Below are 57,060 nucleotides of genomic sequence, written 5' to 3'. Positions count from 1 at the left end.
GCGCGGACATCCTGCTGGACTTCCCGAGCGTCGGCGCCACCGAGAACCTGGTGATGGCGGCGGTGCTGGCCCGGGGCACCACGACGATCGACAACGCGGCGCGGGAGCCGGAGATCGTCGACATCTGCACCATGTTGAACCGGATGGGCGCCCGGATCGAGGGGGCCGGCACCTCGACCCTGCACATCGTCGGGGTGCCCGAGCTGCGCCCGGTGCGGCACGCCACGGTGGGGGATCGGATCGTCGCCGGAACGTGGGCGTTCGCGGCCGCGATGACCCGCGGCGACGTGACCGTGACCGGCGTCGACCCGACCTACCTGGAGGTCGCGCTGGACAAGCTGGTCTCGGCCGGCGGTCTGGTGGAGACCCGCGGCGGCGCCTTCCGGGTACGCATGGACGACCGGCCGAAGGCCGTCGACGTGGTCACCCTGCCCTTTCCGGGTTTCGCCACCGACCTGCTCCCGATGGCGATCGGGCTGGCCGCGGTCAGCGACGGGGGCTCGCTGATCACCGAGAACATCTTCGACGGCCGGTTCATGTTCGCCAACGAGATGATGCGGCTCGGCGCGGACATCAAGACCGACGGCCACCACGCCCTGGTGTGCGGCCACGAGCGCCTCTCCGGCGCCCCGGTACGCGCCACCGACATCCGGGCCGGCGCCGGCCTGATCATCGCCGGGCTCTGCGCCGAGGGCGTCACCGAGGTCTCGCACGTGCACCACGTCGATCGTGGCTACCCGGACTTCGTGGCCGACCTGCGGGCCCTCGGCGTCGAGGTGGAGCGCGGCACCGCCCCCGAGGAGCCCGACCTCGCCATCTGAGGGACCGCCCTTAGCAGTCGTTCAGCCTCGCGGATTAGGGTGCTGGCAGACACTCATTCGCAGCGAGGGAGAAGCAGATGGCGGGTCGACTCGCGGTCGTCGGTGCCGGGTTGATGGGCGCGGGCATCGCCCAGGTGGCGGCGCAGGCGGGCTGGCAGGTGACGCTGCGCGACCTGGACGACGCGGCCACCAAGCGGGGCGTCGACGGCATCCGGAAGTCGCTGGAGAAGTTCGCCGAGAAGGGGAAGATCGAGGCGTCCGAGGTCGAGGCGACCCTGGCCCGGATCACCCCGACGACCGAGCTGGAGGCGGCGGCCGACGCGGACATCGTCGTCGAGGCGGTCTTCGAGAAGGTCGAGATCAAGCACGAGGTGTTCCGCGCGCTGGACAAGATCTGCAAGTCCGACGCCGTGCTGGCCACCAACACCTCGGCCATCCCGGTCACCCAGATCGCCACCGCCACCGAGCGCCCGGAGTCGGTCGTCGGCACCCACTTCTTCTCGCCGGTGCCCATGATGAAGCTCTGCGAGCTGGTCCGCGGCTACAAGACCAGCGACGCGACCCTGGCCACCGCCAAGGCGTTCGCCGAGGAGATCGGCAAGACGGTCGTGGTCGTCAACCGGGACATCGCCGGCTTCGTCACCACCCGGCTGATCTGCGCCCTCGCCATGGAGGCGGTCAAGCTGGTCGAGTCCGGCGTGATCTCCGCCGAGGACCTGGACACGGCCTGCAAGCTGGGCTTCGGCCACGCCATGGGCCCGCTGGCCACGGTCGACCTGACCGGCGTGGACGTGCTGCTCAACGCCAGCAAGAACATCTACACCGACACCGCCGACGAGAAGTTCTTCCCGCCGGAGCTGCTCCAGCGCATGGCCACCGCCGGCGACCTGGGCCGCAAGACCGGCCAGGGCTTCTACAGCTACTGAGCCGTGCGCCTGACGCCCCCGGCCGCCCCGGTCGGGGGCGTCACGCTTTCCGGTTCGGGGTCAGGGCCGCGCCGAGCAGGGCGAACGCGCCCGGGATGACCGTGCCCCAGTAGGCGAAGTTGTGCCGGCCGTCGGCCCAGGCGGCGCGTACCGGGGGTTCGGGCAGCGCCCGGGCCAGTGCACGGACGTCCTTGAGGAAGGCGTCCTGCCGGCCGCACCAGAGGCCGACCGGGGTGCCGCGCAGCCGGTCCACACCGGTGAAGACCGCGTCGCCCGGGCGGACCGCGGGGGAGAAGGCAGCCACCGCCCGCAGCCATTCCGGGTACGCCTCGGCGAGCAGCAACGCCCCGAACCCGCCCATCGACCAGCCCCAGACGGCGAGCCGGCTGCTGTCGAAGCCGCGCCGGGCGCACCAGGTGGGCAGCTCCTCGCGGACCATCCGCTGCGGGTCGTCGTCGCCGGAGCGGCGCCAGGAGAGGCGGCCGCCGGTGGCCCCGGCCAGCGCGAAGGGCGGTGCGCCGCGGCGTACCGCCTCGGTGAGGAACCGGGCCAGCCCGAACCGGCCGTAGTCCCGGGGTGTGGCCGAGGCGCCGTGCAGCACCAGACAGACGGGGAGGCCGCGGCCGTCGCCGTACCCCTCGGGCACGGCCGTCCAGAAGTCCACCTCGCGGCCGCGGGCCCCGGAGGCGATCCGGATCAACCGCTCCTCCCCGGCCGGCACGTCCGGCACGGCGGGCGCCGGCCCGGGCCGGGGCTCGGCGAGCTGCCGGGCGGCGAGCCCGCCGACCAGCCCGACGCCGGCCACCCCGGCGGCGGCGCCCAGCAGGGTGCGCCGGGTCAGGATGTGAGCCATGCCGGCGAGTGTGCCACCCGCGGAGTGAGGAAGGGCCCCCTGTTATACGTCAGGCGATAACAGGGGCCCCTTCCTTGCCTCGTCAGCCGTCGCGCTTGGTGGTCCAGCGGAAGGTGGTCAGGCAGAGCACCAGGCCGATCACGCACCAGAGCCCGAGGACCAGGGCGACCCGGCCCAGCTCGAACGAGCCGCCCGGTTCCTGCGCCCCGAAGCTGTCCGGCAGGAAGACCGACCGCAGTCCCTGGCACATCCACTTGAGCGGGAAGAGCGCGGCGACCTGCTGCATCCAGCTCGGCAGGCTGGTGAAGACGAAGAACACGCCGGAGATGAACTGGAGGACCAGGGCGACCGGGGTGACCACGGCCGAGCCGCTGCGGGCGGTGCGGGCCAGCGAGGAGATGGCGATGCCGCACAGGGTGCAGGCGGTGACGCCGAGGACGGCGACCCAGCCGAAGGTGGCCCAGCGGGCGGCGGTGTCCGGCAGCGTCAGGTCGAACAGCGCGACCGACACGGCGAGCAGCAGCGCGGTCTCCGCGATGCCGATGGCCACCACCATGAGCACCTTGCCGGCGAACCAGACCCACTTCGGCATCGGGGTGCCCCGGTAGCGCTTCAGCACGCCCCGGTCCCGCTCGATCGGGATCCAGATGCCGAGGTTCTGGAAGCTCACCGTCATCAGGCCGGTCGCGATCATTCCGGTGATGAAGTACTGCGTGTAGCTGACGCCCGGCGCGATCTCGTCGTTGAAGATCGCCGCGAAGATCAGGATCATGATGACCGGGAAGCCCATCGTGAAGACGACGGACTCCCGGGAGCGCAGGAACTGGGTGATCTCCAGCCGGCCCTGCCGGAGGGCCAGCGCGCCCCCGCCCGGCCGGCGGCCTCCGGCGGCGGCGACCGGGGCGGCCGGCTTCGTCGTGGTGGTCATCAGTGTCCGATCATCCGCAGGTAGACGTCTTCGAGGGTCGCCCGGGTCACGGTGAGGCCGGGGACCTCGCCGCCGAAGCGCGCGGCCAGCTCCGCCACCAGCGCCGTCGGCGTCGCGGTCTCCGCCGTCTCCGGCGTCCCGTCCGGGGTACGCCAGGAGACCGTCGCCAGCGCCTCCTGGCGGTTGCCCAGCCGGTTCGGCGGGGCCACCTCGACCACCCGGCCGGCGGCAATCACACCGACCCGGTCGGCGAGGGCCTCGGCCTCGTCCAGGTAGTGGGTGGTGAGCACGATGGTGGTGCCGGCGGCGGCGAGGTCGCGGATCAGCTCCCAGAACTCGCGCCGGGCCTCCGGGTCGAAGCCGGTGGTGGGCTCGTCGAGGAAGAGCAGTTCGGGGCGGCCGACGATGCCCAGCGCCACGTCGAGCCGGCGCTTCTGCCCGCCGGAGAGGGTGTGCGTGCGCGCCCTGGCCTTGGCGCCCAGCCCGACCCGCTCGATCACCTTCTCCGGGTCGTCGGCGTCGGGGTAGAAGCCGGCGAAGTGCCGGACCACCTCGGCGACGGTCAGCTCGTCGAACTCGCCGGTGCCCTGGAGCACGATGCCGACGCGGGAGCGCCAGCCCGCGTCCGGGTGGGCCGGGTCGGCGCCGAGCACGCGCACCTCGCCGGCGTCGCGCCGCCGGTAGCCCTCCAGGATCTCCACCGTGGTGGTCTTGCCCGCGCCGTTCGGGCCGAGCAGGGCGAACACCTCGCCGCGGTGGACGTCGAGGTCCACCCCCGCCACCGCGACGTTGTCGCCGTACGCCTTGCGCAGCCCCCGTACGGAGATCGCGAGCTCGTCATCCATGACGTCCAGTGTGCGACTCCGGCGGGCCGGCCGTCGTCCCGGGGTGTGGTGGTGTCGGCCATGTCGCGCCGCTCGTGCCCGTCGGTCCGCTCCATGGACCTGTGTGGTTTTCCACAGCCCGTTTTACTGAACGGTAACTTAAACTCCGGCCATGGACGAGAAGGCTCCTTCGGGGCGGCTGCCGGAGCGCGACCGGCCCTGGGTGATGCGCACCTACGCCGGGCACTCCTCCGCCACGGCCACCAACGCGCTCTTCCGCCGCAACCTGGCGAAGGGGCAGACCGGGCTGTCGGTCGCCTTCGACCTGCCCACCCAGACGGGCTACGACCCGGACCACGAGCTGGCCGCCGGCGAGGTGGGCCGCGTGGGTGTGCCGGTGGCGCACCTCGGCGACATGCGGGCCCTCTTCGAGGGCATCCCGCTCGCCGAGATGAACACCTCGATGACCATCAACGCGCCGGCCATGTGGCTGCTCGGCCTCTACGGCACGATCGCCGCCGAGCAGGGCGCCGAGCTGGCCCGCTGCGCCGGCACCACGCAGAACGACATCATCAAGGAGTACCTGTCGCGGGGGACGCACATCTTCCCGCCGGCGGCGTCGCTGCGGCTCACCGCCGACGTCATCGCGTACACGCTGCGCGAGATGCCGAAGTGGAACCCGGTGAACATCTGCTCGTACCACCTCCAGGAGGCCGGCGCGACGCCGGTGCAGGAGGTCGGCTTCGCCCTGGCCACCGCGGTCGCCGTGCTCGACGCGGTGCGCGACTCCGGCCAGGTGCCCGCCGAGCGGATGGGCGACGTCGTCCAACGGATCTCCTTCTTCGTCAACGCCGGCGTGCGCTTCGTCGAGGAGATCGCCAAGATGCGCGCGTTCGGCGCGCTCTGGGACGAGATCACCCGCGACCGGTACGGCGTCGAGAACCCGAAGCAGCGCCGCTTCCGGTACGGCGTCCAGGTCAACTCGCTGGGCCTCACCGAGGCGCAGCCGGAGAACAACATCCAGCGCATCGTGCTGGAGATGCTCGGCGTCACCCTGTCCCGCGACGCCCGCGCCCGCGCCGTGCAACTGCCGGCCTGGAACGAGGCGCTCGGCCTGCCCCGGCCCTGGGACCAGCAGTGGTCGCTGCGCATGCAGCAGGTGCTGGCGTACGAGTCGGACCTACTGGAATATCCGGACCTGTTCGAGGGCTCGCACGTGATGACCGCGCTGGTCGACGACATCGTCGCCGGGGCCCGGGTCGAGCTGGAGAAGGTGCTGGAGATGGGCGGCGTGGTGGCCGCCGTGGAGACCGGCTACCTGAAGAGCGCCCTGGTCGCCTCGCTGGCCGACCGGCGCCGGCGGATGGAGGTGGGCACCGACGTGGTGGTCGGCGTCAACCGGTTCACCGAGACTGAGCCGTCGCCGCTCACCGCGGCCGGCGCCGAGGCCATCGAACAGGTCGACCCCGCCGTCGAGGCGGCCGCCACCACCGCCGTACGCGAGTGGCGGGCCGGCCGGGACACGGCGGCCGTGGACGCGGCACTCGCCCGGCTGCGCGCGGACGCCGCGACCACCACGAACCTGATGCCGGCGACGCTGGAGTGTGTGCGGGCCGGCGTGACCACCGGCGAGTGGGCCGGCGCTCTGCGCCAGGTCTTCGGCGAGTACCGGGCGCCCACCGGCCTGTCCGGCGCCGCCGTCTCCGGCGGCGACCCCGGCCTGGGCGCGGTCCGCGAGCGGGTCGCCGCCACCGCCCGCGAACTGGGCAGCGGCCGGCTGCGGCTGCTCGTCGGCAAGCCCGGCCTGGACGGGCACTCCAACGGCGCCGAGCAGATCGCGGTACGCGCCCGCGACGCCGGCTTCGAGGTGGTCTACCAGGGCATCCGGCTGACCGCCGGGCAGATCGTGGCGGCCGCCGTGGAGGAGGACGTCGACCTGGTCGGCCTCTCGGTGCTCTCCGGGTCGCACCTGGCCGCCGTGCCGGCCGTGCTGGACGGGCTGCGCGCCGCCGGACGGGCCGACCTGCCGGTGGTGGTCGGCGGCATCATCCCGGCGGTCGACGCGGACGCGCTCCGGGCCGCCGGGGTGGCCCGCGTCTTCACCCCGAAGGACTTCGCGCTGACCGGCATCATCGACGACCTGGTCACCGTGATCCGCGAATCCAACGGCCTGTCCTGAGCCCGGTCGGGTTCGTGAAGGCAGGTCTGGCCTGCCGTTCCTGGGCCGGTCATGGTCCGCCGTTCTGGCTCGGTCAGCCCACTGCCGGCCGGCCCGGCCCGGTCAGCGGCTCGCGTAGGTCTGGCAGTCGGCCATGTCCATCTCGGGGCCGACGGTGATCGCCGGGGCGTGACATTCCAGGTCGGAGTTGTGCCGGCAGTCCGCGCGCTGGCAGGCACCGACCTGGGCGATCATCTGCTCGACGCCGCCGCGCACCGGCAACTCGATGAACGTGTGGCAGTGCGCGTGGTCGGGGCTGCCGATCGTGATGGCGAACGCGTGGCAGTCGTTGGTGTGGTTGTAGGCGCAGGACCTGACGGCGCACTCCTGGACCCGGGGCATCTCCAATGACGCGGTCATCTCTCCGGCCCTCCTCTGGACGTCTGCCCCGAACGTAGGCGTTCGTCCGGGTTCCCACCCCTTGATCCGGCTGCGGGTCATGCGGTCGAGTGCCCAGGATGTCCGACTTCAGCTCGGCCGAGGTGGCAGCCTCGCCAGATACCGGCAGCCCGGCGAGCGGCGCATCGTTCACCCAGCGCCCAGCCGGACGACCTGCACTGGATCAAGCCTCGTCCCAAGCTGGCCGGGGCCGACCGGCTCCGGTCCCGGGCAGGCGACCAGCCCCAGAAGGCGGCTCAGGGGGGCCGGAGGCATATGTCCGGTTCGCGCCCGGCCTCGGCCGCTGAGCGGAACGGCATGTGTGTCTCCCGGGCCGGGATACCTCCATGGCGTTCCACCGACCGTCCGGACTTGGGCGGGGTGTCCGGTTCGTGGGGTGACCGGCGGCATCCCGGCGGCGGAATGGCCGGCGGGTGGGGGTCGTTGTATACGGGTGAACGACCGAGGACCGCTCCCGCCCCCGCGGGGTGTCCCGCTACCTGGGGCCGCCCGCCGAGGTGGGTGCCCAGCCCCCGGAATGTTGGTGGGCCGGCGGTCGTTACACATGGTCCCGGCGCCGCGAAGTGGCTTCGCCCCGCGCGCTGGATGATCCCCCCAAGACTTTCCCCTTGTGAGCGCCTGACGGTGCTTGCGCACACCACCTTGAGTCGACCCCCGTCGGCGTGTGTGCGCCAACCCCCGAATGGAGCTACCCCCGTGAACACGATGCTGCGTAAGAGCGTGCTGGGTATTGCTGGTCTGGCCTTCACCGGTGGCGTCTTCGCCGGTCCGGTCGCCGCCCACGCTGAGCCGGTGAACAGCACCAAGCCGGTCGCCGTGAGTGTGCAGGGCGCCCAGTCCAAGATTGACCTGAACGACGAGCAGACCGCGAACGCCAAGGCGATCATCGCGGCGACGAAGAAGGCCGGCCTGCCCGAGCGGGCCGCGGTCATCTCGATCGCCACGAGCCTGCAGGAGTCGAAGCTGGAGAACCTGGGTCACCTCGGTGACGCCAACGATCACGATTCGCTGGGCTTGTTCCAGCAGCGCCCGACCTCGGGTTGGGGCACGCCGGAGCAGATCACCAACCCCGAGTACTCCACCCTGGCGTTCCTGAAGGGTCTCAAGCAGGTCGACGGTTGGCAGGACATGCCGCTGACCGAGGCCGCGCAGACCGTGCAGGTCTCGGCCTACCCGGACGCCTACGCCCAGTGGGAGCAGCAGGCCACCGACATCGCCCACCAGCACTGGAACAGCTGACCCGAACAACAACCGCTGGCCGGCACCCCAACAACGGGGTGCCGGCCAGCGGCGTATCCGGACGGCAACGGACGGCGAGGGACCACGACGGGCTGGGGGCGAGGGTGACCGGCGCAGGGATCAAGCCTGACCGCCCGGAGCCGGTCACCCTCGCCCCCAGCCCCAAGCGCAACCAGCGTCAGACCCGGAACCCCGCAGCCCGAGCGGCCTGACGTTCGCGACGCCGTGAACGACGGCGACGCAGGAACCAGAAGAGGAACGCCACGAACCCGAGCAGGAACACCAGCACCAGCACCGGCAGCAGGATCGCGACCACCGACATGACGGCGCTGGTCGCGTCCTCGGCGGTGCTGGCCACCGGCGCGCCGAAGCCCGCGGTGGTCGCGTTGATGACCGGGCGGGCCGCCGACTTGAGCAGGTGCACGCCGAGCGCGAGGAGCACGCCGACGATGACCGGCACCCACTGGTGCGAGGAGAAGAAGGTGTCCGGGTCGCTGACCGTGACCGTCTCCGAGCTGGAGCCGGCGCCGAAGGCCAGGCCGCCGGCGGTCGGCCGGACCACCGTCTGGACCACGTCGTTGACGTGGTCGACCACCGGCACCTTGTCGGCCACCATTTCGACGGCGAGCAGCACGGCGAGGATCAGCAGGACCCACCCGTTGCCCAGCCACTGCCAGCCGCTCGGCAGCTCCATGAGGTCGGTGTAGCGCGCGAGCACGCCCATCAGCAGAAGGGGGATGTAGGCGTTCAGGCCCGCCGAGGCGGCGAGCCCGGAACCGGTGAGGACTTCGAGCACGATCTCAATATCGCACCGGTACGCCAGTGGCGCTCGTCGGCGACTGCCGGGTGCTCCGCTACCCTCGTCGGGTGCGGTTGGTGATTGCGAAGTGCTCGGTGGACTACGTCGGACGGCTCTCGGCACATCTGCCGCCGGCCACCCGGTTGCTCATGGTGAAGGCGGACGGCTCGGTGTCGATCCACGCCGACGACCGGGCGTACAAGCCGTTGAACTGGATGAGTCCGCCGTGCCGGCTGGAGGAGGCCCCCGGCGTGTGGCGGGTGGTCAACAAGGCCGGCGAGGAGTTGCGCATCACCCTGGAGGAGATCTTCCAGGACACCTCGTACGAGCTGGGCGTCGACCCGGGCCTGCGCAAGGACGGTGTCGAGGCGCACCTGCAGGAGTTGCTCGCCGCCAATCCGGAGACCCTCGGTGCGGGCTTCACGCTGGTGCGGCGGGAGTACATGACCGCGATCGGCCCGGTCGATCTGCTCTGCCGGGACGCGAACCAGCGCGCGGTCGCGGTCGAGGTGAAGCGTCGCGGCGAGATCGACGGCGTGGAGCAGCTCACCCGCTACCTCGAACTGATGAACCGTGACCCGCTGCTCGCCCCGGTCGCCGGGGTGTTCGCCGCGCAGGAGATCAAGCCGCAGGCGCGGGTGCTCGCCACCGACCGGGGCATCCGGTGCGTGGTGGTCGACTACGACAAGCTGCGCGGCATCGAGCGCGACGAGCTGACCCTGTTCTGAGCCCGGCGGGCCGGGGTGGTCAGCGGCCCCGGCCGTACATCAGCTTGGCGGCCTTGACCAGGCGGGCGACGTCGGCGGGGGTGCGCTCGAAGGTCATCGACGGCAGCAACGAGCGGGCCCGGCGGCGGGTGATCGACTTGGCGCGGCCGAACTCGCGCAGCCCGTCCTCGCCGTGGATCCGGCCGAAGCCGGAGTCGCCGACCCCGCCGAACGGCAGTGTGGACATGCCGGCGAAGGTCAGGGTCGAGTTGACCGCGGCCATCCCGGAGCGCAGCCGCCGCGCGACCGCCACGGCACGCTTGCGGCCGAAGACCGAACCCCCGAGGCCGTACGACAGGGCGTTGGCCCGTTCGACGGCCTCGTCCACGTCGCGGACCCGGTTGACGGTCAGCGTCGGCCCGAAGGTCTCCTCGCGCACCGCGGCCGAGTCCTCCGGCACGTCCACGAGCACGGTCGGGTGCACGTACGGCGGCTGGACCGCCTCGGGGCCGCCGAGCACCGGCCGACCGCCGCGGGCCACCGCGTCGTCGATGTGCCGGCGGATCACGTCGACCTGGGACGGCATGGTGATCGGCCCGATGTCGGCGCCGTCGGGGCCGACGGTGAGCCGGCCGGCCTTCGTCACCACCTTGTCGACGAAGGCGTCGAAGACCTGGTCGACCGCGTAGACGCGCTCGATGCCGATGCAGGTCTGCCCGGCGTTGGTCAGCGCGCCCCAGACACACGCCTCGGCGGCGGCGTCCAGGTCGGCGTCGGCGTCCACGATCATGGCGTCCTTGCCGCCCGCCTCCAGCAGGACCGGGGTGAGCGTCTCGGCGCAGGCGGCCATGACCTTCTTGGCGGTGGCGGTGGAGCCGGTGAAGGCCAGCTTCGCCACCCCCGAGCGGCACAGCGCCGCGCCGACGTCGCCGAGCCCGTGCACCGCCTGGAGGACCGGCTGTTCCGGCACCACCTCGGCGAACCGGTCCACCAGCCACTGCCCGACGGCCGGGGTGTACTCGCTCGGCTTGAACACCACCGCGTTGCCGGCGGCGAGGGCGTAGGCGGCGGAGCCGATCGGGGTGAAGACCGGGTAGTTCCACGGACCGATCACGCCGACCACCCCGTACGGCTGGTATTCCAGGTGGGCGGTGAACTCGGCGAGGATCAGCCGGGAGCGGACCCGGCGCGAGCCGAGCACCCGCCGGGCGTTGCGGGCGGCCCAGTCGATGTGCTCCAGCGCGGTGAGGATCTCCACCACGGCGTCGCCGACCGGTTTGCCGCCCTCGGTGTGCACGAGGTCGGCCAGCTCCTCCATCCGTCGGGCGAGCACCCCGCGCCAGCGCAGCAGCCGGTCGCGCCGGCCGGCGAAGCCGAGCCCGGCCCACCAGTCCGCGGCGGCGCGGGCCCGCTCCACCGCGGCCCGCACGTCCGCCTCGGTCGCCACGGGAAGTCGTCCGGCCTCCGCGCCGGTCGCCGGACTGGTCGACACGAGTCGGCCGTCGGAGATGAGCGGGGTCCCCGGGACACGCACAGCCGTCATGGCCGGAGTCTAGACCCGAGCGTTACTCACCGGTAGGCCCCGCGTGACCCGTACTCTCTGCCGAGGTCGGAGGTGTCGCGGGCCCGGCGGGATCGACGGGTGTGCCGCCCGTTGAACCGGCGACGCCCGCCGAAACGGCGAACAGGAGATGGCCGGCCGGGGTCCCGGGGGTGACCACGCGGTGGTGGGAACGATTACGGTGAGGTGGCAGGCTGACGCCGCGGAGCGACGGTGGGGTGGAGGTCGACTGTCCATGGAGGAGCATCCGGAACTGATGCCGCTGTTGACGGTGTCGGGTGGGGCGATGCGAGGGCTGAGCTTCCGGGTCGGCCGGGATCCACAGCTGGTCGGTCGGGCACCGAGCGCCCACATCGTGCTCGCCGATCCGCACCTGAGCCGGCGGCACGCCACCGTGCAGGCCACCCCCGACGGGGTGGTGCTCACCGATCTCGGCTCGACCAACGGCACCTGGCTCAACGACCAGCGGATCGTCGGCAGCGTGTCGCTCGCCGACGGCGACGTGATCCGGCTCGGCCGCACCGACCTGCGCTTCTTCGACCCGGGCGTGGCCCTGACCGACCCGGTCGGGATGAGCTTCGGGCGACCGCGCCGCGACCAGCGGCCGACCCTGCCGCTGCCGGTCCCGCCCACGCCTCGGACGCCGGTCGAGTCGCGCGGCACGCTGCCGCTGGCGATCGACGCGCACCGCTGACCCGGACTTCCGCCACACCAGCCGACGGCCCCGCATGGGGACCGCCCACATGGACGGGTCGCGGACAACCGTGCCAGCATGCGCGGATGAGGAGCGAGCGACGCACCGTCCGGGCCAACGGCATCGTCCAGGCGGTCCGGGTGGCCGGCCCGCCGGACGGCGTGCCGGTGCTGCTGGTGCACGGCAACGTGTCGTCCGCCGCCTTCTGGGAGCCCCTGCTGCCCCGGCTGCCGGAGACGCTCCGGGTGGTCGCCCCCGACCTGCGCGGATACGGCGACACCGACACCGCCCCGGTCGACGCCACCCGGGGCCTCGGCGACTTCGCCGACGACGTGGCCGCCCTGCTCGACGCCCCCGGCCTGTTCGCCCCCGGCGTCCGGCCGGTGGTGGTCGGGCACTCGCTCGGCGGTGGGGTGGCGATGCGGCTGCTGGTCGACCACCCGGACCGGGTGGCCGGGCTGCTGCTGGAGGCACCGGTCTCCCCGTACGGCTTCGGTGGGACCCGGGACCTCGCCGGCACCCCCACCACGCCCGACTTCGCCGGCACCGGCGCGGGCACCGCGAACCCCGACTTCGTGACGCGGCTGGCCGCGCGCGACCGGGGCGCCGACGGCCCGACCAGCCCGCGCGCCGTGCTGCGCTCGGCGTACGTGGCCGACCCGGCGTCACTCGGTGGGAACGAGGAACTGCTGCTGGAGAGCATGCTCACCACCGCCACCGGGGACGACAACTACCCCGGCACGGCGGTCGCCTCGGCGCACTGGCCGGGCCTGGCGGCGGGGGAGCGCGGCGTGCTCAACGCGCTGGCGCCCGCCCACTTCCGGCTCGCCGACGAGCTGGTCGCCGTCCCGGCCAAGCCGCCGGTCACCTGGGTACGCGGCGACGCCGACGTGATCGTCTCGGACACCTCGCTGTTCGACCTGGCGTACCTGGGGTCGCTCGGGGTGGTGCCGGGCTGGCCCGGTGCGGCGGACTGCCCGCCGCAGCCGATGGTCGGCCAGACGCGGGCGGTGCTCGACCGGTACGCGGCGGCCGGTGGGACGTACCGGGAGGTGGTGCTGCCCGGCTGCGGGCACAGCCCGCACCTGGAGCGGCCGGCCGAGTTCGTCGCCGAGCTGCTGGCGCTCGCGGAGGTGCCCTCCGGGGTCTGACCGACGCGGTGCGTGAAATATCCCACGGCGTCTCGACAACGCAGCGTCACATGGCAGACTCCGGCGCATAACCTTAGCCGCCGTTCATGTCGGCGACGGCGGAGTCAACCAGGGGAGGCCGGTCGTGGCGCGCGAGTTCACCAGTGTGGGTGTGGTGGGTCTGGGCACCATGGGTGCCGGCATCGTCGAGGTGTTCGCCCGCAACGGTATCGACGTGGTGGCCGTCGAGATCTCCGCGACCGCCGTGGAGCGCGGCCGGGCCACCCTCACCGGCTCCACGGACCGCGCCGTGGCCAAGGGCAAGCTCGCCGAGGCCGACCGGGACGCGCTGCTTTCCCGGATCGACTGGCAGGTCGGGCTGGACGCCCTGCACTCGGTGGACCTGGTCATCGAGGCGGTGCCCGAGCACCTGGACCTGAAGCAGCGGATCTTCGCCGAGCTGGACCGGGTCTGCAAGCCCGAGGCGATCCTGGCCACCAACACCTCCTCCCTGAGCGTCACCGAGATCTCCGTCGCCACCACCCGGCCGAACCAGGTCATCGGCATCCACTTCTTCAACCCGGCGCCGGTGATGAAGCTGGTCGAGGTGGTCCGCACCGTGGTCACCTCCGCCGACGTGGTGGCCGACGTGGAGGCGCTCTGCGCGCGGCTCGGCAAGGTCGACGTCACCATCAACGACCGCGCCGGGTTCATCGCCAACGCGCTGCTGTTCGGCTACCTGAACCACGCGGTCGGCATGTTCGAGTCCCGGTACGCCACCCGCGAGGACATCGACGCCGCCATGAAGCTCGGCTGCGGCCTGCCGATGGGCCCGCTCGCGCTGATGGACCTGATCGGCCTCGACACCGCGTACGAGATCCTGGACACCATGTACCGGCGCGGCGGCCGCGACCGCCGGCACGCCCCGGTGCCGCTGATCAAGCAGATGGTCACCGCCGGCCTGCTCGGCCGGAAGTCCGGCCGCGGCTTCTACACCTACGAGCGGCCGGGCTCCCCGGTGGTCGTACCCGACGAGCACACCCCGGTGAGCACGGGCGCCGCGCTCGCCGACGGCGCCCGGGCGATCGCCAAGGTCGGCGTGGTCGGCTCCGGGACCATGGCCACCGGCATCATCGAGGTCTTCGCCAAGGCCGGCTACGAGGTCATCTCGGTGACCCGGGGCGCGGAGAAGTCCGCCACGGTGTGCGAGTCGGTCAAGACCTCGCTGAACAAGGGCGTGGTGCGGGGCAAGCTGAGCGAGGACGACCGGGACGCGGCGCTGGGTCGGGTCACCTGGTCGGCCACCCTGGACCACCTGGCCGACGTCGACCTGGTGGTCGAGGCGGTGGTCGAGGAGCTGAGCGTCAAGAAGGCCCTCTTCGCCAGCCTCGATGAGATCTGCAAGCCGGGCGTCGTGCTGGCCACCACCACCTCGTCGCTGCCGGTGATCGACGTGGCGATGGCCACCCAGCGGCCGGCCGACGTGATCGGCCTGCACTTCTTCAACCCGGCACCGATCATGCCGCTGGTGGAGATCGTGCAGACCATCCGCACCTCGGCGGAGACCGCCGCCACGGCCCGGGCGGTCTGCGCGGAGCTGGGCAAGACCGGCGTGGTCTGCGGCGACCGGTCCGGGTTCATCGTCAACGCGCTGCTCTTCCCGTACCTGAACGACGCGGTGAAGATGCTGGAGGCCAGCTACTCGACCGCCGACGACATCGACTACGCCATGAAGCTCGGCTGCGGCTACCCGATGGGCCCGTTCGAGCTGCTCGACGTGGTCGGCCTGGACGTCTCGCTGGCCATCCAGCGGGAGCTCTACCTGGAGCTGCGCGAGCCGGGCTTCGCCCCCGCGCCGCTGCTGGAGCACCTGGTCACCGCCGGCTACCTGGGCCGCAAGAGCGGCCGCGGTTTCCGCGACCACACCAAGCGCTGATCCGGGTCAACACCGGGCGCCGGTGACGGCGTCTTCAGGGCGTGACCTTCGAGGAGTACGTCGGCAGCCGCGGCCCGGCCCTGTTGCGCCTGGCCCGGCTGCTGACCGGGGACGCGCACCGCGCCGAGGACCTGACCCAGGACGTGCTGGCCCGCGCGTACGTGCACTGGCGGAAGATCGCCCGGGCGGACCGGCCCGACGTGTACGTGCGGCGGATGCTGGTCAACGCGAACACGTCGTGGTGGCGTCGGCGGTCCAGCCGCGAGCTGGCCGTGGACACCTTCGCCGAGCGGCCCCAGCGCGGTGACCTGGGTGGCGAGGCGGCCGACCGGGACGAGATGTGGCGGCTGATCCGCGCCCTCCCGGACCGCCAGCGCGCCGTGCTGGTGCTGCGCTACTACGAGGACCTGGACGACGCGACCATCGCCCAGATCCTCGACTGCTCGCCGGTCACCGTCCGCACCCACGCGATGCGGGCGCTCGCCCACCTCCGGGAGCGCTGCGGCGTCCCGACGACCAAGGGGAGCCGGCCGTGACCGACCTCGACCAGCGGATCGCCTCGGTGCTGCGGGAGCGCGCCGAGGGGGAGACCGACACGCATCGCCTGCTGCGGGCGTCCCGCGCCCTCGGCCGGCGCCGGCAGCTGCGCCGCCGGGTCGCCGCCGGCACGGCGCTCGCCCTGGTGGGCGTGGTCGGCTTCACCGGCGTGACCGGCACCGACCTCGGCCGGCTGACCGGCCGGCTGCCCTGGACGGCGGCGACGCCGGCGAGCGTGGCGCCGCCGGTGCCGCCCCGAGCCGACGGGGTACCCGGGGCGGTCGCCGACCCGGCCCGGGTCGGCACCGACCCGCGGGTGCTGCACTTCGGCGTCGACCCGGCGCAGGCCCGGTACCTGGGCTGGGGAGTCAGCGACAACCAGGTCGAGTCGATTCGGGTCGAGACCCCGGCCGGGCGGCGGATCACGGTGGAGGTGGCCCGCTCCGAGGCGGCCCTCGGTGGCGCGGGGATCGAGGGGTTCCCGGTCGACCTGCCGAGGCCCGCCTTCGACGGCGGAATCCAGCGGGTGGCCTTGGGCGGCGGTCTGAGCGGGTACCTGACGTGGTTCCGCCCAGCGGCGGGCCTCTTCGCCCGGGCGAGCATCACGGGTGGGGACCCGCTCGCGCTCACCCGCGGCCTCGAGGCGCTCCGCTGGGACGAGGCTCGCCGGTGCGCCGCGCCGGTGCGGCTCGACGCGCTGCCGGCCGATGCCACGGTCGACTCCTGCCGGGTCGACCTCTCCTCGTACCCGGGACTGGTCACCGCGCAGCTCGGCGTGCGGGGGGACCGGGAGCAGCACATGGCGGTCTGGTACCGGTACGCGGTGCAGGCCGGTACGAACGCCAAGTCCAACCGGACGTTCGGCGGCCGGCCGGCGTACGTGCCGCCGAACGGCTGGACCATCGACCTGGTCGGCGTCCCCAAGGTGGAGCTGAGGGCCACCTTCGATGCGTCGGGCGAGGGCTTCACCGAGGCGGACGCGGGCACGCTGCTGGCCGGGGCGCGGCTGGCGGAGGACCCGACCCGCCTTGAGACCTGGCCCTGACCGGGCCTCGCCGGCCGGACCCGCCCGACCTGGGTCGGTCCGGCCGGCGGACCGTACGCTTGGTGACCGTGAGCCCCCGTCGCAACCGTCCCCGCCGGGACGAGACCGCCCACCTCGACGCCGAGCGGGCGCGCCAGGGCGTGCCGACGGTCCAGCAGTGGCGCGACGGCGACTGGCAGGTGCGCGGGATCACCGGCGGGGCGTCGGTGAAGACGTACCGCTGTCCCGGCTGCGACCAGGAGATCCGCCCCGGGGTGGCGCACGTGGTGGCCTGGCCGGCCGACGACCGCGGTGACCTGACCGACCGCCGGCACTGGCACAGCGGTTGCTGGCGGGCCCGGGATCGGCGCGGACCGAACCTCCAGCGCGGTCGGGGCGCCCCCCGGCACGGCTGAGCGATCTGGATCACCCTGTTTCCGCCCCGGCGGGCGGCGCGGACGGCGGCGCGGGAGACTGGGGCGGTGAGCACACCGATCCGTGCCTCGTCGATCCTGCCCGGCCGCCGGGAGGACATCGAACTGCACACCGCCGACGGGCTGACGCTGGTCGGCGAGCTGGCCCGGCCGCTGGACCGGGAGCCCGTCGCCACCCTGGTCTGCCTGCACCCGCTGCCCACCCACGGCGGGATGATGGACAGCCATGTGCTCCGCAAGGCGGCCTGGCGGCTGCCCGCGCTGGCCGACCTGGCCGTGCTCCGGTTCAACACCCGGGGCACCAGCAGCGTCCGCGGCACCAGCGGGGGCGCCTTCGACAACGCGGTCGGCGAGCGCTTCGACGTGGCCGCCGCCGTCGAGTACGCCGAGTTCCACGAGCTGCCGAACATCTGGCTGGTCGGCTGGTCGTTCGGCACCGACCTGGCGCTGAAGTACGGCTGCGACCCGGCCGTGGCCGGTGCCATCCTGCTCTCCCCGCCGCTGCGCTTCTCCGCGCCCGCGGACCTGACCGTCTGGGCCGAGTCCGGCCGGCCGGTCACCGCACTGGTCCCCGAGTTCGACGACTACCTGCGTCCCGAGGAGGCCCGGCAGCGCTTCGCCGCCGTGCCGCAGGCCGAGGTGGTCGGGGTGCCCGGCGCCAAGCACCTCTGGGTCGGCGACGCCGAGACCGTGCTCAACGAGATCGTCAGCCGGGTCAACCCCGCCGTGGCGGTCCCGCTGCCGACCACCTGGGACGGCCCGATGGAGACCGGCGACGTCAGCGCGTACGCCGACCGGACCGTGGCCTCGTTCGCCGACACCCCGGTGCCCGGCCCGGCGCAGCGCCGCGCCGGCTGACGGTCAGCGGGACTCCTGCCGGGGCAGCACCACCTCGCGCAGGATGAGTTGGAGCGCGGCCACCGTGGGGATGGCGATCAGCGCGCCGACCACGCCCAGCAGCGACACCCCGAGCAGGGCCGCGAGCAGCGCCGCCACCTCGTTGACCGAGACCGCCCGGCGCATGATCTTCGGGTAGATCAGGTAGTTCTCCACCTGCTGGTAGATCAGGAAGAAGACCAGGCAGGCGACGCCGACCGGCAGGTCGGTGGCGAAGCCGACCAGGGTCACCACCACGGCGCCCAGGGTCGCCCCGATCTGGGGGATCAGGTCGGTCACCGCGACCACCACGGCCAGCGCGAAGGGGTACGGCAGCCCGACCACCAGGGCGAACACGAACGTGCTCGCCCCGGCCAGCACCGCGATGGCCAGGGCGCCGACCATGTACGCGCCGACCCGGGCCAGGATCTCGTCGCCGATCAGGCGGACCCGCTCCCGGCGGGACCGGGGCACCAGCGCGTACCCGAGGTCGCGCAGCTTGTTGAAGTAGGCCAGGAAGTAGATGGTCAGCACCAGCACGGTCAGCGCCCGGAAGATGGTGCCGAAGATGAGCTGCGCCCCGCCCAGCACGCCGCCGAGGGCCCGGCCGATGGTGTCCGCGTTCGCCGCCGACTGGACGCGCCGCATCACGTCGTAGCGCTCGACGAAGTCGTTGACGGTCGGGTTGCGGCGCAGCTCGTCGACGTAGCCGGGCAGGTGCTCGATGAACTGCCCGGACTGGGTCACCACCGGCGGCACCAGGGCCAGCAGCCCGCCGACGATCAGCAGCACCACGGTCAGCGTCACCACCGCCACCGCGAGCCCGTGCGGCAGCCCCCAGCGGCGCAATCGGACCACGGCCGGGTGCAGGCCGACTGCGAGGAAGAGCGCGATCACCACCAGCACCAGGATGCCGGTCGAGTTCCGTATGCCCAGGAACACCGCGTACGCCAGCAGCACGCCGAGCGCCCCGTTGAAGCCGATCAGGAAGCTGCTGCGCCGCAGCGGCCGGCCCGGCACACCGAAGCGCCCGCTCGGCTCGAACTCGGTCGGCTCGGTTTCCACCCCGACCTCGGCCGGCGCGGGCTTGCCGGCCAGTCCTTTCCGGCCCACGGGTTCTCCGCTGCGGGCCGGTCCGGGGTTGCCGGCAGGCTGTGGATTGCCGGTGGGTTCGGGTTCGGGGCCCACGGCGTCGAGTCGGTCGTCGTCCGGGCCGGCGGATCCCTCCTGCGACACCCGTGCCTCCCCGGCTCCCGCTCCGGCCCGGCGGAGCGCCCCTGCGGCGGACCGTGAGCGCCGGACGGGTCCTCGACGGCGCGGCCCTTGCCCGCAGGTTAGCGGTCGACGCCCGCCCCGACCATCCGCCGGCGGGCGAGGTGGCGCTGACCGGGAGGGCTGGTGTCCGCGTCAGTCCTTGTCGACGGTGACGGTGCTCGGCTTGGCGCTGCGCTCGTCGGTGGTCGGCTTGGTCGGGCGCTTGCCGTTCTCACCGGTGCTGGTGATCTTCGTGGGGGTGGCGCCCCGGCCGCCTTCGCCGGGCACGGCGGCCACGGTCGGCTCGCCGTCCACCCCGGCGCTGGCGTCGGAGCCGTCCACGGTGGTCACGGGCTCGGCGATCGGGCGGGCCTTCGCACCGTCCGCCGCCGGCTCCCCGGCCTCCGCGGGGGCGCCGCCGTTGGGGGAGACCGTCGCGGTGCCTCTGGCGGTGGCGGGCACCGGGGTCCGGTCGTCCGCCGGCGTGCCGTTCGCGTCGCGGCCGGCCGCGGTGGCCAGCTCGGCCGGGTCCACGGGTGTGGCGGCGAGGCCGGCCGGCCCGGCCTCCGTGCGCAGCTCGGCGAGCCGGCGCTCAAGGTCGTCGGACTCCTGCCGGGACTTCCAGGTCTCCGTGCGCAGGTCGGCCAGTTCCTGCTGGGCGTTGGCGATCTCCAGCATCACCTGGGCGAGCTGCTGCCGGCCGGCGGCCACCTCCTGCTGGGTGGCGGCGAGGTGCTGCTGGGTGGTGGCCAGGTGCTGCTGGGTGGTGGCCGCGTACTCCTCGAACTGCCGGCGCGAGGCAGCCACGTGCTCGTCGGCCTTGCGGCGCTTGCCGGCGGCGTCCGCCTCGGCCCGGCGGAGCAGCTCGGCGGCCTCCTCCTCGGCCCGCTGGCGCATGGTGAGCGCGTCCTGCTCGGCCGCCTGCCGGAGTTCCGCCGCGCCCTGCTCGATCTCCGTGCGTCGGGCGGTGTACGCCTTCTCCAGCTCGTCCTGCCGCTTGGTGTGCTGCTTGTCCAGCTCGTCGCGGCGCTTGGCGAACTCCTGCTCGGCGGTGGCGCGGCGCTGGGCCAGCTCCTTGTTCGCCGTCTCCTGCCGGGCCTTGACCTCCTTCTCCACGCCGGCCCGCCAGGCGCCCAGCTCCTGCTGGGTCTGGGCGCGGGCCTGCTGGACGTACGCCTCGGTCTCGCTCCGCATCCGCTGCACGTACGCCTCGACCTCGGCGCGGTTGCGCTTGCCGGCCTCGGTGGCCTCGGTGGTGAGCCGGTTGGCCTCGGTCCGGGCCCGGCCGCGGGTGGCCTTCGCGGCCTCCTCCGCGTCGTCGACGATCTTCTTGGCCTCGGCGAGCGCCTTGGCGTGGGTGGCCCGGCCGGCCTCGGCGGCGGATTCGGTGAGCCGCTTGGCCTCCTGCTGGGCCTTGGCGTGCACCTCCTTAGCCGCCTCGCGGAGTTGGGTGGCCTCCTGCTGGGCCAGGGCCTGCGCCTCCTTGGCCGCCTCGCGCAGCCGGGTCGACTCCTGCTGGGCGCGGGCGTGGATCTCCTTGGCGGTGTCCCGGAGCTGGGTGGCCTCCTGCTGGGCTTTGGCCAGCGCGTCCTGGGCGGTCTTCCGCAGCTTCTCGGCCTCGGCCTGGGCGGCCTTGAGGGTGGATTCCGCCTCGGCCTTGCGGGCGGCGGTGTGCCGCTCCTCCTCGGCGCGTCGGGCGGCGAGGGCGATCTCGAAGTCCTTGAGGGCCTGGGCCGCCTGCTCCCGGGCCTCCTCGATGATGTGCTCGGCGGCCGCCCGCCGGGCCTCGATCTCCTCGTTGGCGGCGGCCAGGATGTCGTCGGCCTGCTCCTCGGCCATGGTGAGGATCTGCTCGACCCGGGGACCGAGGTGCCGGAACGAGGCGCGGTCGACCACGCCCACCTGCTTGCGCACCTGGGCGAGGTCGCGTTGCAGCACCTCGACCTGGCCGGCCAGCTTGTGGATCTGGGTGTACGCCTGTTCCCGCTCGGTCGTCAGCGCGGAGATCTCGTGCTCCGCACGAGCGACGTAGCGGTCGACCTGTCGTTTGTCGTACCCCCGCAGAGCGGACTCGAAGCTGGGCTCCGTGGTCACGTCCCCGCCGAGGGCGAACAGTTCCTCGCCGTGCGACATGCCCCCATCCTCACACGCATCCGGCCCTGCTGGGGCGATACGGACGCCCCTGTTCGGAGGTGCACTTCACTGAACTGGTGAAACGGGCGGGAAAGCGTGACGGCGCGGGGCGGCACCGGTCACCCGGTGTCACCCCGCGCCGCGGCTCATGCCCCGTCTGCGGGTGGTTGTTCAGCTGGCCGACTCGGCCGTGACCTTCTTGTCGGCGGCGTCGGCCTTCGGCGCCTCCGGCTTGTTGGCGCCCGCCGCCGGCACGCCCGGCACGATGCCGGCGAGACCGGAGAGCATCTGCCCGAGCTGCGAGGTGACCGCGTCCTTCTGCCGGGTGAGGTCCTCGACCTCGCGGCGGGCCGCCTGGGTGGTCAGCTCGGCCTCGGTGCGGGCCTCGCTGAGCAGTCGCTGCGCCTCGGCCCTCGCCTCGGACACCGTCTTGTCGGCCAGCGCCTTGGCCTTCTCCACGGTGTCGGTGGCGGTGCGCTCGGACTCGACCCGGCGGGCCTCGGCCCGCTGCTCGATCTCCTTGGCCCGCTCCTGGGCGGCACGGGCGCGCTGCTCGGCCTCGCTGACCAGCTTCTGGGTCTGCGCGACCTGGGCGGCGTGCCGCTCGGACTCCTCGCGCTCGGCCTTCTCGCGCCGCTCGGCGAGCTGGAGCTCCAGGGCCTGGAGGTCCTTGTCGCGCTTGTCCCGCGCGTCGGTGAGCAGCTTGGTGGCCTCGGCCCGCTTCTCCTCGGCCTCGCGGGCGGCCTTCGCCCGCTGCTGGGTGATCTCCCGCTCGGCGGTGGCGCGCAGGGTGGCGACCTCGCGCTCGACCGTCGACTTCAGCTCGGCCACCTCGTGGGCGGTGACCGTGCGCAGCTGCTTGGTCTCCCGGTCGGCGTCGGCGCGCAGGGTGTCGGCCTCGCGGCGGGCCTGCACCCGGACCTCGGCGGCCTCCCGCTCGGCGGCGGTGCGGACGCTGCCGGCCTCGCGCTCGGCGCTGGCCTTCATGGCGGCCGCCTCGGCGCGCGCCTTGTCGGTGATCTCCCGCGCCTCGAGGCGGGCGGCGGAGAGGATGCCCTCCGACTCGCGCTTGGCCTCGTTGCGGTGGTCGTTGGCCTGCTCCTCGGCCAGCCGGAGGATCTGCTCGACTCGGGTGCCCAGGCCGGAGAGGGTCGGCCGGCTGTTCTCCTCGAGCTGCTTGTTGGTCTCGGTGAGCTTCTGCTCGAGCGCGCCCTGGCGCTGCTCGGCCTGGCGCAGCCGGCGCTGCGCGTCGTTCATCCGCTGCTCGGCCTCGGCGCGGGCCTGCTCGGACTGGCTCAGGGCGGCGGTCAGCCGGCCGATGAAGTCGTCGACCTGGTTGGTGTTGTAACCACGCAGGCCAACGGTGAAATCGGGCTGTGAGTTCGCGTTATCGAAGAACGCAAGAGGGGACTGCTGCTGGGGCATTGGGACATACTCGCAGACGCCCCAGGGTGCTTCGCAAGAGCGGTGCGTAGCTTTCGTGTCCTGTTTACATGGTCAACTTCGCCTGCGCGGCGGGACCGGACCAACCGGCGATCTTGGCAGGTCCCGGGCGGGTCGGGCGACCGCACGGGGAGAGCGCGAAAAGGGCCGCGGGTCGGCGCCCGCGGCCCTTTGTCGTACGGCAATCGAATGGTGTTGTGGCCTACCGGAAAGGCAATGCCGGCGGTCAGTGCCCGCGGAACCGGTTGATCGCGGTTTCGTGCCGGGCACGCAGCTCGGTGTCCCGGACGCCGAGCCCGTCGGTGGGCGCCAGGCAGCGCACGCCGACCTTGCCCTGGTGCGCGTTGCGGTGCACCTCGTACGCGGCCTGGCCGGTCTGCTCCAGCGGGTAGGTCCGCGACACGGTCGGGTGCACCTTGCCGAGCGCCACGAGCCGATTGGCCTGCCACGCCTCGTGGTAGTTGGCGAAGTGGCTGCCGACGATCCGCTTCAGATGCATCCACAGGTAGCGGTTGTCGTACTGGTGCAGGTAGCCGCTCGTGGAGGCGCAGGTGACGATGGTGCCGCCCTTCTTGGCGACGTAGACGCTGGCGCCGAAGGTCTCCCGGCCGGGGTGCTCGAAGACGATGTCCGGGTCCTCGCCGCCGGACAGCTCGCGGATCCGCTCGCCGAACCGGCGCCACTCGTCCTGGTCCTGAGTCTCCTCGTCCTTCCAGAACCGGAAGCCCTCGGCGGTGCGGTCGATGACCAGTTCGGCGCCCATCTTCCGGCACAGCTCGGCCTTCTCCGGCGAGGAGACCACGCAGATCGGGATGGCCCCGCCGCCCAGCGCCATCTGGGTGGCGTAGCCGCCCAGTCCGCCGGAGGCGCCCCAGATCAGCACCACGTCGCCCTGCTTCATGTTCGCGCCGTGGTGGGAGACGAGCTGCCGGTACGCCGTGGAGTTGACCAGCCCCGGGCTGGCCGCCTCCTCCCAGCTCAGGTGGCGCGGCTTCGGCATGAGCTGGTTGGCCTTGACCACGGCCAGCTCGGCCAGGCCGCCGAAGTTGGTCTCGAAGCCCCAGATGCGCTGCTGCGGGTCGAGCATGGTGTCGTCGTGGCCGGCGGCGTCCTCCAGCTCCACCGAGAGGCAGTGCGCGACCACCTCGTCGCCCGCCTTCCACCGGGTCACCCCCGGCCCGGTCCGCAGCACCACGCCGGCCGCGTCCGACCCGACCACGTGGTACGGCAGGTCGTGCCGGCGGGTCAGCTCGGAGAGCCGGCCGTAGCGCTGGAGGAACTTGAAGGTGGGCAGCGGCTCGAAGATGCTGGTCCACACGGTGTTGTAGTTGATGGCGCTCGCCATCACGGCGACCAGCGCCTCGCCGGGGCCCAGCTCGGGGGTGGGCACCTCCTGGACGTGCAGCGCCTTGCGCGGGTCCTTGTCCCGGGTCGCCATGCCGTCGAACATGCGGGTGTCCTCGGCGCGGACCACCACACCCCGGTAGGTCTCCGGTACCGGCAGGCCGGCGATGCCGGCGAGTTCCCGCTCGGGCTGCGCCGAGCCCTCCGCCGCCATGATCGCTTCGAGGATGTCCTGCACGGTGACCTCCCGTTCGTTGCGCACCCGCACCGGGCGGGCAGGGGTGCTGCCATCGTCGGCGCCGGTGCGCCGGGACCGCCATGTCGGCAATCGACACATCCGGCACCCGGTCGCGCTCCTGTGGGGCCGGACGTTACTGAACGGTAGCTAGGGCGGGAAGTCCTCTGTGAAAAACTGCATCCGCCGATGCGTGGAGGTGTCCGTGGGAACGCGAAACCGCGCAGTGCCGCGCTGCGTCCCAGGTATCAGGAGGGGGCCCCGGCCGCCTCGACCGGGGCCCCTCCGCGGCTCAGTGGGTGGTGGCGGCCGGCTCGACCAGCTCGACCAGGACGCCGCCGGCGTCCTTCGGGTGCACGAAGTTGATCCGCGAGTCGGCGGTGCCGCGCTTCGGCTTCTCGTAGAGCAGCCGGACGCCGCGCTCGCGCAGCGCCGCGCAGGCCGCGTCGATGTCGGTCACCGTGTACGCGACCTGCTGCACGCCCGGCCCGTTGCGGTCCAGAAACTTGGCGATCGTCGAGGACGGCGACAGCGGGGCGAGGAGCTGCACGCAGCCGCCCTCGGCCGTCGGCCCGACGGCCAGCATCGCCTCGCGTACGCCCTGCTCCTCGTTGGTTTCCGTGTGCACGCAGCGCATGCCGAAGGTGCGCTGGTAGAAGTCGATCGCGGCGTCCAGGTCGGCCACGGCGATCCCGACGTGGTCGATGCGGCGCAGGCCGATGTCTGTGACATGGTCGGCAGCGGGCTCGACGGGGGAGTTCTCAGCCATGGCGCCAGTTTGGCCGAACAATCGTTAAGGCGTACAGGTCGGCAATCTCACGCCGCCGGATCGGACCCGCCCGAACGTCTCCACCCCAAGCCTCAGCCGAACGGGCTACCCCCAACGAGGTCACCGGGCCGACATCCGCCGTACACCCGAGCCGGCGGCCGGCCGCGCTCCGATCGTCCTGCTGGACGGGCGATGCCCCGACGACCCGGTCGCGAGCAGGATTCGAACAGGCACGCACATCAGCAGTGGTCGCCCCCCGGCCAGCGCTCGCGGCCCAGGTACGGGGGCCTCGACCGGACTCGGGGAGGGTCGAGCCGTGCGCACGGCACCGAAGAAGCGCGGTAACGCACCGGACGCCACCGTCGCAGGCGGCCCGGCTCGGGAGCGGTCGGCATGACGCTGGAGCAGTGGGCGGCGGCAAGCGTCGTGTTGGGCGCGATCCTCACCGCGCTGACCCTGGCCGTGACGGTGAGCCGGCCGCTGCGCCGCCTGGCGCGCCACAACGAGGAGTTCCGGCAGGACTGGTACGGGGTGCCGGCCCGACCGGGCCACGACGCCGTCCCGGGGGTGCCGGAGCGGTTGCGGCGGATCGAAACGGAGCTGCGCCCGAACGGACGCGGGACGCTGCGGGACGCGGTCAACGACGCGGAGCGCCGTCTCAAGGACGTGGAGAGCCGCCTCGACGACCACCTCCGGGCGCAGCACGGTGGCACGTCCCGCGGCTGACCCCGATCGCCAGTGGTCCCCGCTCATCGATCGTTCGGCATATGCGAACCCGGACGGCGCACGGTTGATCTGCAACTTGCATGCGGTGAAGAGTACGGATGGTGAGTTCACTGTCACGCCCCGTCACTGCCATCTGGATCCCCTCCCACGTCGACCCGATCGAACCCCACCTCATGGCCTGCCTGGACCACGCGGGGCGCTGCCGCTACGACCTTCTCGGGATCATCACCACGGCGCCGTGGGACGAGGTCAGGCAGATGATGCTCGCCGGGAAGGTCGACGTGGTGGTGGTCGCCCGGCGGGAGCACCTCCCGCCGGACCGGACGCCGCGGATCGAGGTGGCCGCCCGAGGGACGGACCTGTCGCTGGCGTCGTCGCCCAGGGGTCCGGTGCCGCCGCGCCGGCGCCGCCCGCGCCAGGGCTGAACGCGCGAGCAGCCCGGCGAAGGCCTGCTGCGTGCTGCCGCGTCGGGCCCGGAGGTCGGACGCCGCGGCGCGACGACCAGGCCATCGACCGTCATGACCTGGAGCGCATTGCGGACGTGCTCGGGGTCACCGTACTGTCGCCCTTCCCGGCAGATATGGTGCGTCCTAACAATCGTTAAGGCGTACAGGTCGGCACCCCCTCGGAGGCAGGCATGGCTTCGGTGATCGTCAGCGGCGCGCGGACCCCGATGGGGCGCCTGCTGGGCAACCTCAAGGACCTCCCCGCGACGAAGCTCGGCGGCGTCGCGATCAAGGCGGCGCTGGAGCGCGCCGGCGTGGCACCGGACCAGGTGCAGTACGTGATCATGGGGCAGGTGCTCCAGGCCGGCGCGGGCCAGATCCCGGCCCGCCAGGCCGCCGTCGAGGCGGGCATCCCCATGTCCACCCCGGCGCTGACCATCAACAAGGTCTGCCTCTCCGGCCTGGACGCGATCGCCCTGGCCGACCAGCTCATCCGGGCCGGCGAGTTCGACATCGTGGTGGCCGGCGGCATGGAGTCGATGACCAACGCCCCGCACCTGATGCTCGGCCAGCGGGCCGGCTACAAGTACGGCGACGTGACGATCAAGGACCACATGGCCCTGGACGGTCTCACCGACGCCTGGGACTGCTGCTCGATGGGTGAGTCCACCGAGCGGCACGGGGCGAAGCACGGCATCACCCGCGAGGAGCAGGACGCGTTCGCCGCGACCAGCCACCAGCGTGCGGCCGCCGCCCAGAAGAACGGACACTTCGCCGAGGAGATCACCCCGGTGATCATCCCGCAGCGCAAGGGCGACCCGCTGGTGATCAGCGAGGACGAGGGCATCCGCCCGGACACCACCGCTGAGTCGCTGGGCAAGCTCCGCCCGGCCTTCACCAAGGACGGCACCATCACCGCCGGCAGCTCCTCGCCGATCTCCGACGGCGCCGCCGCGGTGGTCGTCATGAGCAAGGCCAAGGCCAAGGAGCTGGGGCTCACCTGGCTGGCCGAGGTCGGCGCGCACGGCAACGTGGCCGGCCCGGACAACTCGCTGCACTCGCAGCCGTCCAACGCCATCAACCACGCCCTCAAGAAGGCCGGCCTGGGCGTCTCCGACCTCGACCTCATCGAGATCAACGAGGCCTTCGCCCAGGTCGGCATCCAGTCCGCCCGGGACCTCGGGATCAGCACCGACAAGGTGAACGTCAACGGCGGGGCCATCGCGCTCGGCCACCCGATCGGCATGTCCGGCGCCCGGCTGGTGCTCACCCTGGCGCTGGAGCTCAAGCGGCGGGGCGGCGGCACCGGCGCGGCCGCGCTCTGCGGCGGCGGCGGCCAGGGCGACGCGCTGATCATCCACGTGCCGAACGGTGCCGAGAGCTGACCGTGGGCGACAGTGTTCAGAACGTCCCGGCGGCGGCGGCCGGTTCGGTGCGCCGCAGCCGGGACGTACCCCTGCTGGTCGAGCGGGCCCGCGCGGGCGACCCCCGCGCGGTGGCCCGGCTGATCACCCTGGTCGAGTCCGGCGACGAGGTGCTGCCGCAGGTCGCGGCGGCGTTGGCCCCCTACGCCGGGCACGCCCAGGTGGTCGGCCTGACCGGCTCGCCGGGGGTGGGCAAGTCGACCACCACCAACGAGCTGGTCCGGGCCCTTCGGGCGCGCGGGCACCGGGTGGGTGTGCTGGCCATCGACCCGTCGAGCCCGTTCACCGGTGGGGCGATCCTCGGTGACCGGGTCCGGATGCAGGACCACGCCACCGACCCCGGCGTCTACATCCGCTCGATGTCCAGCCGGGGCCACCTCGGCGGGCTCTCCGCGGCCACGCCGCAGGCGGTGCGGGTGCTGGAGGGCGCCGGCTGCGACGTGGTGCTGGTGGAGACCGTCGGCGTCGGTCAGGCCGAGGTCGAGGTGGCCTCGCTGGCCGACACCACGCTGGTGCTGCTCGCCCCGGGCATGGGCGACGCCATCCAGGCCGTCAAGGCCGGCATCCTGGAGATCGCGGACGTCTTCGTGGTCAACAAGGCCGACCGGGACGGCGCCGACGCCACCGTGCGCGACATCCAGGGCATGATCGCGCTGGGCGAGCGCGGGCCGGGCGAATGGCGGCCGCAGGTGGTCCGCTCCATCGCCGCCCGCGGCGAGGGCATCGACGACATCGCCGCCGCGATCGACAAGCACCGCGACTGGCTGGAGCGCCACGGCGAGCTGCGCCGCCGCCGGGAGGCGCGGGCCGCCGCCGAGGTCGAGGCGATCGCGTTGGGCACCCTGCGGGATCGGATCGGCTCGCTGCGCGACGGTACGCAGCTGCCGACCCTCGCGGCCAAGGTGGCCGACGGCGCGATCGACCCGTACGCGGCGGCCGGCGAACTGCTGGCGCAGCTGGGCGCGTGACGGGTCCACTGCGGAGCATCCCCGCCTAGTACGCTCGCACCGCCTCGCGGACCCGTGGGGCGGTGCGCGTCTGTGGTGGGAGAGCATGGCTGACGAGGCGACCCAGGAGCTGTCGGTGACCCCGAACGCGGTGGCGGGCGGCGCCACTTACGTCTCCGACGAGGTGGTGGAGAAGATCGCGGTGGCCGCCGCGAAGTCGGTGCCCGGGGTGGCCGAGCTGGGCGGCGACGTGGCCCGCTTCTTCAACGCCGTGCTGGACCGGGTCGGGCTGGACCAGGTCGGCGACGCCCGGCGCGGCTGCTCGGCGCACGTCACCGACGGCGCGGCGGTGGTCAACCTGGTCATCGTCATCGGCGGCGGCCGCCCGGTGCCCGAGGTGACCGAGGCGGTCCGCGCCGCGGTGACCTCGGCGGTCGAGGCGTACGGGCTTCGAGTCGACGAGATCAACATCCGGGTCGACGACGTGGCGCTGGGCGGGCCGGCGGTGCCCTCGGCCTGATCAGGTTACCGGCCGGTAGGCGCAAGCTTAGCGATCGTTCAGGCTGGCGTTCTACACTCGGTCTCATCCGAGGACTCGAGGAGGAGCTCCGCGCATGGACGCCGACGAGATCGCCGCCGGTCGGGCCCGCTGGCAGGCCCGCTACGACGCCGCCCGCAAGCGGGACGCGGACTTCACCACGCTGTCCGGGATGACCGTGGACCCGGTCTACGGGCCCCCGGAGGGGGTGCCGTACCCGGACTTCGAGCGGATCGGCTGGCCGGGCGAATTCCCGTACACCCGGGGGCTCTACCCGACCGGCTACCGCGGGCGCACCTGGACCATCCGGCAGTTCGCCGGGTTCGGCAACGCCCAGCAGACCAACGAGCGCTACAAGATGATCCTCGGGGCCGGCGGCGGCGGGCTCTCCGTCGCCTTCGACATGCCGACCCTGATGGGGCGCGACTCCGACGACCCGCAGTCGCTCGGCGAGGTCGGCCACTGCGGCGTGGCGATCGACTCGGCCGCCGACATGGAGGTGCTCTTCGACGGCATCGACCTGGCCGGCGTGACCACCTCGATGACCATCTCCGGTCCGGCCGTGCCGGTCTTCTGCATGTACCTGGTCGCCGCCGAGCGGCAGGGCGCCGACCTGTCCACCCTGGACGGCACGCTCCAGACGGACATCTTCAAGGAGTACATCGCGCAGAAGGAGTGGCTCTTCGACCCGGAGCCGCACCTGCGCCTCATCGGCGACCTGATGGAGTACTGCGCCCGGGAGATCCCGCGGTATAAGCCGCTGTCGGTCTCCGGCTACCACATCCGCGAGGCCGGCTCGACCGCCGCGCAGGAGCTGGCGTACACCCTGGCTGACGGGTTCGGCTACGTCGAGCTGGGGCTCTCGCGCGGGCTGGACGTCAACGTCTTCGCCCCGGGCCTGAGCTTCTTCTTCGACTCCCACGTGGACTTCTTCGAGGAGATCGCCAAGTTCCGGGCCGCCCGCCGGATCTGGGCCCGCTGGCTGCGCGACGTCTACGGCGCCACCAGCGAGAAGGCCCAGTGGCTGCGGTTCCACACCCAGACCGCCGGGGTCTCGCTGACCGCCCAGCAGCCGGTCAACAACGTGGTGCGGACCGCCGTGGAGGCCCTGGCGGCCGTGCTCGGCGGCACCAACTCGCTGCACACCAACGCCCTCGACGAGACCCTGGCCCTGCCCACCGACGAGTCGGCCGAGATCGCCCTGCGTACCCAGCAGGTGCTGATGGAGGAGACCGGGGTCGTGAACGTCGCCGACCCGCTCGGCGGCTCCTGGTACGTCGAGGCGCTGACCGACAAGATCGAGGCCGAGGCGGAGGAGATCTTCGCCCGGATCCGGCAGCTCGGCGGCGAGGGGCCACACCAGATCGGCCCGATGACCTCGGGCATCCTGCGCGGCATCGAGGACGGCTGGTTCACCGGCCACATCGCCGAGTCGGCCTTCGTCTACCAGCAGGCGCTGGAGAAGGGCGACAAGCGGATCGTCGGTGTCAACTGCCACACCGGCACGGTCGCCAAGGACCTGGAGATCCTGCGCATCTCGCACGAGGTCGAGCTGGAGCAGCGCCGGGTGCTCGCCGAGCGCAAGGCCGGCCGCGACGACGCCGCGGTCAAGGCCGCCGTGCAGCGGATGGTGGAGGTCAGCCGGACCGGGGGGAACATGATCCCGGCCATGCTGGACGCGGTCCGGGCCGAGGCCACGCTGGGCGAGATCTGCGACGCCCTGCGTGCCGAGTGGGGCGTCTACCGCGAGCCCGCCCGGTTCTGAGTGTCAGAAAGGGCCCCTTCCTGTCGCCTGGCGTCAGGAAGGGGCCCTTCCTCGCATCCCCACCAGGCGTGAGAGTCGCAACTGCCGCCGTGGCGGTTGATCTGAGTTCCGCGGGACACGTGCGAGACTAGATAACCATGAGCGACCCACGGATCACCTCGTCGATCTTCACCCGCGGCGCGGTCGACCTCAGCGCGCTGCGCGGCACCCCGGAACCCTCCCGCCCCACCGCCCCGAGCCAGGCCGGCCCCCCGGCCGGCGTACCCGGCGGCCCCCCGTCGGGTGGCGGTGTGGCCGTCATCGACGTGACCGAGGCGACCTTCCAGTCCGAGGTGTTGGAGCGGTCGCTGACCACCCCGGTCGTCGTGGACTTCTGGGCCGAGTGGTGCGAGCCCTGCAAGCAGCTCTCGCCGGTGCTGGAGCGGCTGGCCGCCGAGGGCGAGGGCGCCTGGGTGCTCGCCCGGGTCGATGTCGACGCCAACCCGCGGCTCGCCCAGATGTTCCGGGTCCAGGGCATCCCGATGGTCTACGCGGTGGTCGGCGGGCAGCCGATCGACGCCTTCTCCGGCGTCGTGCCGGAGGCCCAGCTCCGCCAGTGGATCCAGGCCATCCTCAAGGCCGGTGGCGTCACCGTCGCCGAGCCGGAGGACCCGCGGCTGACCGAGGCCGACGACGCGCTGATGTCCGGCGATCTGGAGGCCGCCGAGGCGGCGTACCGGAAGATCCTGGCCGAGAGCCCGGCGGACGCCGCGGCCGAGGCCGGCCTGGCCCAGGTCGGGGTGGCCCGGCGGGTGGCCGGCGCCGATCCGCGCGCCGCGCTCGCCGCCGCCGAGCAGGCCCCCGACGACATCGAGGCCCAGCTCCTCGCCGCCGACATCGAGGTGCTCAGCGGCCTGGCCGAGCAGGCGTACGCCCGGCTCGTCGGCCTGGTCCGCCGGTCCGCCGGCGACGACCGGGAGAAGGTCCGCCAGCACCTGGTGTCGCTGTTCAGCATCGCCGGCCCGGACGACCCCGCCGTGGCGGCCGCCCGACGCGCCCTGGCCAGCGCCCTGTTCTGAGTTCATCGCACGCCAGCGCGGGCCGGCGTACCGGCCGGCCCGCCCGACCACCGAGGACGGGAGCTCATGATGCGCCGGATCGCCGTCCTCGACGCGCCGACGAACCTCGGCCTGCGCCCACCCACGTCCACCGCCGTCCCGGGCTGCGCGAAGGCGCCCGGCGCGCTGCGCGACCACGGCCTGCTCGCCCGGCTGCGGGCCCGTGACGCCGGCTGCCTCACCCCGCCCCGGTACGACCCCGGTGACTGGCGCCCCGGCGACGGGGTCTGCCACGCCCGGGAGATCTCCGGCTACTCGGTGGCGCTGGCCGACCGGATCGGCGCGATCATCGACCGCGGCGAGTTCCCGCTGGTGCTCGGCGGGGACTGCTCGGTCCTGCTCGGCTCGGCGCTGGCCATGCACCGGCTCGGCGAGGCGGTCGGCGGGCGGATCGGCCTGGTCTTCGTCGACGGCCACTCCGACTTCCGGCACCCCGGCAACGCCTCCTACGTGGGCGCGGCGGCGGGGGAGGACCTGGCCCTGGTCACCGGCCGGGGGCAGGCCGACCTGGCCGCCATCGAGGGGCGGCGCCCGTACTTCCGGGACATCGACGTGGTGGTGCTCGGCATCCGGGCCCAGGACGAGTACCGGCTCGACCTCCAGGCCGCCGGCATCACCACCCGTCCCGTGCCGGCGCTGCGCGCCGAGGGGGCGGCCCGCACCGCCCAGTGGGCGCACGAGCAGTTGGCCGACTGCGCCGGCTACTGGGTGCACATCGACGTGGACGTGCTCGACCCGGCGGTGATGCCCGCGGTCGACGCGCCGGACGCGGGCGGGATCGCGTTCGCCGAGCTGGAGATCCTGCTCGCCGGCCTCGTGGACACCCCGCACTGCCTCGGCGTCGAGCTGACCGTCTTCGACCCCGACTACGACCCCGACGGGTCGTACGCCGCCGAGATCGTCAACACCGTGGTGGCCGGGCTCGCGCCGGTCGCGGCGCCCGGCGCGACACCGCCCCGGCTGCTGCCGCCCGGCCCGGTGGCGCCGGCGCCCCGGCCCGGCAACGGCCGGCCGCCGGCGCGCGACGTGCTGCCCGGCCCGGCGGCCGTCCCCGCGCCCGCGGTGGCCGTGGAACCGATCGGCCCGACCCCGACCGAGGCCGGGGAGGAACCCGCCGGCGTCAACAGCGACGGGCCCGCGGTCGACCATCCCGCCGATCCGTCCCGTGCGGGCCTGCCGCGCCGTGCGCCGGAAACGGACGGGTCCGCCGGACCGGAGCCGGTGGGACCGCTCGCGCCGGCCGGGCCCGGGCTGCTGCGCCGGGTGCCCAGCGGCGAGGGCGAGCCCTCGACGCCGGTGGGCGAGGCCGGGCCGGCGCGACCGGGTGTGGACATCGCCTGAGCCACCTCAGCGGGCCGCGAGGCCGCGGAGGAAGCGTTCGGCAATCGGAACCGCGCTGGTCGTGCTCGACCCGCCCTGCTCCACGAAGACCGCGAACGCGACGTCGCCCTGCCAGCCGACGAACCAGGCGTGGGTGTGCGCCGGGTTGTCGTCGTACTCGGCGGTGCCGGTCTTGCCGTGGACCGGCTCGCCGGGCACGTCCGCCAGGGCGCTGGCCGAGCCGCTGGTGACCACCGCGCGCATCATCGTTTTGAGCGCCGCCACCGACTCCGGCTTGAGGGCCGCGCCGGCCGGGGCGGGCTTCGCCGGGGCGGGGTCGAGCAGCAGCTTGGGCTGCTCCCAGTGGCCGCGGGCCACGGCGGCGGTGGCGCCGGCCATGGCGAGCGGGCTGACCACGGTGGTGCCCTGGCCGATCGCGGCGGCGGCCTGCTCGGTGGCCGAGCCGTTGACGGAGACCTTCCCGGTGAAGACGTCGGCGCCGAGGTCCCAGGGCGCCTCCAGGCCGAGGCTGCGGCCCGCCTGCGCCAGCCCGTCCGGACCGAGCTTCGGGGCCAGCGAGGTGAAGGCGGTGTTGCAGGACTTGGCGAAGTCGGTGGTGAACGGGACGTCGCCCAGCTCGAAGTTGTCGGAGTTCTTGAAGGACCGGCCGTCGACCTCGAACGTCTTCGGGCAGCGCACGGTCGCCTCCGGGGTCACCGCGCCCCGGTCGAGCAGGCCGAGGGCGCTGACCATCTTGAAGGTCGAGCCGGGCGGCACCTGGGCGGTGAAGGCGAGGTTCTCGCCGGCCGCCCCGGGGCCGTTCGCGGCGGCCAGCACGGCGCCGTCGCCGATGCGGACGGCCACCAGGGCGGAGCGCCGGGTCTGCCCGCGCAGCGCCGCGTCGGCGGCGTTCTGGGTGGGCACGTCGAGGGTCGTCTTCAGCGGCTGGCCGGCCTTGGGCTCGCTGCGGAACACCTCGACCCCGTTGGGTGCGGTGGTGCCGTCCGGGGCGCGGTGCTCGGTGATCACGGTGATCCCGGGGGTGCCGCGCAGGCGGTCGTCGTAGCGGCCCTGGAGGCCGCCGTGACCGACCAGGTCGCCCCGGACGTACGTGTCGGGGTGGGCCTTGAGGTCGTCGGCCTGGGCCGGGTCGACCGAGCCGAGCAGGGCCCGGGCGAACTCCCGCGTCGGGGCCAGGAAGAGCCGGTCGGACTCGAACCGGGTGCCGGGCAGGTGGTAGATCCGGGGTTTGATCTGCCGGTACGCCTCGTCGCGCAGGGTCACCACCTCGACGCGCGCGCCCCGGTCCGCCTCTTTCAGACGTTGGGGCAGGTCGGACAGGTCGACCGGCGGGGTGAGCGCGGGCCGGACCGCCTTGAACGCGGCGTCGAGCTGCCGGACCAGGGCCTTGACGTCGGTGACCTCGCCGGGGGTCACCTGCACCCGGACCACCGGGCGGGGTGCGACGACCGGGGCCCCGGCGGAGTCCAGCACCCCGGCCCGGGGCGCGGTCTCCCGGCGCAGCGCGAGCCGGTCGCCGGCCTCCAGCTTCTCGTTCACGACGGTCGGCTCCCAGATGACCTGCCACTGGTCGTCGTCGCCGTGCCGGAGGCGTACCGGATTCTCGTAGGTCCAGGTGGTGGCGCCCGGCAGCGTCCAGGTGAGCCGGATCCGCGCGGTGGCGATGTCGCCGTCGACCTTCACCTCGCCGGTGCGCTTGAGCTGCGGCGGGCTGTCGGCCAGCTCGCCGGCGAGTGACCGGAGCTCCTTGGTCACCTCGGCCGCCGGCACCTTGGCGCCGGTCGGGTCGATGAAGCCGACCGCCTGGAGGTCGCCCGAGCGCCAGCCCTTCAGGAAGGCGTCGACGCTCCGCTCCGGCCCGTCCTCGCCCGAGCACCCGGTCAAGGCGCCCGCCGCCAGCACGGTGGCGGCCAGCGCCGCGAGGGCCCGACGGGGAGGGGAGAGGCGGTGGCGAACGGGGTACGACAGGAGCATGAAGCGGTCCCTCCGGTATGAAACTGCCCTGCACGCTAGTACGAGGCGTCGCTCCCCACCGCCCCGGCACGGCCCTTGCGCAGGCAAAGAGTGCCGTGTGGCAGTGTGATGAACATCGCCAGTCCGGGTACTCCGCGACCGGCCGACCACGGACCCGCAACGGGTGAAAGGACAGAGTCCCGATCCGGACGTCCGGCCAGTGGTCCGCCGACGAAGGGGCACAGCGGCAGGCCTAGGCTGGGCGGCAGAGTGACCCACAACGCGGTGGGTCGAGGGGAGTGGCACCGATGGACCGGCGTCCGGCGATCAAACCGGGACCCGACCTCCGGCAGGCTGACACCAGCCGGGACGATGACAGCTTCGATTCGGCGACCGACGGGGACGGTTTCGGCCGTCTCGACACAGGAGTGACCGGGATGACCGGTTCCAGCATCGACACCCTCTACGACCTGGGCCTGCCCGCGCAGACCCTGGGCGACGAGTCCGAGGACGGCGAGCTGGACGAGCCGGTACCCAACGCGGAGCGCCTGGTCGCCCAGGCCGTCGCGCTGGCCGGTGACGACCAGGACGCGGCCACCCTGGTGGGTCGGTTCTGGCGGTTCGCGCCGGACGAGGAGCTGATCGGCTTCACCGCCGAGGAGATGCTCGACGCCGCGCGGGCCCACCGGGACCTCGCCCAGCAGCGGGTGCCGGGCGAGCTGAAGCTGCGCATCCACGAGCCGGACGCCCAGCAGCACCACACCGTGATCGAGATCGTCACCGACGACATGCCGTTCCTGGTCGACTCGGTGACCGCGCTGCTGAACTCGCACCACCTCGACGTGCATCTGCTGGTGCACCCGCTGGTCGTGGTCCGCCGCGAGCCGCTGGGCCGGCTGACCGAGGTCTCCGCGGACGTGGAGCCGGACGACGCGATCGCCGGCGACCTGGTCGAGAGCTGGATGCGGATCGAGATCGACCCGGTCCGCGACGCGGCCGAGCGGGAGAAGCTACGCCGGGAGCTGCAGCGGGTCCTCACCGACGTGCGGGAGGCCGTCGAGGACTGGCCGAAGATGCGGCAGCGTGCCCTGGCCCTGGCCGACGAACTGGCCTCGGCCCGCACCTCGGACAACCGCCCGCCCGTGCCGGAGAAGGACATCACCGACTCCGTGGAGCTGCTGCGCTGGCTGGCGCACGACCACTTCACCTTCCTCGGCTACCGCGAGTACCGGCTGGTCGACACCGACGGCGCGGACGGTGGCCAGGCCCTGGAGGCCGTCCTCGGCACCGGGCTGGGCATCCTGCGGTCCGACTCGCCCGAGGCCCGGTCGCTGAACTCGATGACGCCCGAGGCGCACGAGAAGGTGCTGGAGAAGCGCCTGCTCATCATCACCAAGGCCAACTCGCGCGCCACCGTGCACCGCTCGGCCTACCTCGACTACATCGGCTTCAAGATCTTCAACGAGGCCGGCGAGGTGGTCGGGGAGCGGCGCTTCCTGGGCCTGTTCTCCACGGCGGCCTACCGGACCAGCGTCCAGGAGTTGCCGGTGGTGCGGCGCAAGGTCGCCGAGGTGCTGGACCGCTCGGGCCTGAGCCTGCGCAGCCACTCCGGCAAGGACCTGCTGCAGATCCTGGAGACCTACCCCCGCGACGAGCTGTTCCAGATCAAGACCGACGACCTCTACCACGCGGTGATCGGTGTGCTCCGCATGGCCGGCCGCCGGCAGCTGCGGGTGTTCCTGCGCCGGGACGCGTACGGGCGGTTCATCTCCTGCCTGATCTACCTGCCGCGGGACCGGTTCACCACCCAGAACCGGCTGCGCATGCAGGACATCCTGCTGCGCGAGCTGAACGGCGTCGGGGTCGACTACACCACCCGGGTGACCGAGTCGATGCTGGCCCGGGTGCACTTCATCGTCCGGACCGACCCGAGCAGCCCGCCCGGCGAGATCGACGCCGACCTCCTCGCCGAGGAGCTGGCCGACGCGACCCGGCTGTGGGACGACGACTACCGGCTGGTGCTGGAGCGCAAGCTCGGTGACGAGCAGGCCAAGCACCTGTTCGCCCGGTACGCCGATGCCTTCCCGGAGGGCTACAAGGACGGGCACACGCCGTACGAGGCGATGAAGGACCTGGCCAAGCTGGAGCTGCTGGAGGAGCCGGGCCAGCTGGAGATGCACCTGTTCCGCAAGCAGCTCGCCCCGCGCACCAACGCCGCCGGCCGGGCCGTCCAGACCGACGAGTCCATGGACGTCCGGTTCAAGGTCTACCGGTACGGCGAGCCGATGATGCTCTCCGCCGTGCTGCCGGTGCTGCACTCGCTCGGCGTCAAGGTGGTCGACGAGCACCCGTACGAGGTGGAGCGCGTCGACGGCCGGATCTGGCTCTACGACTTCGGGCTGCAACTGCCCGAGGCGCACCAGGAGCTGTCCGAGGTCCGCCCGCACGTGGAGAACGCCTTCGCCGCCGCCTGGCGGGCCGAGGCCGAGGTGGACGGCTTCAACGAGCTGGTGCTCCGGGCCGGGCTCACCTGGCGGCAGGTGGTGGTGCTCCGGGCGTACGCGAAGTACCTGCGGCAGGCCGGCACCGTGTTCTCGCAGGAGTACATGGAGCAGACCTTCATCGCGTACCCGCGGATCGCCTCGCTGCTGGTGGAGCTCTTCGAGACCCGGTTCCGGCCGGGCGCGTCCACCCTGGACGAGCGGCGGGAGCGCAGCGGCGAGCTGGTCACCGCGATCGGCGAGGCGCTGGACGACGTGGCCAGCCTCGACCAGGACCGGATCCTGCGCTCCTACCTGACGTTGATGCAGGCCACCCTGCGCACCAGCTTCTACCAGAAGCCGGTCGGCGGGCGGCCCAAGCCGTATGTCGCGTTCAAGCTGGATCCGCAGGCGATCCCGGAGCTGCCGGCGCCGCGACCCAAGTTCGAGATCTTCGTCTACTCGCCCCGCTTCGAGGGCGTGCACCTGCGGTTCGGGCCGGTGGCCCGGGGCGGCCTGCGCTGGTCCGACCGGCGCGAGGACTTCCGCACCGAGGTGCTCGGCCTGGTCAAGGCGCAGATGGTGAAGAACGCCGTGATCGTGCCGGTGGGCGCCAAGGGCGGCTTCGTGCTCAAGCAGAAGCCGGGCGACCGGGACGAGGCGGTGGCCTGCTACAAGGAGTTCGTCGGCGCGCTGCTCGACGTCACCGACAACATCTCCAGCGGCCAGATCGTGCCGCCGGAGGACGTGGTCCGGCACGACGCCGACGACCCGTACCTGGTGGTGGCGGCGGACAAGGGCACCGCGACGTTCTCCGACATCGCCAACGAGATCTCCGCCGCGCACAACTTCTGGCTGGGCGACGCGTTCGCCTCCGGCGGTTCGGCCGGCTACGACCACAAGAAGATGGCCATCACCGCCCGGGGCGCCTGGGAGTCGGTGAAGCGGCACTTCCGGGAGCTGGGGCACGACACCCAGACCCAGGACTTCACGGTGGTCGGCGTCGGCGACATGTCCGGCGACGTGTTCGGCAACGGGATGCTGCTGTCGAAGCACATCCGGCTGGTGGCCGCCTTCGATCACCGGCACATCTTCCTGGACCCGGATCCGGACGCGGCCAGCTCGTGGGACGAGCGGAAGCGGCTGTTCGACCTGCCCCGGTCGTCCTGGGAGGACTACAACGCCGAGCTCATCTCGGCCGGCGGCGGGATCTACCCGCGGGCCGCCAAGTCGGTGCCGGTCTCGCCGCAGGTGCGCGCGGTGCTCGGCCTCGACGACGACGTCACGCAGCTCAGCCCGCAGGAGCTGATGAAGGCCATCCTCACCGCACCGGTCGACCTGTTCTGGAACGGCGGCATCGGCACCTACGTGAAGGCGTCGACGCAGACCAACGCCGAGGTCGGGGACAAGTCCAACGACGCCATCCGGGTGGACGGCAAGGGCCTGCGCTGCCGGGTGGTCGGCGAGGGCGGCAACCTGGGCTTCACCCAGCACGGCCGGATCGAGTACGCGGCGGGCGGCGGCCGGATCTACACCGACTTCATCGACAACGCGGCCGGTGTGGACTGCTCCGACCACGAGGTGAACATCAAGATCCTGCTCAACACGGCGGTCGCCGACGGCGCGCTCGACAGGCCGGACCGCGACGAGCTGCTGGCCCAGATGACCGACGAGGTCGCCGAACTGGTGCTGCGGGACAACTACGACCAGGCGCGGGCGCTGAACAACGCCCAGGCCCAGGCCGCCTCGCTGCTCCCGGTGCACCGCCGGATGATCAACGAGCTGGAGCGGGCCGGTCAGCTCGACCGGGCGCTGGAGGCGCTGCCGCCGGACGAGGAACTGGCGGTGCGCGGTGAGACCGGGCTGACCGCGCCGGAGTTCGCGGTGCTGCTGGCGTACGAGAAGATCGTGCTGGAGCGGGAGATCGTCGCCGAGGGGCTGGCCGACGAGGAGTGGACGACCGACGTCCTGGTCAACTACTTCCCGACCCCCCTGCGGGAGCGGTTCGCCGACCGGATGGGCCAGCACCGGCTGCGCCGGGACATCGTCACCACGGTCCTGGTCAACGAGGCGATCAACCGGGGCGGCATCACGTTCCTCTTCCGGGTGGTCGAGGAGACGGCCGCCTCGGCGGCGGATGTGCTGCGGGCGTACGTGGTGGTCCGTGAGGTGTTCGGGCTGCGCGAGCTGTGGAACGCGGTCGAGGCGCTGGACAACAAGGTCTCGCCCGACCTGCAGACCAGCGTCTACCTGGACACCCGCCGGCTGCTCGACCGCGCGGTGCGCTGGCTGGTCACCAACCGGCGCTCGCCGATCGACGTGCCGGGGGAGATCGCCCGCCTGCGCGACGGGGTGGCCCGGCTCCTGCCGGGGCTGGAGAACCTCTTCTACGGCACCGAGCGGGAGGCGATCGCTGCCCACATCGACTCGCTGACCGGCAAGGGGCTGCCCCGCGACCTGGCCGAGCAGGCGACCCGGCTGATGTACAGCTTCGGCCTGCTCGACGTGGTGGAGACCGCCCAGTCGACCGGCCGGGACGTGAGCGAGGTGGCCTCGGTCTACTTCGTCCTCTCCGACCGGTTCCGGGTGGACGCCCTGCTGTCGAAGATCTCCCTGCTGCCGCGGGAGGACCGCTGGCAGACCCTGGCCCGCATGGCGCTGCGCTACGACCTGTACGCCGCGTTGGCCGCGCTCACCGCGGAGGTTCTCGGTTCCACTCCGGACAGCCTGCCGCCGGTCGAGCGGGTGCAGGAGTGGGAGCAGGCGAACGCCACCTCGATCCACCGGGCGCACCGGGCGATGGGGGAGTTCGACGAGTCCCGCGCCGACCTGTCCGCCCTGTCGGTGCTGCTGCGGCAGATCCGTACCCTGGTGCGGACCTCGGCGGCGGCCTGACGCGGTACGCACGCCGGCGCGGCCCGGTGGTCGGTGACCCGACCACCGGGCCGCGCCCCTTCGCGGCGCCCACCCGGCCTAAGTGGGTCGGTGACCCGACCACCGGGCCGCGCCGCTTCACGCCATGCTGGCGAAGGCGATGACGTTGTCGACGTAGCTGCGGCTGCTCTCGTCGAACGCCCCACCGCAGGTGACCACCCGCAGGCCGGGCTTGTCGGAGGGACCGTAGACCAGCTCGGTGGGAAAGGCCGCCTTCGGGTACGACTTCACCTCGGTCACGGTGAACGTGGCCGCCGACCCGTCCTCCCGGGCGATCGAGATGGTGTCGCCCGTCTGGAGCGAGCCGAGGTTGAAGAACACGGCGGGCCCGAGCTTGGCCGAGTCGACGTGGCCGACGATGACCGAGTTGCCGACCTCGCCGGGACTGGGCCCCGGGGAGTACCAACCCGCCTTCATGGCCTGCTCCAGCGGGGGCACCTGGACCGTGCCGTCCGAGTTCATGCCGAGGGTCATGATCTCGGCGTTCACTCCGATCCGGGGGATCGAGATGGTCGTCGGGGTCGATCGGGGCAGTCCGGCGGGGGTGAGGTCCGGGTGCGGCGTGGTGGAATCGTCGTCAACGGACGCCTGCTCGGCGGTGTCCGCGCCGATGCCGCCCGCGGGGCCCGGGATGGTGGTCGGAGACGAGGACAGGTCGGCGGGCCCGGCCTGGGCGAGCGGCTGGGGCGGGCGGGGCGGCGGCACGGTCCGCACGGACGCCCCGATCATGCCGGCGCCCACCATGGCGAGCAGGACGACGACAGCGGCGCCGGCGGCGCGCCACGGTCTCCCGTGACGGCCGCCGGCCCGTGTCGCCGTCCGGTCAGACGAGGCCATCGCCCCGCCGCCGGCGCAGCAGGATCATGCCGCCCAGGGCGGCGGCGCCGATGACGCTCACCCCGCTGGCGGCCAGGTTGCGGTCCAGGCTGGTGGTGGTCATGCCACCGTCACCGCCGTCGACGTGGCCACGCGGCATGCAGTTGTCCCGGTCGCGGTTCTCGTCCTTGCGGTCCTGGTCCTTGCGGTCCTGGTCCTTGCGGTCCTGGTCCTTGCCGTCGTGGTCCTTGCGGTCCTCGTCCTTGCGGTCCTCGTCCTTGCGGTCCTCGTCCTTGCGGTCCTGGTCCTTGCGGTCCTCGTCGCTCCGGTCCCGGTCCTTGGCGTCGTGCTCCTTGTTGTCCCGGTCGTTGCGCTCTTCGTCCTTGCGGTTCTCGTCCTTGCGGTTCTCGTCCTTGCGGTTCTCGTCCTTGCCGTTCTCGTCCTTGCGGTCCTGCTCGTCGCCCGGCTGGTCGGCGACAATGCCGCCGCCCTGGCCATCGGCGCCCTGCTGCCAGGACTCGTTGCCCTGCCAGTCCTTGTGGTCCTGGTCCTTGCCATCGTCGTGCTTGCGGTCCTGGTCCTTGCGGTCCTCGTCCTTGCGGTCGTGGTCCTTGCCGTCGTCGTGCTTGCCGTCCTGGTCCTTGCGGTCCTCGTCCTTGCGGTCGTGGTCCTTGCGGTCCTCGTCCTTGCGGTCGTGGTCCTTGCCGTCGTGGTCCTTGCGGTCCTCGTCCTTGCGGTCCCAGTCCTTGCGGTCCCAGTTCTTGTGGTCCCAGTCCTCGTGGTCCCCAGAGCAGGTACCGGGAAGACTGACCTGCGGCTTGGCGACGGCGTTCGCGCTGGCTGCGTTCGCCGCCCCGGGCGAGAACAGCAGCAGGGACGCGCCACCGAGAGCGGCACCCGCAACGAGCTTCCCGAGCATCTTCTTAGCCATGACCTGCCTCACTCCATCCCTATTTGTCCTGAGCCCGACGTCCCTCGAGCTACGACCGACGTTAGCCCCTTTCGCGAGTTATCCGGGGAAACATTCGTGTTTAGGAGTTTGCAGGCGACGAGCGCATTTGGAGTGCTAAGCGACCTTTTGTGGACCTCACGGCTCCCCAGACCCGGGTGTGCCGCCTCGGGCGGTCGCGCCTGGGCTGCGCCGCCCGGGCCGCGCCGTACCGTTTCGGCCCTTCCATGGGTCGGTCGCATCGAGTCATTGCCATGGAAGCGCTCCCATGCAAGAATCGCTGCACGCGGTTCGGGGAGCCACACCGCGAGTTCAGACGTCGAGGGCAGCCGGGTCACCGGACGGCGTCCGACTCCTCGACCGGTCCCGTGGGGCCGGTCGCCACCACCACCATCACGCCCGTCCGGGTCGGGCACCCCCGAAGACACCCGTGGCGCGACATCCGTCCCCTGACGGACGTCCGAGCGCCCTTCCGCCGGGCCGTACGCGGATCCGGTCTCGCCCAAGGAGATCAGTGGCATGAATCTGTGGAGAAGGCTGTCCGGCCGCAGCCGGGCGCTCGCGCTGACCGGCGCCGGCGTCCTGGTCGCCGGTGGACTGGTGACCCTCCCGGTCACCGCGGCACAGGCCGCGACCCAGTGCAGTGTGGACTACACCACCAGCGACTGGCCCGGTGGCTTCACCGCCACGGTGACCATCAGGAACCTCGGCGACCCGCTCAGTTCCTGGAACCTCGGCTTCACCTTCCCGAACAGCAGCCAGAGGGTGCAGCAGGGCTGGTCGGCGAAGTGGTCGCAGAGCGGCCAGAACGTCACCGCGCAGAACGAGTCCTACAACGGCTCGCTGGGCACCGGCGCCAGCACCAGCATCGGGTTCAACGGCGCGTGGAGCGGCAGCAACCCGAAGCCGGCCCAGTTCACGTTGAACGGCACGGTCTGCAACGGCGGCACCACGAACCCGACGCCGACCCCGACCGGCCCGACCCCGACGCCGACGAGCCCCACCCCCACGCCGACCAGCCCGAGCCCGACGCCGACCACGCCGGGCCAGAAGGTCGACAACCCGTACGCCGGGGTGAAGGGGTACGTGAATCCCGAGTGGAAGGCCAAGGCGGACGCCGAGCCGGGCGGCAGCCGGGTCTCGAACAACCCGACCGCGGTCTGGCTGGACCGGATCGCCGCCATCGAGGGCACCGACGGCAGCAGCTCGAACGGCTCGATGGGTGTCCGCGACCACCTGGACGCGGCTCTCACCCAGGGCGCCGGCTACATCCAGTTCGTCATCTACAACCTGCCCGGCCGCGACTGCGCCGCGCTGGCCTCCAACGGTGAGCTGGGCCCGAACGACCTGCCCCGCTACAAGGCGGAGTACATCGACCCGATCGCGGCGATCCAGAGCGACCCGAAGTACAAGAACCTGCGGATCATCAACATCATCGAGATCGACTCGCTGCCCAACCTGGTGACCAACACCTCGGGCAATGCGGGCGGCACCGCGATGTGCGACACGGTCAAGGCCAACGGCGCCTACGTCAACGGGGTCGGCTACGCCCTGGCCAAGCTGGGCACTCTCGGCAACGTCTACAACTACATCGACGCCGCGCACCACGGCTGGATCGGCTGGGACAGCAACTTCGGCCCGACCGCCGACATGCTGAAGAGCGCGGCCGTCGCGTCCGGCAGCACCGTGCACAACGTGCACGGCTTCATCGTCAACACGGCCAACTACTCGGCGCTCAAGGAGCCGTACGTCAAGATCACGGACACGGTGAACGGCACGAGCGTTCGGCAGTCCAAGTGGATCGACTGGAACCAGTACGTCGACGAGCTGTCCTTCGCCCAGGGCTTCCGGCAGAAGCTGGTCTCGGTCGGGTTCGACAGCAACATCGGCATGCTGATCGACACCTCCCGCAACGGCTGGGGCGGCACCGCCCGGCCCACCGGCCCGGGCGCGACCACCAGCGTGGACACCTACGTCAACGGTGGCCGCATCGACCGCCGGATCCACGCCGGCAACTGGTGCAACCAGGCCGGGGCCGGCCTCGGTGAGCGTCCCCGGGCGAACCCCGAGCCGGGCATCGACGCGTACGTCTGGGTGAAGCCGCCGGGCGAGTCGGACGGCTCCAGCACCCTCATCCCGAACGACGAGGGCAAGGGCTTCGACCGGATGTGCGACCCGACCTACACCGGCAACGCCCGCAACGGCAACAGCCTGAGCGGGGCCCTGCCCAACGCGCCGATCTCCGGCGCCTGGTTCTCCGCTCAGTTCCAGGAGCTCATGAAGAACGCCTACCCGGCGCTCTCCTGAGCCGGCCGGCCCACCCGCGGCGGCGGGAGTGAGGCACCGCCGCGCGGGTTCCCCGGGCCCCTGGTCGACCCCACGTCGACCAGGGGCCCCCGGGCGTCAGGGGACCGTCCTCTCGATCGCCGCCCGGCCCAGCTCGGCCAGGTCGCGGCGGGCCTGCTCCAGGTTCTCCGGGGTGAGGTCCTGGCCGCGGGCCATCACCAGGTCCTCGGGATCCCACGGCTGCTCGGCGCCCGTCCGGATGTTGTCCCCGCCCGCCCCGGTGCCGGTGCCGGTCGCCCCGGTCCCGGCCGCGTACGGGTCGCCGAGGATGTCCGGCGAACCGGTGTCGGGCACCGCGCCGTCGGGCTCGGTGAAGACGGGATTGTCCGGGTCGGTGCCACCGGTGCGCAACTGCGGCACCGTGCTGTCGTCGTCCACCGCGGCGGCCACCTCGGGGGTCTCCTCCAGCGGCCGCTCGCCACCGCGGTCGCGATCCGTCATGCTGCTGCCCTCCTGTCCCGTTCCGTGATCCCCACGGCGTACCCCGTGCGGGCCCGGCCATGCCGACGGCCCCGGGACGGGCGTCCCGGGGCCGTGGTCAGCGCTACTCGGCGGCGCGTGGCTCCGGCGGCTCGGTGGGGCGCAGCCACTGCCAGAGCAGCATCAGCAGCCCGAACACGAGCATCGCCAGACCGGCCCAGAGGTTGATCCGGACGCCCTGCGCCTTGTCGATCTCGGCGGACGAGTCGAAGAGGCCCATCAGACCCACGATCAGCCCGTACACGACGAACAGCCCGCCGATCACCCGGCGGATGTCGAACAGCCGCGCCGCCGCCGATCGGGCCTCCTCGGCCTCGGTCTCCTCGACCAACGGGTCGTGGGCCTCGCCCCGGCGGTGGCGTTCGGGGTTGTCTGCCATAGCGTGCCTCCCTTTCTCAGAAGACCGGGATGTAGAAGAGGGCGGCGAGGACCACGGCGATCACGCCGAGCAGCACCGGGGAGCGGTACCAGGCGGTGTCACCGGCCAGCGAGTCGTCCTTCAGCGTGGCGTCGCTCAGGCCGTAGACCAGGCCGGTCAGCTCGTCGTTCCGCTTCGGGCGGGTCAGCGGGGTGAGGATCGCCGCCACGACGGCGACCGTCACGAAGGCGAGGCCGGCGCCCCAGAAGCTCTCCTCCAGGTCGGAGTTGAAGCGGACGACGTCGGCCAGGTGGAGCAGGTAGGTCCCGATCGCCACCACGGTGCCCGCCAGCAGCGACCAGAAGCCCGCGAGCGGGCTCATCCGCTTCCAGAACATGCCGATGATGAAGGTGCCGAAGAGCGGGGCGTTGAACACCGAGAACAGGGCCTGGATGTAGTTCATGATGTTGCTGAACCCGGCCGCGATGAACGCCGTGCCGATGCCGACCACCACCGCCACCACGGTGGCGATCCGGCCCACCTTCACGTAGTACTCGTCCGGGCGGTCCCGCTGGAAGTACGCCTGCCAGATGTCGTACGTGAACACGGTGTTGAACCCGCTGACGTTGGCCGCCATGCCGGCCATGAACGAGGCCACCAGGCCGGTGACCGCGATGCCGAGCACCCCGTTGGGCAGCAGGTCACGCATGAGCAGCGGGATCGCGTTGTTGTAGACCAGGTCGCCCTCCTCGGCGCCGAGCCCCTTCACGGTGACCAGGGCGATCAGGCCGGGGATGACGGTGACCAGCGGGATGAGCAGCTTCGGGTACGCGCCGATGATCGGCGTCCGGCGGGCCGCGCTCATGTTCCGGGCGGACAGGGCGCGCTGCACCTCGGCGAAGTTGGTGGTCCAGTAGCCGAACGAGAGCACGAAGCCGAGGCCGAAGACGATGCCCAGCCAGTGCGCGCCGAGCGGATTGTCGGTGCTGCCGGTGTTCTGCCAGGCGTGCAGCCCGGCCTCGCCGAGCTTGGAGTCGCGCACCGCGTCCATCAGGCCGTTCACGCCGCCGACCTTCACGAGGCCGATCACGGTGATCGGCACCAGGCCGGCGATGATCACGAAGAACTGGAGCACCTCGTTGTAGATCGCGCCGGACAGGCCGCCGATGGTGATGTAGGCCAGCACGATGAGCGCGCCGATCACGATCGCCACCCAGAGCGGCCAGCCGAGCAGCGCCTGCATGATCAGCGCGAGGGCGTAGAGGTTCACCCCGGCGATGAGCACCTGGGCGACCGCGAAGCTGATCGCGTTCAGCAGGTGGGTCGGCCGGTTGAAGCGCAGCCGCAGGTATTCGGGGACGCTGCGGACCTTCGAGCCGTAGTAGAAGGGCATCATCACGATGCCCAGGAAGACCATCGCCGGCACGGCGCCGATCCAGTAGTAGTGGACGGTCATGGCGCCGTACTGGGCGCCGTTGGCCGCCATGCCGATGATCTCCAGGGCGCCCAGGTTCGCCGAGACGAACGCGAGGCCGGTCACCCAGGCGGGCAGTGACCGCCCGGAGAGGAAGAAGTCGACACTGGTGCGGATGGCCCGTCGCGCGGCGAAGCCGATGCCGAGGACCGTGATGAAGTAGAGCGCCAGGATCAGGTAATCCAGGGCGTTCATGTTCAACCGAAGACCGCCACCCATCCCGTTTGCTCCCTCCGAGGCGACACTGCGCCGCAGGTACCCACTTTGCGAAATTTCATGCCGGGAGGGCGATCTTCCACAGACGGTGGAGCCCCGGCCGTTCCGGCCGGGGCTCCGAGCGGGATGTGTCAGCGGCCGAGGACCCGATCCAGGAAGTCCCGGTAGCCGCGCACGGCGACCCGGAGCTGCTCGGTGTCGGCCGAGCCGGACTCCTGCCAGCTGCCCAGCTTGGTCTTCTGCTCACGCAGCGCGGCGGAGAGCGCCTCGATGGCCTCCTCGACCAGCGACTGCGCCTCACCGACCGCGGCCCGCGGGTCGTCGACGAAGCGGAGTTGGACGTCGCGCCACCGGTCCCGGAAATCCTGAGCGGTCTCCGGCGCGAAGAGCGTGGCCGCGTCGGCCGGCACCGCGCCCGGGGTGGGCCGGGCCGCGCCGGCCAGCGCCGCCCCGGCCGCGCCCGCGCCGGCCGCGGCGGTGCTGGTGTCCGGGTCGACCATCGCCGGCTTGGCGCTGCCGTACCCGGCCCCGGCGGCCGACGCGTCGTCGCGCGCCACGCCGGAGTGGGCGGCCTCCCAGCGGTCCGGGTCGTGCAGCCGGTCGCCCGCAGTCGGGTCGGCCCGCTCGTCGTCGAACGCATCGGTCCGGCCCGGAGCGCCGTCGCCCGGCACGGCGGTGTCCTCGCCGCGCGGGTCCCGCTCGTCCTCGGGCCGGCCGCTGGCCATCGCCGAGGCAGCCACCGCGTCGCCCACCGAGGTCGCCCCGAAGGCGGTCGGCAGCGGCGCCGGGTCGTGGTACACCGGCCGGTCGTCGGCGTCGGCGGCCTCCGCGTCGCGGAGGTCCCCCGCGTCGTACGCCCGGGTCTCGTCGAGTTCCGCGTCCCGGCGGTCGTCGCCCTCGCCGGCGACCGCCGGGTCGTCGAAGGTGCCCCGGTCGTCCAGCGCGTCCTCGGGCACCCCGGCCCGGCCGGCGCGGTCGGCCTCGGGCCCGTCGCCGGCGCCCTGGTCGCCGGGGGGTGGAACCGGCACCGGCGCGGACCGGACGGCTTCGGGGTGGTCCTGCGTGACCTGCTGCTCTTCCTGACGCATGGCGGCGGCCTCCTCAGCGGCTCGTGGCGTCGTGCTCGTGGTCGGGGTGACGCTGCGCCGGCGGCTGGTGCCCGACCGGGTCCTCGCCGAGCAGGTCGGCGAAGAGGGCCCGGTAGTGCACGAGCGCCTGCCGGAGTTCCTCGGTGCCGGCCTCGCCGCGCTCGTTGCTCAGCCGGATGTCGTGGGCGTCCCGGTAGTGGGTCAGGGTGCGGGCGTGCTCGACGGAGAGGTGGGCGATCTGGTCGGAGAAGTCCCCGGTGGGGTACCCGCGCTCCTCGATCAGCCGGGTGACCAGTTCGTCGGCGTCACCGACGGTTTCGGCGGGGGAGTCGACGAAACGCACCTGGAGTTCCTCCCAGGCGGCGGCGTACCGGGCGCGGGACTCCGGGCTGAGCGGGGTCAGCTCCAGCTCGGCGTGGCGGCGCTCCCGCTCCCGCAGCTCCCGCTCGGCGGCGCCGCGGCTGTCCTGCTCGGCGACGGCCCGGTCGTACTCGGGGCCGAAACGCTGTTTGAGGGCGCGGCGGCGGCTGGCGACCACGGCGACCGCGGCGAGCGCGGCGAGCACTAAGACGACGATGACTATGACGACTACCTGCGTGGGCGACATGGCTCCTCCTTCGCCCGGTGGTATTCCCTCCGGTCTGTGATCGCCAATCCCGATCGGCGGTACTTTCCTGCGCGGTCGCCCCCGCGGAACCTGCCCACGGCATGGCGGCACACCTCGTGTCGCTCCGCGAAAAGTGGACTTGTTCCAGAAAGTGCCGCTCGGGTGGATGGGCGGGGCCGACCCGGCCGTCCGCACCGGGCCGGAGGGGAGCGCGGCGCGACGAGCCGGCGAGCCGCTCCTTCGTACGCCCCTTTTGGACGAACGCCCCGCCGGTCCCTTCCGGCGGGGCGTTCCCGTCCAACGGTGTCCACAGCGAACATTCCGGACCGTAGTGAGGGGCGAGACGGCCGGTAGTGCATCCGGCTGGGATTACGTATTCTGCCCAAGGCGCCCGGGCCGGGGCCCGGCGTCGCGGCCCTTCCGGCTGGTGCCGGCGCCACCCCTGCGACACCTTCCCCCGGGCGAGGTCTGATGAAAACCCGAGACTGGCCGATCCGCGCCAAGCTGACCGCGCTGGTCATCGGTCCGGTGACCGGGCTGCTGGCACTATGGATCTTCGCCACCACGCTGACCTTCGGGCCGGCCCTCGACCTGCTCGCCGCGCGCACCCTCCTCTATGACCTGGGTCGGCCCGGCGAGAGCGTGGTCGCCGAGCTGCAACGGGAACGCCGGCTCTCGGTCGTCCAGCTCGCCGGCGACACGGCCCTGCCGGCCCTGGCCGAGCAGCGCGCCCGCACCGACCAGGCGATCGCCGAGCTGCGCCGCCGGGTCGACGGGGAGAAGCTGCGCGACGCGGCCGACGACCTGCTCGACGCCCGGCTCGACCAGCTGGTCTCCGCGCTCGACGCGCTGCCCGCCGGGCGAGGCTTCATCGACGGCCGGAAGGTCGACCAGGCCGGTGCCGTCGGGCTCTACAGCGGGATGATCGGCTCCGCCTTCCAGACCTTCGCCGCCATGGCCACGCTGCCCGACGCCCAGCTCAACCGGCAGGCGTTGGCGCTCACCGGGCTCGGCCGGTCCCGGGAGCTGCTCGGCCAGGCCGACGCCCTGCTGGCCGGCGCGGTCACCGCCGGCCGGTACGCCGAGGGTGAGCACGAACAGCTGGTCCGCACCATCGAGAACCAGCGCTTCCTGGCCGAGAACGCGGTGGCCGACCTGCCGCCCGCCGAACGGACCGGTTACCAGCGGCTCACCGAGGGGGAGGCGTTCGTCCGGCTGCGCGCCCTCCAGGACACCCTGGTCCGCGCCCCCGGCCTGCCGGCCGGGTTCGACGTACGGGCCTGGGAGACCAGCCACGCCGCGGTCTCCCAGGGCCTGCGGGACTTCGAGCTGCGCGGCGCCGACACCCTCACCGAGCGGTCCGTGCCGATGGCGGTCCAGATCCTGGTCCGGCTCGCCGCCGCCGGGGTGCTCGGCCTGGTCGCCATCGTGGTCTGCGTGCTGGTGGCCCTGCGGGTCGGCCGGTCCCTGGACCGCCGGCTCACCGGGGTTCGCACCGCCGCGCTGGAGATGGCCGAGCACCGGCTGCCCGACGTGGTGGCCAGGCTGCGCCGCGGCGAGGAGGTCGACGTCGCCCGCGAGGCGCCCGAGCTGGACCACGGCGGCGACGAGATCGGCCAGGTGGGGCGCGCCTTCAACGAGGTGCGTCGCACGGCCGTGCAGGCCGCCGTCGACGAGGTCACCCTGCGCCGCGGCCTCAACGAGGTCTTCCTGAACATCGCCCGGCGCAGCCAGGGCCTGGTGCACCGGCAGCTGGCGCTGCTGGACCGACTGGAGCGGCGGACCGAGGACCCGGACGAACTGGCCGGGCTGTTCCAGGTCGACCACCTCGCCACCCGGCTCCGGCGGCACGCCGAGGACCTGGTCATCCTGGCCGGCGCGGCTCCCGGCCGGGGCTGGCGCAACCCGGTCGCCGCGGTCGACGTGATGCGCGGCGCGATCTCCGAGGTCGAGTCGTACGACCGGATCGACGTGGGCGAGGTCCAGCCGGCCGGGGTGCTCGGCCGCGCCGTCGGCGACCTGATCCACCTGCTCGCCGAGCTGATCGAGAACGCGACCGTCTTCTCCCCGCCCGGCACCCGGGTGGACCTCAGCGGCCGCACCGTGCCCGGCGGCTACACCGTCGAGATCACCGATCGTGGGCTCGGCATGTCGCCGCCGGCCCTGGCGGACGCCAACCGCAAGCTGTCCCGCGCCCCGGAGTTCGACCCGACCGACAGCGCTCGGCTGGGCCACTTCGTGGTCGCCCGGCTGGCCGCCCGGCACGGCGTCCGGGTCGAGCTGCGGCCGGCCGTACCCGGCGGGATCACGGCCGCCGTGTTCATCCCGTCGGACCTGGTCACCGCCGAGCCGGCAATCGGCCCGACCGGCCCGGACGCCGGGCCGCCCGGGCGGGACGACCGGCGGATGGCCAAGGTGACCCGGCTGGCCACGGTCCCGCGGACGCGGGCGGCCCGGCCCGGCCGCGACCGCCCGGAGTCGGCGGTCGTACCGCTGCCCGCCGGCCGTGCCTCCGCCGTCGAGACGCCGGCGGACGGCGACGGCCTGCCCCGCCGGGTCCGCCGGCGCGGGCCGGTGGCCCGCCCCCGGCCGGTCGTCGCGGACAACCCGGCGCACCGCCCGCCCGAGGAGGCCCGGCGAGCCATGTCCGCGCTCCAGGCCGGCACCGCCCGGGGCCGCCGCGACGGCTCCCGCGCCGCAGCCGACCCCACCGGCGCGCGCCGCGGGCCCGCCTCCCCGGCGGGGACCGGCCCACCGGCCGCCGAACCCACCGCCGCCCCGGGCCGGGCCGGCGCTCCGTCCACCGACGCGGCCCGTACCCGGGCCGCCGAGCCCTCCCCGCCCGAACCGGCGGCGGCTCCGGACCATCGAACCGCGACTGAGAGGGACGCCTAGTGGTGCACACGACGCGGCAGAACGCCGATCTCGACTGGTTGCTCGACGACCTGGTGGAGCGGGTGCCGGGCGCCCGCCAGGCGGTGGTGCTGTCGGCGGACGGCCTGATGCTCGGCGCGTCCACCGAGCTGGACCGCACCGACGCGGAACACCTCTGCGCCCTGGCCTCCGGTTTCTCCAGCCTCGCCAAGGGGGCCACCCGGCACGTGGGCGGCGGCGCGGTCCGGCAGACCGTGGTGGAGATGGAGTCGGCCTACCTGTTCGTCACGGCCGCCGGGCAGGGCGCCTGCCTGGCGGTGGTGAGCGACGCCGACGCCGACATCGGCCTGGTGGCGTACGAGATGGCCATGCTGGTCATCCGGGTCGGCGAGAACCTCAGCGCACCGGCCCGCACGGTGGCGACCGATGCGGGCTGAGTCGCCGGGCCCCCAGCACGAGTGGCTGGACGCCGCCGCCGGCCCGGTGGTCCGCCCGTACACCGTGACCGGCGGCCGGGTGCGCCCGCCGGTCGACGGCTTCGACCTGGTGGCGTTCGTGCTGACCACGCCGGGGGCCGACCCGGCCGGCGTGCCCGGTCTCCAGCCGGAGCACCGGCGCCTCGTCGAACTGACCCGCCGGCCGGTCGCCGTGGCCGACCTCGCCGCGGACCTGGATCTCGCCGTCGGCGTGGTCCGGGTGCTGCTCGGCGACCTCCTCGCCCGTGGGCTGGTCACGGTACGCCGGCCGGCCGCCGCCCACCTGCCCGACGACAACATCCTCAAGGCGGTGGTCAGTGGACTCCGTGCGCTTTGACCGGGAGCCGGCCGTGCCGCGGGTGCCGCTGGCTCTGAAGATTCTCATCGCCGGTGGCTTCGGCGCGGGCAAGACGACGCTGGTGAGCGCGTTGAGCGAGGTCCGGCCGTTGCAGACCGAGGAGGTGCTGACCGGCGCCGGCGTCGGTACCGACGACGTCTCCGGGGTGGAGCAGAAGTCGACCACCACGGTGGCCATGGACTTCGGCCGCATCACCATCAACGACGATCTCCAGGTCTACCTCTTCGGCACCCCGGGACAGGACCGGTTCTGGTTCCTCTGGGACGAGCTGGCGTTCGGGGCGCTCGGCGCCGTGGTGCTCGCGGACACCCGACGGCTGGCCGACTGCTTCCCCTCGATCGACTACTTCGAGCAGCGGGGCATCCCGTTCGTGGTGGGGGTGAACTGCTTCGACGGGTCCCGCCGGTTCAGCCTGGAGGCGGTCCGCGACGCCCTGGACCTGGACCCGGAGGTGCCGCTGGTGCTCTGCGACGCCCGGGACCGGCAGTCCGGGAAGCTGGTGCTGATCTCGCTGGTCGAGCACGTCGCGCGGCAGCGCGGCGAGCCGGTGCCGGTGGGCTGACCCCGCTCCACCCGCCGGCGCGGCGTGGCCCCGCCCGGAAGCCGGTGGCGGGAATGACGCCTAACCGGCTGGCTCACCGGGAAGCCTCTGGTTGGATCGACGGTGAGACGGCGAAGGGTGGGAGCGGTGACCGGGCAGGACGCGATCGTCCACATCGGGGGCTACACGGCGGAGGCGGGCGGGCGGGCCGAGGGCATCGTCGCCGCCCGGCGCGATCCGGCGACGGGCGCGCTGACCCCGCTCGGCACGGTGGCGGTCACCCCGTCGCCGTCGTTCCTCGTCCGGCACCCGGCGCTGCCGTTGCTCTACGCGGTCAACGAGCTGGCCGAGGGGCAGGTCAGCGCCTTCGGGGTCGGCCCGGGCGGCGACCTCGACCCGCTCGGCGTACGCCCGACCGGCGGCGCGGAGCCCTGTCATCTGGCGGTGGCACCGGACGGGCGGCACCTGTTCGTGGCGAACTACGGCGGCGGGAGCGTGGCGGTGTTCCCCCTCGACGCCGACGGGACGCCGGGGGAGCGCAGCGACCTGATCCGGCACGAGGGGCACGGCGCCGACCCGGAGCGGCAGGAGCGGGCGCACTGCCACATGGTCTCGCCCGACCCGGCCGGCGGTCCGCTGCTCGCCGTCGACCTGGGCACCGACTCGGTCTACCGGTACGACCTCGACGTCTCCTCCGGGCGGCTGGTGCCCCGCGCTCCCCGGCTGCGGACGCCGGCCGGCACCGGGCCCCGGCACCTGGCCCGGCACCCGGACGGCCGGCGCTGCTGGCTGGTCGGCGAGCTGGATGGGACGGTCACCGCGTACGACCTGACCCCGGACGGGCTGCACCAGCGGGTCCGGGTGGACGCCAGTGGCCGGGCCGGGCACGTGCAGCCCTCCGAGGTCGCCGTCGGGCCGGACGGCCGCTTTCTCTACGTGGGCAACCGGGGGGTGGGCACGGTCGCGGTGTTCGCGCTGGACGGGGAGGCGCCCGAGCTGGTGGCCGAGGTGGACACCGGGGGCGAATGGCCGCGGCACTTCGTTCTGACCGGCGCGTACCTCTACGTGGCCGACGAGCGGGCCGGCATGATCAGGATCTTCCGGGTGGACCCGGACACCGGCGTGCCGGAGCCGGTGGGGGAGCCGGTGCCGGTGGCGAGCCCCACCTGTGTCCGTCCGTGACCGGGTGGTGACCGGAAGACCCTCCGCAGTGGACCTTGATCACCTGGGATGACTGATCGCTCACTCAACGTAATCATTTGGCGGTCAACTGTTTCTCCTGCGTAACTTTCGTCCGAACGGTTGTGGCACTAACCCCACGAGATACGCAAGATGGTCACCGTGTCTGGCCGCCATCGCATGCGTTCGAACCTCCGTGGGGCAGGTGCCGTTGCCGCGGCGACCGCGCTCGTCGTCGTCGTAGCCGGCTCCTGGTTCGGTTATCAGCAGTTGGCGGGCCCGAACTGCTCGGGGCGGATCGAGCTGTCCGTCGCGGTGGCCCCGGAGATCGCCCCCGCCGTGCGCGGAGCGGCCGACCAGTGGGTGTCCGACGGCGCCGCGGTCGGCGAGACCTGCATCGCCGTGAACGTCTCCGCCGCCGAGCCGGTCGACGTGGCCGCCGCGGTGGCGAGCAAGCACGGCGCCACCCTCGCCGGGGTCGGGCAGGCCAGCGGCACCGCGGTCACACCGGACGTCTGGGTGCCGGACTCCTCCACCTGGCTGCTGCGGCTCAAGAGCGGCGGTGCGACCGCCTTCGCGCCGGCCAACGGCGCCTCGATCGCGCGCAGCCCGGTGGTGGTCGCGCTGCCGGAGCCGGTGGCCTCCCGGATCGGCTGGCCGGACAAGAAGCTCCACTGGACCGACCTGCTGGGCCAGGTCACCAGCAGCAAGCCGCTGCGCGCCGGGATCGTCGAGCCGACCCAGGACGCCGCCGGGCTGTCCGGGCTGCTCTCGCTGACCGCCGCCGCCAGCGCCACCGGCGCCGCCGGCTCCCCGCAGGCGCAGGAGGCGATGGTCGGGGCGCTGCGGGCGCTGGCCACCAACCGCTCCTCGCTGCGGCAGGACCTCCTCGCCCGGTTCCCGCGCTCGTCCGACCCGACGGCCATCGCCAACGGGCTCGGCGCGGCGGCGCTGTCCGAGGAGGACGTGATCGCGTACAACAACACCAAGCCGCCGATCCCGCTGGCCGCGCTCTACCTGGACCCGCCTCCGCTGGCGCTGGACTACCCGTTCGCGGTGCTTCCCGGCATCGAGCCGACCAAGGCGTCGGCGGCCCGGGTGCTCTTCGAGGTGCTGCGCACCTCGGGCTTCAAGAACCGGCTGGCCGGGCAGGCCCTGCGGGCGCCGGACGGCAACTGGGGCGACGGGTTCAAGGCGCCCCAGGGTGCGCCGAGCCCGGCCAACGGCGGCGCGACCCCCGTCCCGCCGTCCGGCCAGGGCGGCGCGGCCGACCTGGACCCGGTCGCCATCCAGAAGGCGACGACCACCTGGTCGGTGGCCACCCAGTCCGGCCGCATGCTCTGCGTCATCGACGTCTCCGGCTCGATGAAGAAGCCGGTGGCGACCGCCAACGGCGCCAGCCGGGAGCAGGTCACCGTCGCCGCCGCCAGCCAGGGTCTGGGGCTCTTCGACGACTCCTGGTCGATCGGCCTGTGGACCTTCTCCACCAACCTGAGCGGAACGCAGGACTACCGCGAGCTGATCGGGATCAAGCCGCTGTCGAGCAACCGCGGCCCGATCCAGCAGCGCCTGGCCTCGGTCCGGCCCTCGGACGGCGACACCGGTCTCTACGACACGATGCTGGCGGCCTACAAGAAGGTCCAGCAGGACTGGGAGCCGGGCAAGGTCAACTCGATCGTGCTCTTCACCGACGGCAAGAACGACGATGACAACGGCATCTCCCAGAAGGCCCTGCTGGACCAGCTCAAGCAGTTGCGGGACGAGGAGCAGCCGGTCCAGGTGATCATCATCGGTATCGGCACCGAGGTCAGCCGCGCCGAGCTCAAGTCGATCACCGACGTGACCGGCGGCGGCTCCTTCGTCACCACCGACCCGAGCAAGATCGGCGAGATCTTCCTGCAGGCGATCGCGCTGCGGCCGCCGGCGCCGCGCTGATCCGCCAGTCAGCGAACGCGTTCCGCCGTACCGGCCGATCCGGTACGGCGGAACGCTTCCCGGCTCAAACGGCCGGGAGAAAACTGACGGCAATGCGTCCGAAGCAATCGGTAACCATAATTGTCGAGGCAAGATGACCGGGTGCTCCGAACCGCGGGATCCCCACCGGGACCGCGCGGCGCGGGGTCGTCCTGAGCGAAGTGGGGAGGGCCGGTGACCTCGGCGACGCTGTTGACCCCCGCCAGCACGTCGTCGCGACCCGGTGGCGACCGCCCCGGACCGACCACGCGTGCCGCGGAGCGGGCCTACATCCGGGTCCTGGCGGTGCTGGACACCGCCGTGCTGACCGTGGCCATCCTGATCGGGTACGTGGCCCGGTTCGGCGACGAGGAACCGAGCGGCTCCGAGATCCCCTACGTGGTGGTCGCGCCCGCCCTCCTGCTGGTCTGGTTGGTGTCGCTCAAGGCGATGCGCTGCTACGACGACCAGGTGCTCGGCTACGGCGCCGACGAGTACCGCCGGGTCAGCGCGGCGAGCCTGCGGCTGGCCGGCGGCATCGCCATCGCCGGCTACATCGCCGACGTCGGGGTCTCCCGGGGCTTCCTCGCCATCTCCTTCGCGGTCGGCA

General features: G+C 72.7%; 47 protein-coding genes and 1 pseudogene (2 of these 48 cut by a window edge). 29 read left to right on the top strand and 19 right to left on the bottom strand.

Annotated features, from left to right (window positions below; translation table 11 throughout):
* Positions 1-821, top strand: the 3' portion of a protein-coding gene (murA, locus tag ACFYPD_RS00880; RefSeq protein WP_387107336.1) for a UDP-N-acetylglucosamine 1-carboxyvinyltransferase. The gene continues 619 nt to the left of window position 1, outside the view; only the last 821 of its 1,440 coding nucleotides appear in the window; its start codon lies beyond the left edge, outside the window; its stop codon occupies positions 819-821.
* A 77-nt stretch (positions 822-898) separates the two neighbouring features.
* Complete coding sequence (locus ACFYPD_RS00875) at positions 899-1,747, top strand: 3-hydroxyacyl-CoA dehydrogenase family protein (RefSeq protein WP_387107334.1); 849 nt, start codon at positions 899-901, stop codon at positions 1,745-1,747.
* A 40-nt stretch (positions 1,748-1,787) separates the two neighbouring features.
* Here ACFYPD_RS00875 and ACFYPD_RS00870 read toward each other — a convergent pair whose 3' ends face one another.
* The 3 genes from ACFYPD_RS00870 to ACFYPD_RS00860 form a co-directional block, all read right to left on the bottom strand.
* Positions 1,788-2,600, bottom strand: a complete 813-nt coding sequence (locus ACFYPD_RS00870) for an alpha/beta hydrolase (protein ID WP_387107332.1) — start codon at positions 2,598-2,600, stop codon at positions 1,788-1,790.
* 82 nt (positions 2,601-2,682) lie between these two features.
* Positions 2,683-3,528, bottom strand: coding sequence for an ABC transporter permease (locus ACFYPD_RS00865; RefSeq protein WP_387107329.1), 846 nt, complete (start codon positions 3,526-3,528; stop codon positions 2,683-2,685).
* Positions 3,528-4,373, bottom strand: a complete 846-nt coding sequence (locus ACFYPD_RS00860; RefSeq protein WP_387107326.1) for an ABC transporter ATP-binding protein — start codon at positions 4,371-4,373, stop codon at positions 3,528-3,530. Before ACFYPD_RS00860 ends, ACFYPD_RS00865 begins: the two co-directional genes overlap by 1 nt.
* Before the next feature lie 151 nt (positions 4,374-4,524).
* Here ACFYPD_RS00860 and ACFYPD_RS00855 point away from each other — a divergent pair, with 151 nt between their 5' ends.
* Positions 4,525-6,531 carry a protein meaA gene (locus ACFYPD_RS00855; protein ID WP_387107324.1) on the top strand — a complete coding sequence of 669 codons (2,007 nt, stop codon included), beginning with the start codon at positions 4,525-4,527 and terminating at the stop codon, positions 6,529-6,531.
* A gap of 102 nt (positions 6,532-6,633) precedes the next feature.
* On the opposite strand, the gene ACFYPD_RS00850 is transcribed toward ACFYPD_RS00855, so the two are convergent.
* A complete protein-coding gene (locus tag ACFYPD_RS00850) occupies positions 6,634-6,930 on the bottom strand; it encodes a DUF1540 domain-containing protein (protein WP_387107321.1) in 297 nt (98 codons plus the stop codon).
* Between the two features lie 735 nt (positions 6,931-7,665).
* On the opposite strand from ACFYPD_RS00850, the gene ACFYPD_RS00845 reads away from it, so the two are divergent.
* On the top strand, positions 7,666-8,208 hold the full coding sequence (locus tag ACFYPD_RS00845; RefSeq protein WP_387107319.1) for a hypothetical protein: 543 nt from the start codon (positions 7,666-7,668) through the stop codon (positions 8,206-8,208).
* 178 nt (positions 8,209-8,386) lie between these two features.
* Here the strand turns inward: ACFYPD_RS00845 and ACFYPD_RS00840 are convergent, their stop codons facing one another.
* Entirely contained in the window at positions 8,387-9,004 is a 618-nt protein-coding gene (locus ACFYPD_RS00840; protein ID WP_387107317.1) for a DUF4126 domain-containing protein, read from the bottom strand.
* A 71-nt stretch (positions 9,005-9,075) separates the two neighbouring features.
* Between ACFYPD_RS00840 and nucS the strand changes: the two genes are divergently transcribed.
* On the top strand, positions 9,076-9,735 hold the full coding sequence (nucS, locus tag ACFYPD_RS00835) for an endonuclease NucS (RefSeq protein WP_387107314.1): 660 nt from the start codon (positions 9,076-9,078) through the stop codon (positions 9,733-9,735).
* 19 nt (positions 9,736-9,754) lie between these two features.
* On the opposite strand, the gene ACFYPD_RS00830 is transcribed toward nucS, so the two are convergent.
* Positions 9,755-11,257 carry an aldehyde dehydrogenase family protein gene (locus ACFYPD_RS00830; RefSeq protein ID WP_387107312.1) on the bottom strand — a complete coding sequence of 501 codons (1,503 nt, stop codon included), beginning with the start codon at positions 11,255-11,257 and terminating at the stop codon, positions 9,755-9,757.
* A gap of 253 nt (positions 11,258-11,510) precedes the next feature.
* On the opposite strand from ACFYPD_RS00830, the gene ACFYPD_RS00825 reads away from it, so the two are divergent.
* From ACFYPD_RS00825 to ACFYPD_RS00795, 7 genes are all read left to right on the top strand, one after another.
* Positions 11,511-11,969, top strand: coding sequence for an FHA domain-containing protein (locus ACFYPD_RS00825; RefSeq protein ID WP_387107309.1), 459 nt, complete (start codon positions 11,511-11,513; stop codon positions 11,967-11,969).
* Between the two features lie 86 nt (positions 11,970-12,055).
* Positions 12,056-13,120, top strand: coding sequence for an alpha/beta fold hydrolase (locus ACFYPD_RS00820; protein ID WP_387107307.1), 1,065 nt, complete (start codon positions 12,056-12,058; stop codon positions 13,118-13,120).
* A 124-nt stretch (positions 13,121-13,244) separates the two neighbouring features.
* On the top strand, positions 13,245-15,035 hold the full coding sequence (locus ACFYPD_RS00815; protein ID WP_387107304.1) for a 3-hydroxyacyl-CoA dehydrogenase family protein: 1,791 nt from the start codon (positions 13,245-13,247) through the stop codon (positions 15,033-15,035).
* Between the two features lie 41 nt (positions 15,036-15,076).
* Positions 15,077-15,571 (top strand): SigE family RNA polymerase sigma factor, encoded by a 495-nt coding sequence (locus ACFYPD_RS00810; protein ID WP_387107303.1) that lies wholly within the window; start codon positions 15,077-15,079, stop codon positions 15,569-15,571.
* Positions 15,568-16,617, top strand: a complete 1,050-nt coding sequence (locus ACFYPD_RS00805) for a hypothetical protein (protein WP_387107301.1) — start codon at positions 15,568-15,570, stop codon at positions 16,615-16,617. The genes ACFYPD_RS00810 and ACFYPD_RS00805 overlap by 4 nt, the downstream gene beginning before the upstream one ends.
* A gap of 62 nt (positions 16,618-16,679) precedes the next feature.
* A complete protein-coding gene (locus tag ACFYPD_RS00800; protein ID WP_357941362.1) occupies positions 16,680-17,012 on the top strand; it encodes a hypothetical protein in 333 nt (110 codons plus the stop codon).
* Positions 17,013-17,078: 66 nt separating this feature from the next.
* Positions 17,079-17,888, top strand: a complete 810-nt coding sequence (locus ACFYPD_RS00795) for an alpha/beta hydrolase (RefSeq protein ID WP_387107299.1) — start codon at positions 17,079-17,081, stop codon at positions 17,886-17,888.
* 3 nt (positions 17,889-17,891) lie between these two features.
* Here ACFYPD_RS00795 and ACFYPD_RS00790 read toward each other — a convergent pair whose 3' ends face one another.
* From ACFYPD_RS00790 to mce, 5 genes are all read right to left on the bottom strand, one after another.
* Positions 17,892-18,971 carry an AI-2E family transporter gene (locus tag ACFYPD_RS00790; protein WP_387109087.1) on the bottom strand — a complete coding sequence of 360 codons (1,080 nt, stop codon included), beginning with the start codon at positions 18,969-18,971 and terminating at the stop codon, positions 17,892-17,894.
* A 342-nt stretch (positions 18,972-19,313) separates the two neighbouring features.
* Entirely contained in the window at positions 19,314-21,293 is a 1,980-nt protein-coding gene (locus ACFYPD_RS00785; protein WP_387107297.1) for a hypothetical protein, read from the bottom strand.
* 171 nt (positions 21,294-21,464) lie between these two features.
* Positions 21,465-22,718: a DivIVA domain-containing protein gene (locus ACFYPD_RS00780; RefSeq protein WP_387107294.1), complete on the bottom strand. Its 1,254-nt coding sequence runs from the start codon at positions 22,716-22,718 to the stop codon at positions 21,465-21,467.
* A gap of 244 nt (positions 22,719-22,962) precedes the next feature.
* Complete coding sequence (gene ccrA / locus ACFYPD_RS00775; RefSeq protein WP_387109084.1) at positions 22,963-24,318, bottom strand: crotonyl-CoA carboxylase/reductase; 1,356 nt, start codon at positions 24,316-24,318, stop codon at positions 22,963-22,965.
* 289 nt (positions 24,319-24,607) lie between these two features.
* On the bottom strand, positions 24,608-25,084 hold the full coding sequence (mce, locus tag ACFYPD_RS00770; protein WP_387107292.1) for a methylmalonyl-CoA epimerase: 477 nt from the start codon (positions 25,082-25,084) through the stop codon (positions 24,608-24,610).
* 393 nt (positions 25,085-25,477) lie between these two features.
* Between mce and ACFYPD_RS00765 the strand changes: the two genes are divergently transcribed.
* From ACFYPD_RS00765 to ACFYPD_RS00730, 8 genes and pseudogenes are all read left to right on the top strand, one after another.
* On the top strand, positions 25,478-25,810 hold the full coding sequence (locus ACFYPD_RS00765) for a hypothetical protein (RefSeq protein WP_387107289.1): 333 nt from the start codon (positions 25,478-25,480) through the stop codon (positions 25,808-25,810).
* Positions 25,811-25,911: 101 nt separating this feature from the next.
* A complete protein-coding gene (locus tag ACFYPD_RS00760; protein ID WP_387107288.1) occupies positions 25,912-26,235 on the top strand; it encodes a hypothetical protein in 324 nt (107 codons plus the stop codon).
* Positions 26,236-26,447: 212 nt separating this feature from the next.
* Entirely contained in the window at positions 26,448-27,641 is a 1,194-nt protein-coding gene (locus ACFYPD_RS00755) for an acetyl-CoA C-acetyltransferase (RefSeq protein ID WP_387107286.1), read from the top strand.
* Positions 27,642-27,643: 2 nt separating this feature from the next.
* Entirely contained in the window at positions 27,644-28,648 is a 1,005-nt protein-coding gene (gene meaB / locus ACFYPD_RS00750) for a methylmalonyl Co-A mutase-associated GTPase MeaB (protein WP_387107283.1), read from the top strand.
* Between the two features lie 85 nt (positions 28,649-28,733).
* A complete protein-coding gene (locus ACFYPD_RS00745; protein WP_387107280.1) occupies positions 28,734-29,147 on the top strand; it encodes an Asp23/Gls24 family envelope stress response protein in 414 nt (137 codons plus the stop codon).
* A gap of 94 nt (positions 29,148-29,241) precedes the next feature.
* Positions 29,242-30,930: a methylmalonyl-CoA mutase gene (locus ACFYPD_RS00740; RefSeq protein WP_387107279.1), complete on the top strand. Its 1,689-nt coding sequence runs from the start codon at positions 29,242-29,244 to the stop codon at positions 30,928-30,930.
* A gap of 137 nt (positions 30,931-31,067) precedes the next feature.
* Positions 31,068-31,988, top strand: a complete 921-nt coding sequence (locus ACFYPD_RS00735) for a tetratricopeptide repeat protein (protein ID WP_387107277.1) — start codon at positions 31,068-31,070, stop codon at positions 31,986-31,988.
* A gap of 66 nt (positions 31,989-32,054) precedes the next feature.
* Positions 32,055-33,149: pseudogene (locus ACFYPD_RS00730) on the top strand (arginase family protein); the annotation flags it as partial.
* 225 nt (positions 33,150-33,374) lie between these two features.
* Here ACFYPD_RS00730 and ACFYPD_RS00725 read toward each other — a convergent pair.
* Positions 33,375-35,342, bottom strand: a complete 1,968-nt coding sequence (locus ACFYPD_RS00725; RefSeq protein ID WP_387107275.1) for a penicillin-binding transpeptidase domain-containing protein — start codon at positions 35,340-35,342, stop codon at positions 33,375-33,377.
* Positions 35,343-35,629: 287 nt separating this feature from the next.
* Here ACFYPD_RS00725 and ACFYPD_RS00720 point away from each other — a divergent pair, with 287 nt between their 5' ends.
* Entirely contained in the window at positions 35,630-40,696 is a 5,067-nt protein-coding gene (locus ACFYPD_RS00720) for an NAD-glutamate dehydrogenase (protein WP_387107274.1), read from the top strand.
* 117 nt (positions 40,697-40,813) lie between these two features.
* Here ACFYPD_RS00720 and ACFYPD_RS00715 read toward each other — a convergent pair whose 3' ends face one another.
* Entirely contained in the window at positions 40,814-41,572 is a 759-nt protein-coding gene (locus tag ACFYPD_RS00715) for a class F sortase (RefSeq protein WP_387107271.1), read from the bottom strand.
* On the bottom strand, positions 41,559-42,482 hold the full coding sequence (locus tag ACFYPD_RS00710) for a hypothetical protein (protein WP_387107270.1): 924 nt from the start codon (positions 42,480-42,482) through the stop codon (positions 41,559-41,561). Before ACFYPD_RS00710 ends, ACFYPD_RS00715 begins: the two co-directional genes overlap by 14 nt.
* Before the next feature lie 537 nt (positions 42,483-43,019).
* Between ACFYPD_RS00710 and ACFYPD_RS00705 the strand changes: the two genes are divergently transcribed.
* Positions 43,020-44,807 (top strand): glycoside hydrolase family 6 protein, encoded by a 1,788-nt coding sequence (locus ACFYPD_RS00705; protein ID WP_387107267.1) that lies wholly within the window; start codon positions 43,020-43,022, stop codon positions 44,805-44,807.
* A 96-nt stretch (positions 44,808-44,903) separates the two neighbouring features.
* Here the strand turns inward: ACFYPD_RS00705 and ACFYPD_RS00700 are convergent, their stop codons facing one another.
* The 5 genes from ACFYPD_RS00700 to ACFYPD_RS00680 all read right to left on the bottom strand — a co-directional run bounded on the left by ACFYPD_RS00700 (position 44,904) and on the right by ACFYPD_RS00680 (position 49,069).
* Positions 44,904-45,287, bottom strand: coding sequence for a hypothetical protein (locus ACFYPD_RS00700; protein ID WP_387107265.1), 384 nt, complete (start codon positions 45,285-45,287; stop codon positions 44,904-44,906).
* 103 nt (positions 45,288-45,390) lie between these two features.
* Positions 45,391-45,705: a hypothetical protein gene (locus ACFYPD_RS00695; RefSeq protein WP_387107263.1), complete on the bottom strand. Its 315-nt coding sequence runs from the start codon at positions 45,703-45,705 to the stop codon at positions 45,391-45,393.
* A 16-nt stretch (positions 45,706-45,721) separates the two neighbouring features.
* Positions 45,722-47,377: a sodium:solute symporter family protein gene (locus ACFYPD_RS00690; protein ID WP_387107261.1), complete on the bottom strand. Its 1,656-nt coding sequence runs from the start codon at positions 47,375-47,377 to the stop codon at positions 45,722-45,724.
* A 128-nt stretch (positions 47,378-47,505) separates the two neighbouring features.
* Positions 47,506-48,462 (bottom strand): hypothetical protein, encoded by a 957-nt coding sequence (locus ACFYPD_RS00685; protein WP_387107258.1) that lies wholly within the window; start codon positions 48,460-48,462, stop codon positions 47,506-47,508.
* Between the two features lie 13 nt (positions 48,463-48,475).
* Positions 48,476-49,069: a hypothetical protein gene (locus ACFYPD_RS00680; RefSeq protein ID WP_387107256.1), complete on the bottom strand. Its 594-nt coding sequence runs from the start codon at positions 49,067-49,069 to the stop codon at positions 48,476-48,478.
* A 471-nt stretch (positions 49,070-49,540) separates the two neighbouring features.
* On the opposite strand from ACFYPD_RS00680, the gene ACFYPD_RS00675 reads away from it, so the two are divergent.
* The 7 genes from ACFYPD_RS00675 to ACFYPD_RS00645 all read left to right on the top strand — a co-directional run.
* A complete protein-coding gene (locus ACFYPD_RS00675) occupies positions 49,541-51,964 on the top strand; it encodes a nitrate- and nitrite sensing domain-containing protein (protein WP_387107254.1) in 2,424 nt (807 codons plus the stop codon).
* On the top strand, positions 51,964-52,380 hold the full coding sequence (locus ACFYPD_RS00670; RefSeq protein WP_387107251.1) for a roadblock/LC7 domain-containing protein: 417 nt from the start codon (positions 51,964-51,966) through the stop codon (positions 52,378-52,380). The genes ACFYPD_RS00675 and ACFYPD_RS00670 overlap by 1 nt, the downstream gene beginning before the upstream one ends.
* On the top strand, positions 52,370-52,756 hold the full coding sequence (locus ACFYPD_RS00665) for a DUF742 domain-containing protein (protein WP_387107249.1): 387 nt from the start codon (positions 52,370-52,372) through the stop codon (positions 52,754-52,756). Before ACFYPD_RS00670 ends, ACFYPD_RS00665 begins: the two co-directional genes overlap by 11 nt.
* Positions 52,737-53,339, top strand: coding sequence for an ATP/GTP-binding protein (locus tag ACFYPD_RS00660; protein WP_387107247.1), 603 nt, complete (start codon positions 52,737-52,739; stop codon positions 53,337-53,339). The genes ACFYPD_RS00665 and ACFYPD_RS00660 overlap by 20 nt, the downstream gene beginning before the upstream one ends.
* A 126-nt stretch (positions 53,340-53,465) precedes the next feature.
* Positions 53,466-54,500 (top strand): lactonase family protein, encoded by a 1,035-nt coding sequence (locus ACFYPD_RS00655; protein ID WP_387107245.1) that lies wholly within the window; start codon positions 53,466-53,468, stop codon positions 54,498-54,500.
* Between the two features lie 177 nt (positions 54,501-54,677).
* Positions 54,678-56,432: a VWA domain-containing protein gene (locus ACFYPD_RS00650; RefSeq protein ID WP_387107243.1), complete on the top strand. Its 1,755-nt coding sequence runs from the start codon at positions 54,678-54,680 to the stop codon at positions 56,430-56,432.
* 213 nt (positions 56,433-56,645) lie between these two features.
* Positions 56,646-57,060, top strand: partial view of a sugar transferase gene (locus ACFYPD_RS00645; RefSeq protein WP_387107242.1) — the beginning only. 1,070 nt of this gene lie beyond the right edge of the window; only the first 415 of its 1,485 coding nucleotides appear in the window; the start codon lies at positions 56,646-56,648; its stop codon lies off the right edge, out of view.

It is taken from the genome of Micromonospora sp. NPDC005299 (assembly GCF_042872345.1).
Classification (GTDB): domain Bacteria; phylum Actinomycetota; class Actinomycetes; order Mycobacteriales; family Micromonosporaceae; genus Micromonospora.
The sequence above is the reverse complement of the archived record's forward strand: the minus strand, read 5'-3'. Positions and strand labels throughout refer to the sequence as shown.

What these genes read in the sequence shown, in the direction of transcription:
- ACFYPD_RS00685 (WP_387107258.1), bottom strand. Translation starts at nt 48,462, where the DNA reads ATGCGTCAGGAAGAGCAGCAGGTCACGCAGGACCACCCCGAAGCCGTC.
- ACFYPD_RS00675 (WP_387107254.1), top strand. Translation starts at nt 49,541, where the DNA reads ATGAAAACCCGAGACTGGCCGATCCGCGCCAAGCTGACCGCGCTGGTC.
- ACFYPD_RS00720 (WP_387107274.1), top strand. Translation starts at nt 35,630, where the DNA reads ATGGACCGGCGTCCGGCGATCAAACCGGGACCCGACCTCCGGCAGGCT.
- ACFYPD_RS00705 (WP_387107267.1), top strand. Translation starts at nt 43,020, where the DNA reads ATGAATCTGTGGAGAAGGCTGTCCGGCCGCAGCCGGGCGCTCGCGCTG.
- ACFYPD_RS00785 (WP_387107297.1), bottom strand. Translation starts at nt 21,293, where the DNA reads ATGTCGCACGGCGAGGAACTGTTCGCCCTCGGCGGGGACGTGACCACG.
- ACFYPD_RS00855 (WP_387107324.1), top strand. Translation starts at nt 4,525, where the DNA reads ATGGACGAGAAGGCTCCTTCGGGGCGGCTGCCGGAGCGCGACCGGCCC.
- ACFYPD_RS00690 (WP_387107261.1), bottom strand. Translation starts at nt 47,377, where the DNA reads ATGGGTGGCGGTCTTCGGTTGAACATGAACGCCCTGGATTACCTGATC.
- ACFYPD_RS00825 (WP_387107309.1), top strand. Translation starts at nt 11,511, where the DNA reads ATGGAGGAGCATCCGGAACTGATGCCGCTGTTGACGGTGTCGGGTGGG.
- ACFYPD_RS00820 (WP_387107307.1), top strand. Translation starts at nt 12,056, where the DNA reads ATGAGGAGCGAGCGACGCACCGTCCGGGCCAACGGCATCGTCCAGGCG.
- ACFYPD_RS00850 (WP_387107321.1), bottom strand. Translation starts at nt 6,930, where the DNA reads ATGACCGCGTCATTGGAGATGCCCCGGGTCCAGGAGTGCGCCGTCAGG.
- ACFYPD_RS00715 (WP_387107271.1), bottom strand. Translation starts at nt 41,572, where the DNA reads ATGGCCTCGTCTGACCGGACGGCGACACGGGCCGGCGGCCGTCACGGG.
- ACFYPD_RS00710 (WP_387107270.1), bottom strand. Translation starts at nt 42,482, where the DNA reads ATGGCTAAGAAGATGCTCGGGAAGCTCGTTGCGGGTGCCGCTCTCGGT.
- ACFYPD_RS00700 (WP_387107265.1), bottom strand. Translation starts at nt 45,287, where the DNA reads ATGACGGATCGCGACCGCGGTGGCGAGCGGCCGCTGGAGGAGACCCCC.
- ACFYPD_RS00740 (WP_387107279.1), top strand. Translation starts at nt 29,242, where the DNA reads ATGGACGCCGACGAGATCGCCGCCGGTCGGGCCCGCTGGCAGGCCCGC.
- mce (WP_387107292.1), bottom strand. Translation starts at nt 25,084, where the DNA reads ATGGCTGAGAACTCCCCCGTCGAGCCCGCTGCCGACCATGTCACAGAC.
- ACFYPD_RS00745 (WP_387107280.1), top strand. Translation starts at nt 28,734, where the DNA reads ATGGCTGACGAGGCGACCCAGGAGCTGTCGGTGACCCCGAACGCGGTG.
- ACFYPD_RS00665 (WP_387107249.1), top strand. Translation starts at nt 52,370, where the DNA reads ATGCGGGCTGAGTCGCCGGGCCCCCAGCACGAGTGGCTGGACGCCGCC.
- ACFYPD_RS00860 (WP_387107326.1), bottom strand. Translation starts at nt 4,373, where the DNA reads ATGGATGACGAGCTCGCGATCTCCGTACGGGGGCTGCGCAAGGCGTAC.
- ACFYPD_RS00830 (WP_387107312.1), bottom strand. Translation starts at nt 11,257, where the DNA reads ATGACGGCTGTGCGTGTCCCGGGGACCCCGCTCATCTCCGACGGCCGA.
- ACFYPD_RS00875 (WP_387107334.1), top strand. Translation starts at nt 899, where the DNA reads ATGGCGGGTCGACTCGCGGTCGTCGGTGCCGGGTTGATGGGCGCGGGC.
- ACFYPD_RS00780 (WP_387107294.1), bottom strand. Translation starts at nt 22,718, where the DNA reads ATGCCCCAGCAGCAGTCCCCTCTTGCGTTCTTCGATAACGCGAACTCA.
- ACFYPD_RS00680 (WP_387107256.1), bottom strand. Translation starts at nt 49,069, where the DNA reads ATGTCGCCCACGCAGGTAGTCGTCATAGTCATCGTCGTCTTAGTGCTC.
- ACFYPD_RS00650 (WP_387107243.1), top strand. Translation starts at nt 54,678, where the DNA reads ATGCGTTCGAACCTCCGTGGGGCAGGTGCCGTTGCCGCGGCGACCGCG.
- ACFYPD_RS00735 (WP_387107277.1), top strand. Translation starts at nt 31,068, where the DNA reads ATGAGCGACCCACGGATCACCTCGTCGATCTTCACCCGCGGCGCGGTC.
- ACFYPD_RS00695 (WP_387107263.1), bottom strand. Translation starts at nt 45,705, where the DNA reads ATGGCAGACAACCCCGAACGCCACCGCCGGGGCGAGGCCCACGACCCG.
- ACFYPD_RS00765 (WP_387107289.1), top strand. Translation starts at nt 25,478, where the DNA reads ATGACGCTGGAGCAGTGGGCGGCGGCAAGCGTCGTGTTGGGCGCGATC.
- ACFYPD_RS00725 (WP_387107275.1), bottom strand. Translation starts at nt 35,342, where the DNA reads ATGCTCCTGTCGTACCCCGTTCGCCACCGCCTCTCCCCTCCCCGTCGG.
- ACFYPD_RS00755 (WP_387107286.1), top strand. Translation starts at nt 26,448, where the DNA reads ATGGCTTCGGTGATCGTCAGCGGCGCGCGGACCCCGATGGGGCGCCTG.
- ACFYPD_RS00865 (WP_387107329.1), bottom strand. Translation starts at nt 3,528, where the DNA reads ATGACCACCACGACGAAGCCGGCCGCCCCGGTCGCCGCCGCCGGAGGC.
- ACFYPD_RS00870 (WP_387107332.1), bottom strand. Translation starts at nt 2,600, where the DNA reads ATGGCTCACATCCTGACCCGGCGCACCCTGCTGGGCGCCGCCGCCGGG.